General features: G+C 64.9%; 49 protein-coding genes and 1 riboswitch (1 of these 50 running past the window's edge). Of the genes, 7 read left to right on the top strand and 42 right to left on the bottom strand.

Going from position 1 to position 47826, the window contains the following annotated elements:
- Positions 1-181: 181 nt before the first annotated feature.
- Complete coding sequence (locus tag MRBLSP13_RS22365) at positions 182-373, top strand: DUF6771 family protein (RefSeq protein WP_363756687.1); 192 nt, start codon at positions 182-184, stop codon at positions 371-373.
- 264 nt (positions 374-637) lie between these two features.
- Here MRBLSP13_RS22365 and MRBLSP13_RS22360 read toward each other — a convergent pair whose 3' ends face one another.
- From MRBLSP13_RS22360 to MRBLSP13_RS22225, 28 genes are all read right to left on the bottom strand, one after another.
- Positions 638-1342, bottom strand: coding sequence for a DUF938 domain-containing protein (locus MRBLSP13_RS22360; protein ID WP_363756685.1), 705 nt, complete (start codon positions 1340-1342; stop codon positions 638-640).
- A complete protein-coding gene (gene gcvPB, locus MRBLSP13_RS22355) occupies positions 1339-2916 on the bottom strand; it encodes an aminomethyl-transferring glycine dehydrogenase subunit GcvPB (RefSeq protein ID WP_363756683.1) in 1578 nt (525 codons plus the stop codon). Before gcvPB ends, MRBLSP13_RS22360 begins: the two co-directional genes overlap by 4 nt.
- The gene (gene gcvPA, locus MRBLSP13_RS22350) at positions 2913-4271 is read right to left on the bottom strand and encodes an aminomethyl-transferring glycine dehydrogenase subunit GcvPA (protein WP_363756681.1); all 1359 of its coding nucleotides are present in this window, start codon (positions 4269-4271) and stop codon (positions 2913-2915) included. The genes gcvPB and gcvPA overlap by 4 nt, the downstream gene beginning before the upstream one ends.
- 46 nt (positions 4272-4317) lie before the next feature.
- Positions 4318-4689, bottom strand: a complete 372-nt coding sequence (gene gcvH / locus MRBLSP13_RS22345; protein WP_133653717.1) for a glycine cleavage system protein GcvH — start codon at positions 4687-4689, stop codon at positions 4318-4320.
- A gap of 61 nt (positions 4690-4750) precedes the next feature.
- Positions 4751-5902 carry a glycine cleavage system aminomethyltransferase GcvT gene (gene gcvT, locus MRBLSP13_RS22340; protein WP_363756679.1) on the bottom strand — a complete coding sequence of 384 codons (1152 nt, stop codon included), beginning with the start codon at positions 5900-5902 and terminating at the stop codon, positions 4751-4753.
- A gap of 179 nt (positions 5903-6081) precedes the next feature.
- Positions 6082-6181, bottom strand: a riboswitch (glycine riboswitch).
- A gap of 66 nt (positions 6182-6247) precedes the next feature.
- On the bottom strand, positions 6248-6538 hold the full coding sequence (locus MRBLSP13_RS22335; RefSeq protein ID WP_363739213.1) for a hypothetical protein: 291 nt from the start codon (positions 6536-6538) through the stop codon (positions 6248-6250).
- A gap of 160 nt (positions 6539-6698) precedes the next feature.
- Positions 6699-7856 (bottom strand): deoxyguanosinetriphosphate triphosphohydrolase, encoded by a 1158-nt coding sequence (locus MRBLSP13_RS22330; RefSeq protein ID WP_363756677.1) that lies wholly within the window; start codon positions 7854-7856, stop codon positions 6699-6701.
- 67 nt (positions 7857-7923) lie between these two features.
- Positions 7924-9741: an SPOR domain-containing protein gene (locus MRBLSP13_RS22325; protein ID WP_363756675.1), complete on the bottom strand. Its 1818-nt coding sequence runs from the start codon at positions 9739-9741 to the stop codon at positions 7924-7926.
- Positions 9742-9866: 125 nt separating this feature from the next.
- On the bottom strand, positions 9867-11339 hold the full coding sequence (gene ftsZ, locus MRBLSP13_RS22320) for a cell division protein FtsZ (RefSeq protein WP_363756673.1): 1473 nt from the start codon (positions 11337-11339) through the stop codon (positions 9867-9869).
- Between the two features lie 107 nt (positions 11340-11446).
- The gene (gene ftsA / locus MRBLSP13_RS22315; RefSeq protein WP_025550635.1) at positions 11447-12733 is read right to left on the bottom strand and encodes a cell division protein FtsA; all 1287 of its coding nucleotides are present in this window, start codon (positions 12731-12733) and stop codon (positions 11447-11449) included.
- Positions 12734-12739: 6 nt separating this feature from the next.
- The gene (locus tag MRBLSP13_RS22310) at positions 12740-13687 is read right to left on the bottom strand and encodes a cell division protein FtsQ/DivIB (protein ID WP_133653712.1); all 948 of its coding nucleotides are present in this window, start codon (positions 13685-13687) and stop codon (positions 12740-12742) included.
- A complete protein-coding gene (locus tag MRBLSP13_RS22305; RefSeq protein WP_363739206.1) occupies positions 13680-14630 on the bottom strand; it encodes a D-alanine--D-alanine ligase in 951 nt (316 codons plus the stop codon). Before MRBLSP13_RS22305 ends, MRBLSP13_RS22310 begins: the two co-directional genes overlap by 8 nt.
- Positions 14627-15547: a UDP-N-acetylmuramate dehydrogenase gene (gene murB / locus MRBLSP13_RS22300; protein WP_363739204.1), complete on the bottom strand. Its 921-nt coding sequence runs from the start codon at positions 15545-15547 to the stop codon at positions 14627-14629. The genes MRBLSP13_RS22305 and murB overlap by 4 nt, the downstream gene beginning before the upstream one ends.
- Positions 15544-15741, bottom strand: a complete 198-nt coding sequence (locus MRBLSP13_RS22295; protein WP_363739203.1) for a hypothetical protein — start codon at positions 15739-15741, stop codon at positions 15544-15546. The genes murB and MRBLSP13_RS22295 overlap by 4 nt, the downstream gene beginning before the upstream one ends.
- Positions 15741-17162 carry a UDP-N-acetylmuramate--L-alanine ligase gene (gene murC, locus MRBLSP13_RS22290; RefSeq protein ID WP_363739201.1) on the bottom strand — a complete coding sequence of 474 codons (1422 nt, stop codon included), beginning with the start codon at positions 17160-17162 and terminating at the stop codon, positions 15741-15743. The genes MRBLSP13_RS22295 and murC overlap by 1 nt, the downstream gene beginning before the upstream one ends.
- Positions 17163-17220: 58 nt before the next feature.
- Entirely contained in the window at positions 17221-18387 is a 1167-nt protein-coding gene (gene murG / locus MRBLSP13_RS22285) for an undecaprenyldiphospho-muramoylpentapeptide beta-N-acetylglucosaminyltransferase (RefSeq protein ID WP_363756671.1), read from the bottom strand.
- On the bottom strand, positions 18384-19586 hold the full coding sequence (locus MRBLSP13_RS22280) for an FtsW/RodA/SpoVE family cell cycle protein (protein ID WP_363739197.1): 1203 nt from the start codon (positions 19584-19586) through the stop codon (positions 18384-18386). The genes murG and MRBLSP13_RS22280 overlap by 4 nt, the downstream gene beginning before the upstream one ends.
- A gap of 24 nt (positions 19587-19610) precedes the next feature.
- Positions 19611-20936 (bottom strand): UDP-N-acetylmuramoyl-L-alanine--D-glutamate ligase, encoded by a 1326-nt coding sequence (murD, locus tag MRBLSP13_RS22275; protein WP_363756669.1) that lies wholly within the window; start codon positions 20934-20936, stop codon positions 19611-19613.
- 5 nt (positions 20937-20941) lie between these two features.
- Positions 20942-22015: a phospho-N-acetylmuramoyl-pentapeptide-transferase gene (gene mraY, locus MRBLSP13_RS22270; protein ID WP_133653704.1), complete on the bottom strand. Its 1074-nt coding sequence runs from the start codon at positions 22013-22015 to the stop codon at positions 20942-20944.
- Positions 22015-23391 (bottom strand): UDP-N-acetylmuramoyl-tripeptide--D-alanyl-D-alanine ligase, encoded by a 1377-nt coding sequence (locus tag MRBLSP13_RS22265; protein WP_363756667.1) that lies wholly within the window; start codon positions 23389-23391, stop codon positions 22015-22017. Before MRBLSP13_RS22265 ends, mraY begins: the two co-directional genes overlap by 1 nt.
- Positions 23388-24842 carry a UDP-N-acetylmuramoyl-L-alanyl-D-glutamate--2,6-diaminopimelate ligase gene (locus MRBLSP13_RS22260; RefSeq protein WP_363756665.1) on the bottom strand — a complete coding sequence of 485 codons (1455 nt, stop codon included), beginning with the start codon at positions 24840-24842 and terminating at the stop codon, positions 23388-23390. The genes MRBLSP13_RS22265 and MRBLSP13_RS22260 overlap by 4 nt, the downstream gene beginning before the upstream one ends.
- Complete coding sequence (locus MRBLSP13_RS22255) at positions 24842-26542, bottom strand: peptidoglycan D,D-transpeptidase FtsI family protein (RefSeq protein WP_363756664.1); 1701 nt, start codon at positions 26540-26542, stop codon at positions 24842-24844. The genes MRBLSP13_RS22260 and MRBLSP13_RS22255 overlap by 1 nt, the downstream gene beginning before the upstream one ends.
- Entirely contained in the window at positions 26543-27193 is a 651-nt protein-coding gene (locus MRBLSP13_RS22250) for a colicin transporter (protein ID WP_363739187.1), read from the bottom strand.
- Positions 27190-28155: a 16S rRNA (cytosine(1402)-N(4))-methyltransferase RsmH gene (gene rsmH, locus MRBLSP13_RS22245; RefSeq protein WP_363739185.1), complete on the bottom strand. Its 966-nt coding sequence runs from the start codon at positions 28153-28155 to the stop codon at positions 27190-27192. Before rsmH ends, MRBLSP13_RS22250 begins: the two co-directional genes overlap by 4 nt.
- Positions 28152-28649, bottom strand: coding sequence for a division/cell wall cluster transcriptional repressor MraZ (locus MRBLSP13_RS22240; RefSeq protein ID WP_363739183.1), 498 nt, complete (start codon positions 28647-28649; stop codon positions 28152-28154). Before MRBLSP13_RS22240 ends, rsmH begins: the two co-directional genes overlap by 4 nt.
- A gap of 185 nt (positions 28650-28834) precedes the next feature.
- Positions 28835-30070 carry a Gldg family protein gene (locus tag MRBLSP13_RS22235; protein ID WP_363739181.1) on the bottom strand — a complete coding sequence of 412 codons (1236 nt, stop codon included), beginning with the start codon at positions 30068-30070 and terminating at the stop codon, positions 28835-28837.
- 15 nt (positions 30071-30085) lie between these two features.
- Positions 30086-30391: a hypothetical protein gene (locus MRBLSP13_RS22230; RefSeq protein WP_133653697.1), complete on the bottom strand. Its 306-nt coding sequence runs from the start codon at positions 30389-30391 to the stop codon at positions 30086-30088.
- Positions 30392-30432: 41 nt separating this feature from the next.
- The gene (locus MRBLSP13_RS22225) at positions 30433-31428 is read right to left on the bottom strand and encodes a cysteine synthase A (protein ID WP_363739281.1); all 996 of its coding nucleotides are present in this window, start codon (positions 31426-31428) and stop codon (positions 30433-30435) included.
- Positions 31429-31602: 174 nt separating this feature from the next.
- Here MRBLSP13_RS22225 and MRBLSP13_RS22220 point away from each other — a divergent pair, with 174 nt between their 5' ends.
- Positions 31603-32556 carry a cell wall hydrolase gene (locus tag MRBLSP13_RS22220; protein ID WP_414714741.1) on the top strand — a complete coding sequence of 318 codons (954 nt, stop codon included), beginning with the start codon at positions 31603-31605 and terminating at the stop codon, positions 32554-32556.
- A 391-nt stretch (positions 32557-32947) separates the two neighbouring features.
- Positions 32948-33076, top strand: coding sequence for an entericidin A/B family lipoprotein (locus MRBLSP13_RS22215; protein WP_025546951.1), 129 nt, complete (start codon positions 32948-32950; stop codon positions 33074-33076).
- 39 nt (positions 33077-33115) lie between these two features.
- Here MRBLSP13_RS22215 and tatC read toward each other — a convergent pair whose 3' ends face one another.
- The 9 genes from tatC to MRBLSP13_RS22170 form a co-directional block, all read right to left on the bottom strand.
- Positions 33116-33901: a twin-arginine translocase subunit TatC gene (tatC, locus tag MRBLSP13_RS22210; RefSeq protein WP_363739178.1), complete on the bottom strand. Its 786-nt coding sequence runs from the start codon at positions 33899-33901 to the stop codon at positions 33116-33118.
- Positions 33898-34365 (bottom strand): Sec-independent protein translocase protein TatB, encoded by a 468-nt coding sequence (gene tatB / locus MRBLSP13_RS22205; RefSeq protein WP_363756663.1) that lies wholly within the window; start codon positions 34363-34365, stop codon positions 33898-33900. The genes tatC and tatB overlap by 4 nt, the downstream gene beginning before the upstream one ends.
- Before the next feature lie 30 nt (positions 34366-34395).
- Positions 34396-34626 carry a twin-arginine translocase TatA/TatE family subunit gene (locus tag MRBLSP13_RS22200; protein WP_363756662.1) on the bottom strand — a complete coding sequence of 77 codons (231 nt, stop codon included), beginning with the start codon at positions 34624-34626 and terminating at the stop codon, positions 34396-34398.
- 129 nt (positions 34627-34755) lie between these two features.
- Entirely contained in the window at positions 34756-35349 is a 594-nt protein-coding gene (gene scpB, locus MRBLSP13_RS22195) for an SMC-Scp complex subunit ScpB (RefSeq protein WP_363756660.1), read from the bottom strand.
- Positions 35346-36128, bottom strand: coding sequence for a segregation and condensation protein A (locus MRBLSP13_RS22190; RefSeq protein WP_363756705.1), 783 nt, complete (start codon positions 36126-36128; stop codon positions 35346-35348). Before MRBLSP13_RS22190 ends, scpB begins: the two co-directional genes overlap by 4 nt.
- Before the next feature lie 37 nt (positions 36129-36165).
- Entirely contained in the window at positions 36166-37179 is a 1014-nt protein-coding gene (nagZ, locus tag MRBLSP13_RS22185) for a beta-N-acetylhexosaminidase (RefSeq protein ID WP_363756658.1), read from the bottom strand.
- Between the two features lie 160 nt (positions 37180-37339).
- Positions 37340-38056 carry an SPOR domain-containing protein gene (locus MRBLSP13_RS22180; protein ID WP_363739275.1) on the bottom strand — a complete coding sequence of 239 codons (717 nt, stop codon included), beginning with the start codon at positions 38054-38056 and terminating at the stop codon, positions 37340-37342.
- A 19-nt stretch (positions 38057-38075) separates the two neighbouring features.
- Positions 38076-39803, bottom strand: a complete 1728-nt coding sequence (gene argS, locus MRBLSP13_RS22175; protein WP_363756656.1) for an arginine--tRNA ligase — start codon at positions 39801-39803, stop codon at positions 38076-38078.
- 114 nt (positions 39804-39917) lie between these two features.
- Complete coding sequence (locus MRBLSP13_RS22170) at positions 39918-40526, bottom strand: hypothetical protein (RefSeq protein ID WP_363739273.1); 609 nt, start codon at positions 40524-40526, stop codon at positions 39918-39920.
- A 154-nt stretch (positions 40527-40680) separates the two neighbouring features.
- Between MRBLSP13_RS22170 and ispH the strand changes: the two genes are divergently transcribed.
- Genes ispH through rnhA form a run of 3 tightly spaced genes read left to right on the top strand, consistent with a single transcriptional unit; the run spans position 40681 to position 43053 of the window.
- Entirely contained in the window at positions 40681-41628 is a 948-nt protein-coding gene (ispH, locus tag MRBLSP13_RS22165) for a 4-hydroxy-3-methylbut-2-enyl diphosphate reductase (RefSeq protein WP_363756654.1), read from the top strand.
- Between the two features lie 4 nt (positions 41629-41632).
- On the top strand, positions 41633-42610 hold the full coding sequence (gene thrB, locus MRBLSP13_RS22160; protein ID WP_363756652.1) for a homoserine kinase: 978 nt from the start codon (positions 41633-41635) through the stop codon (positions 42608-42610).
- The gene (gene rnhA, locus MRBLSP13_RS22155) at positions 42607-43053 is read left to right on the top strand and encodes a ribonuclease HI (protein ID WP_133653687.1); all 447 of its coding nucleotides are present in this window, start codon (positions 42607-42609) and stop codon (positions 43051-43053) included. The genes thrB and rnhA overlap by 4 nt, the downstream gene beginning before the upstream one ends.
- A gap of 60 nt (positions 43054-43113) precedes the next feature.
- Here rnhA and MRBLSP13_RS22150 read toward each other — a convergent pair whose 3' ends face one another.
- On the bottom strand, positions 43114-43647 hold the full coding sequence (locus MRBLSP13_RS22150; protein ID WP_363739165.1) for a CAP domain-containing protein: 534 nt from the start codon (positions 43645-43647) through the stop codon (positions 43114-43116).
- A 202-nt stretch (positions 43648-43849) separates the two neighbouring features.
- Between MRBLSP13_RS22150 and hemW the strand changes: the two genes are divergently transcribed.
- Positions 43850-45025, top strand: a complete 1176-nt coding sequence (hemW, locus tag MRBLSP13_RS22145; protein ID WP_363756650.1) for a radical SAM family heme chaperone HemW — start codon at positions 43850-43852, stop codon at positions 45023-45025.
- Positions 45026-45129: 104 nt separating this feature from the next.
- Here hemW and MRBLSP13_RS22140 read toward each other — a convergent pair whose 3' ends face one another.
- The 4 genes from MRBLSP13_RS22140 to MRBLSP13_RS22125 all read right to left on the bottom strand — a co-directional run.
- Complete coding sequence (locus MRBLSP13_RS22140) at positions 45130-46635, bottom strand: M56 family metallopeptidase (protein ID WP_363756648.1); 1506 nt, start codon at positions 46633-46635, stop codon at positions 45130-45132.
- On the bottom strand, positions 46632-47009 hold the full coding sequence (locus MRBLSP13_RS22135) for a BlaI/MecI/CopY family transcriptional regulator (protein ID WP_363739159.1): 378 nt from the start codon (positions 47007-47009) through the stop codon (positions 46632-46634). Before MRBLSP13_RS22135 ends, MRBLSP13_RS22140 begins: the two co-directional genes overlap by 4 nt.
- 337 nt (positions 47010-47346) lie before the next feature.
- Complete coding sequence (gene grxD / locus MRBLSP13_RS22130) at positions 47347-47679, bottom strand: Grx4 family monothiol glutaredoxin (protein WP_363739157.1); 333 nt, start codon at positions 47677-47679, stop codon at positions 47347-47349.
- Between the two features lie 53 nt (positions 47680-47732).
- A protein-coding gene (locus MRBLSP13_RS22125; protein ID WP_056683730.1) for a BolA/IbaG family iron-sulfur metabolism protein crosses the window boundary here: on the bottom strand, positions 47733-47826 show its 3' end. It continues 140 nt past the right edge of the window; 94 of the gene's 234 nt are visible here — the last part of the coding sequence; its start codon lies off the right edge, out of view; it ends in the stop codon at positions 47733-47735.

Here is a 47826-nt window from a genome sequence, read left to right as displayed (position 1 = left end):
AAGGGCTGGAAACCAGAAAGGTCGAATATATCCATTGGTTTAAGGGTTGTTTTCGGTGAACCGACCAAAAGTATAACCGAAAACAAGACGAAAAAGCCCGTCGATCACCCGGCGGGCTTCCCCATGAGCAGCTGAACGCAACAGCCTTGCCGAATCGTTCCCCATTTGTTCTAATGCCCACATGACCCAGCCTGATTCTCTTTGGCTCGCGCAGAGCCTCCTCAATGCGCCCGGATGGGCCAGAGTAGCCCTTACAGCGCCTAACGAACGCCTACGCGAGCAAGCCGCTGTTGAGTTAGCGCAGACCATTATCGTAGCCATGGAGCGACCACCGACGATCCACGACACCCGGCAAATGGCCCTGCCCTTGTGACGTGGGACATAACCTCAGATGGGACACGTTAGACGACTTCACGAAGCGTGACGCGAATGTCTATGCCCACTGCTTCATGTGCAATCACACAGCCGTTTTCTCCAGCCACAGCCTAGCTGCGTTTTTCAGGGAGCGAGGCTGGAACGTGGGCATGTCAGGGCTGTATGGGAAGCTGGTCTGTCACAAGTGCGGAAAACCAGCGGGCAAGATCGGCCCATCACGCAGGTTGCCTACAGCGCAGCCGACTGCCCGAAGGAGAATGCGTCAGGCTTTGCGGTAGATCAGCGTCAGGTTGTTGGCGGGCATTTCCACACGCCGGGTCCGCTGAAAGCCATGCTCAGAAGCAAGCGCATCGACATCAGCTACATCACGCAGACCCCATTCAGGATTGCGTTCCTTCAAAGAGCGATCAAAAGCCAGATTCGATGGAGCCGTTTGGACATCTGCTTCGATGTAAGGACCATACAGGATCAGCGGCGCACCAGATGGCAGCAGATTCGCGCAACCTCTGAAAAGACCCTGCGTTGCGGCCCATTTGCTTATGTGAACCATGTTGATGCACAAGCAGCCAACGTAACCTATTGATTTTACTTCTTCACAACTGTTTGACTGCATGTTGACGCACAGGATCGCGTCGGCCCTTTCCATCGGCCAGTCGGCGCTCGCGTCGAGCCTGAGCGGCGGTCGCACATTGGGAAGGCCCACCTCCTGCCGCCACGATTCTATGGATACCAGCGCCGCCGGGTCGGGATCGCTCGGTTGCCAGTCGAGAGCAGGCAGGGTGGCGGCGAAATGAACGACATGCTGTCCGCTGCCGCTCGCCACTTCCAGCACGAGACCGGAGGACGGCAGTTCATCGCGAAGCACCGCCAATATGGCATCGCGGTTCCGTTCCGTCGCGGGCGCATGGCGCTTGCCGGCGGCGGCAGGGCCGGAACCGGGTTCCCACGGCGCCGGCCTATCCGTCATTCGGCCACTTCCGCCAGTGCCGGCTCGGTCCAGGCGAGGACCGGCCTGCGCGCAGCCAGCGTTTCGTCCAGGCGGCGGCGCGGCGCGAAATGGGGCGCACCCTTCAATTGCTCATCGCCCGCCTTGGCGCGTTCGGCCACACTGCGCAGCGCCAGGATGAACTGGTCAAGCGCCGCCTTGCTTTCCGTCTCCGTAGGTTCGACCAGCATCGCGCCATGGACGACCAGCGGGAAATACATGGTCATCGGATGGAAGCCCTCGTCAATCAGCCCCTTGGCGATGTCGAGCGTGGTGAAGCCTTCGGCCAGCCCCTTGTCGCTGAACAGCGCCTCATGCATGCACGGGCCGCTGCCGCCAAAGGGGGCATCCAGCACATCGTCCAGGCTGCGCAGGATGTAATTGGCATTCAGCACGGCGTCGCCGGCGACCTGCCGCAGGCCGTCCGCACCATGGCTGAGGATATAGGTCAGGGCGCGGGTGAACATGCCCATCTGACCATGGAAGGCGACCATGCGGCCGAAGGTCCGGCCATGATGGTCTTCCGCCGTCTCTTCCTCGACCAGCACGAATTTGTCGCCCTGCTTTTCCACGAAGGGCAGCGGCGCGAACGGGGCAAGCGCCTCCGACAGCACCACCGGGCCGGAGCCGGGACCGCCACCGCCATGCGGCGTCGAGAAAGTCTTGTGCAGGTTGATGTGCATCGCATCGACGCCCAGGTCGCCGGGGCGGACCCGGCCGACAATGGCGTTGAAATTGGCGCCGTCGCAATAGACGAAGGCCCCGGCGGCATGCGCCGCGTCGGAGATCGTCCTCATGTCCCGCTCGAACAGGCCGCAGGTATTGGGATTGGTGATCATCACCGCGGCGACATCGGGCCCAAGGCGGCCTTTCAGCGCATCCAGATCGACGCGACCATCCGGGGTCGCCGGAATATCCTCGACCTTGTAACCGCAGAAGGCGGCGGTCGCAGGGTTGGTTCCATGGGCGCTTTCGGGCACCAGGACGACGCTCCGCGCATCGCCGCGCGCTTCCAGCGCCGCCCGGATCGCGAGCAGGCCGCACAGTTCGCCATGGGCGCCCGCCTTGGGACTCATCGCGACCGAATGCATGCCGGTAAGCGTCACCAGCCAGCCGGCCAGTTCATGAATCACTGCCAGCGCGCCCTGCACCGTCGATTGCGGCGCAAGCGGGTGGACATCGGCGAAACCGGGCATCCGCGCCACCTTCTCATTGAGGCGCGGATTATGCTTCATCGTGCAGGAGCCGAGCGGGAAAAGGCCAAGGTCGATGGCATAATTCTGGCGGCTGAGACGGGTGTAGTGGCGCACCGTTTCCTGCTCCGACAGGCCGGGCAGGCCAATGCTGTCGGTGCGCGCCAGATTGCCGAGGCGGTCGGCAACATCTGGCGCCTGCGCAAAATCGACGCCAGTGGTCTCGGCCGAGCCGATTTCGAAGATCAGCGCTTCCTCCAGCATCAGCGCGCGGTTGCCGGTGACGGTGGCAGGCACGGGCGCGGCATCGGATTCGGCCAGAGCCTGCGGCGTGGTGGGGCGGCCTTCCTTGAGCATGGTCATGCCAGTTCCTCCTCCAGCGCCTTGGCAAAGGTTTCGATATCCTCCGCCGTCACGGTTTCGGTGACGGCGACGACCAGCCCCTTGCCGATCGCCGGTGCATCCGGGAACAGGCGACCGAGCGAGACGCCGCCCAGAATGCCCTTGTCGGCCAGGTTGCGGACGACCTCGCGGGCATCTTTCGACAGGACCAGGGTGAATTCGTTGAAGAAACTGCCGTTGAGCAGCGCAACGCCCGGCACCTGCGCCAGACGGTCGGCCGCCTGGACGGCGAGGCCATGGTTGAGGGCAGCCATCTCCCGCAGCCCCTTTTCGCCCAGCAGCGTCATGTGGATGCTGAATGCCAGCGCGCAGAGGCCGGAATTGGTGCAGATGTTCGACGTCGCCTTTTCACGGCGGATATGCTGCTCGCGCGTCGAAAGCGTCAGCACGAAGCCGCGCTTGCCCGCCGCGTCCATCGTCTGCCCGCAGAGGCGGCCCGGCATCTGGCGGACATATTGCTGCTTGCAGGCGAAAAGGCCGAGATAGGGCCCGCCGAATTGCAGGCCGACGCCGATGGACTGCCCCTCGCCGACGACGATGTCCGCACCCATATGGCCCGGCGCCCTGATCGCGCCCAGCGCAACGGGTTCCGTCACCACCGCGACCAGCAGCGCGCCCGCCGCGTGGGCAGCGTCCGCGAGCGGCGTCAGGTCGGCGATGCGGCCCAATATGTCGGGATATTGAACGACGACGCAGCTCGTATCCTTGTCGATGGCCGCGATCAGTGCATCGATATCGGTGGCGGCATCCAGTGCCGGCGCCTCGTGCACCAGCGCGTCGCCGGTGAATTTCGCCATGGTGTTGGCGACCGAAACATAGTGCGGATGCAGGCCGGAAGACAGGACCGCCTTCCCCCGCCTGGTGATGCGGCGGGCCATGCCGATCGCTTCCCAGCAGGCGGTGGATCCGTCATACATGGAGGCATTGGCGACGTCGCAACCCAGCAGACGGGCCACCTGCGTCTGGAACTCGAACAGCACCTGGAGCGTGCCCTGCGCGATTTCCGGCTGATAGGGGGTATAGGCGGTCAGGAACTCGCCACGCTGGATCAGATGATCGACGCTGGCGGGAACATGATGGCGATATGCGCCCGCGCCCAGGAAGAAGGGCGCCTCCCCTGCCGACAGATTCTTCCGTGCCAGAGCAGCCATGTGACGCTCGACCGCCAGTTCGCTGGCATGGTCCGGCAGGCCCGCGATCTTGCCCGGAAGGCGGGCTTCGGCGGGAACGTCCACGAACAGGTCGTCGACCGACGACGCACCGATGACGGAGAGCATCTCCTGCCGGTCGGCGTCAGTAAGGGGTAGGTAGCGCATTCAACAAATCTCCCCCCTCCCCAAAGCGGGAGGAGCTTTCATGGGATCAAAGGCTCGCCACGAACTTCTTGTAGGCCGCTTCGTTCATCAGGCCTTCCAGTTCGCCGGCATCGGCAACGCGCAGCTTGAAGAACCAGCCGTCCTCTTCGGCATCGCTGTTCACCAGCGCAGGCTCATCCTCCAGCGCGCCGTTGGTTTCGATGACCTCGCCCGAAATCGGGGCATAGACGTCCGAAGCCGCCTTGACCGATTCGACCACGGCAGCGTCGTCGCCCTTTTCGAAGGACGTACCCTCGGCGGGCAGTTCGACGAACACGATGTCGCCCAATTGCTCCTGCGCATAATCAGTGATGCCGACCGTGGCGATTTCGCCCTCGACATCGATCCATTCATGTTCGTCGGTGAAATAACGGCTCATAATTTACTTCCCTCCGAGTGATTTGCTTGAAAATCACGACCAATCAGAAACCAGAAAGGACTCAGGCCTTTCGACGATAACGGTGCGGAACGAACGGCATCGGCGCGACCTCAGCCGCGATCCGCTTGCCGCGCACTTCGATTTCGAGCGCGGTGCCGATCGCGCTATGCGGCAGGCTGACCCAGCCCATGGCGATCGGCGCGCCCACCGTGGGCGCGAAACCGCCGGATGTGACCTCACCCACCCGTGCACTGCCGGCATGGATCGTTGCGCCCTCCCGCGCGGGCAAACGACCCTCGATCCTGAGGCCCACGCGCTTCGAACCCGGGCCGTCGGCCAATTCCTTCATAACCCGCGCATGGCCGATGAAGCCGCCTTCTTCCCGCCTGCGTTTCTGGATGGCGAAGCCCAGGTCGGCGCCGATGGCGCTGACGGCGGGCGTCAGGTCATGACCGTAAAGCGGCAGCCCCGCCTCCAGGCGCAGCGAATCGCGCGCGCCAAGACCGACAGGCTTCACCTGCGGCAAGGCGCAGAGCGCGTCGGCGAGAAGCGTCGCCTCGGCGGCGGGGACGCTGATTTCGAAACCATCCTCGCCAGTATAGCCCGACCGGCTGATCCACAGCGGAACGCCGCGCCAGGTGAAAAGGCCGGACTGCATGAAGATCAGATCGGCGGTTTCCGGGATCAGCGTGGCCAGCGCCTCCCCTGCCTCCGGCCCCTGCAAGGCGAGCAGGGCCTGCTCGTCCATGTGATTCATCACGACTTCATCGGGCAGATGCTCGATCATCCAGCCCATGTCGTCATATTTGGTCGCGCCGTTGACCACCATGTAGATGTCCGCGCCATCGAAGGCGCCACCCCCCAGGCGGGAAACCATCAGGTCGTCCAATATGCCGCCCTCTTCGTCGAGCAGCATCGAGTAGCGCTGGCGAAAGGGCTTCAACCCCCTGATGTCGCTCGGCAGCAGGAGTTCCAGCGCGTCGTCCACGCCCTCGCCGGAAAAGCTGAGCTGGCCCATATGGCTGACGTCGAACAGCCCGGCATGTTCGCGGGTCCAGCCATGCTCGGCCATGATGCCTTCATATTGGATCGGCATGTGGTAGCCCGCAAAACCGACCATGCGCGCACCCCTGGCCCGGTGCCAGCCATCCAGCGGCAGGGCCTGCAACGGCAATTCTTCTTCGATATGGGCGATGTCGTCATTGCCGGACATGGGAGGCGGGCCTTTCCGTGCGAGGGTCGTTGGCGACAGACGCGCCGGCCCGGAGTCGGACTGATCGCGTTTGCCACCCCCTCTGTCACGGAACCTGAGAGCTTTGACCACCGGCCGAGCGACCGGATGGCTTACCCCTTCGGTGGGACGGGATGATCCGTCCGCTTTCCAGAGTGCCTGCCCATGATGCGGTCCTTTGGCCTGAGAGATTCCGGGGCGGTTGCTCCTTCGGCGACGGGGTGGCCTGAAAGGCTTCCCATGCTCTCCCGCATCAAGTCCGATGACCGAATCCACAGCACCGGCGACAGTCCCGCATTGCGTGAAACGCGCCGCGCCGTCAATCGCTCAATCCGCGCCTTCCTCTTTTGCCAGCCGTTCGGCCAAAATGCGGGCGGCCTGTCGTCGTTCGATCAGCCGCTGATTGGCCGCCGCATCGCTCAGCACGAGAGCGCCAAGCCCCTCCTCCCCTTCGAACAGGCGCAGGAAGCGTTCGACGCCGGCGAAATTGGAGTCCGCGACCAGATGCCGCACCAGGTCGATCCGTCCCGACCAGAGCCGGTCGTCTTGCGCGCGCAGCAGTTCGGCAAGATCCTCAAGCTGGGCGGCGAGCGCGGCGATCTGCGGATGAAGGGCCATGGCCCAGCCTTAAAGCATCGTGCGCGAAAGTGGGAACCGATTTTGCGCAAAACGATGCGACATCAAAAGCATAAAGCGATTCCCGGGCGATAGGAACCATCATGAGCAGCAGATCGCGGAAAACAGCGAATCGGGAGCGCATGGAGGACAAGGGAAATGCTCAGGCCAGCGCCAGTTCACCGAAAATCTCGGCATGCCGCTTTTCGGCATAGCGATCGGTCATGCCGGCGATGAAGTCCGCTATATGCCGGCTGCGCTGAGGTTCCAGCGTCGCGCAATCATCGCGCCACTCCGGCGGCATCAGCTTCGGATCTGCCTGATAGGCGCGGAACAGATCGGTCACGATCACTCGCGCCCGGTCGGCCGCCGCCAGTTGCGAAGGGTGGTGATAAAGCGTCGCATACATGAAACGCTTGAGATCGCGTTCCTGCGCGGCGAGTTCGGGCGAGAAGGCGACCAGCGTGGCACCAGCCCTGCGAACGTCGTCGACCGTCTCCACCCCAGCGGCGGCGATATTGGCGCGAGTGGCCGCGATCAGGTCATTCGCCATCACGCCGATCTGTTCCCGCACCAGTTCGCGCAGCAGGCGATCCTGCGGCACATCGGGATAGCGCGCGCGGACCCGGTCCCAGCACCCTTTCACCAGCGGCACGCTCAAAAGCTGGTCCAGCGTCAGCAAGCCCGCGCGCAGCCCGTCGTCGATATCGTGATTGTCATAGGCGATGTCGTCCGCAATCGCCGCAAGCTGCGCCTCCAGCGAGGCATGGCTGGCCAGGTCGAGCGGGAACAGCGCATCCACAGCCTGCATGGCCCAGCCGGGCCGCGTGACCGGACCATTATGCTTTGCCAGCCCCTCCAGCATCTCCCAGCTCAGATTCAGGCCGCGAAACAGCGGATAGGGGCTTTCCAGCAGCATCAGCGTGCGCAGCGTATGCGCATTATGGTCAAAGCCTCCATGCGCATCGAGCGCTGCCTCCAGCGCGTCCTCCCCGGCATGGCCGAAGGGCGGATGACCGATGTCATGCGCCAGACAGAGCGCTTCGGTCAGATCCTCGTTGAGGCCCAGCGTCCGCGCCGTCGTGCGGCCGATCTGCGCCACCTCCAGGCTATGGGTCAGGCGGACGCGGAAATGATCGCCGTCGGGCGACACGAACACCTGCGTCTTGTGGCGCAGGCGACGGAAGGCAATGCTGTGGATGATGCGGTCGCGGTCCCGCTGGAACATGTCGCGCGGCCCCCGCACCTCCCCGCCTGGTTCAGGATGAAGGCGACCGCGGCTCTGGCCGGGATCTGAGGCATAGGATGCAAGCAGCGTCATGCCGCGCCCTTTAAAGTCGTTTTCGGCCCTTGCCGAGTCGTTCGATGTCCCGCCGGATGGGAAATCACTATTTGGCCGGGAGGCGCTCGACCTCTTCCCCGGCGTCACTCTTCCAGGCGAAGGCGTCCGCCCCCGCCGCCTTCAACTTTTCCTCCAACGTCTTGGCCCGCGTGAAGCTGCTGAACGGCCCGACGAGCAGGCGATTGGTGCGACCCCAGCTCGCAACCCAGGCGTCCTGTGGTTCGAGCGAGTCGTATTTCTTGCGCAGCCCCTTCATGGTAAAGGCCAGCGCGCCCTTGTTCGCACCCGTGCCGACCTGAAGCCAATTGCGCGGGGGATTGGCGGCAAGGCGCGCCTTTTCCTCGGCCGCCTTCTTCTTTTCCTCGGCCAGTTGCTTGGCCTTGGCGTCCGCTTCAGCCTTCGCCTTGGCGGCAGCGGCCTTCTTCGCCTTTTCCGCGGCGGTGGCGGCAGCAGCGTCCCGCTCGGCACGGCGGGCGGCCTGGATCTGGGCCACCTCCGACAGGTCGACCGCGACGACGCTCGATCGGCGTTCGGAGTCCGGCACATCGATGGCGTGAATGATGTCGGCCAGCGAACGGGTGGCGGCCGGGTCGATCTGCTGCTGCTGCGTTGCCGGCGACGGTACCGCCGACGGTGCGGGCGACGGTGCGGGCGGCGGAACGGCCGGTTGGGCCGGGGACGCAGCCTGGACCTGTGGCGGGGCCGTCGTTCGGGGCACCGACGCCTGGGCGAGCGTGATCGCGTTGAGCTGGCTCGGCGCCGGATTGGCGGGCGCAGTGTTTTGCGCGGGGACGGATTCGAAGCCGGGCGCCGGCGGACCCTGCACATGGGCAGCGGGCGCGGCCGCCTGCATAGTGCGCTGGGGCGACGGCGCCTGTATTTGCGAAGCGGCCGAGCCCGGAGCGGGCTGGCTCTGCACCGGCGCGCTGCGTGAAGGCGCTTCCACCTGAGCGAGCCGCGTGGCAGTCTCCGTGCGACGAGAACGGCGGTCCTGCTTCGTGGACCGGGAAGGCGGCATCTGCGTGGCGGGTTGGCTGGCCGGCGGCACCGCAGGCGTCACCGACGCGAATGCGGGCGCGGTCGGGGTGATGGGTGCGATCGTGGAACCCACATTGGCCGGGAAATGTCCGAAATGCACCGCCGCCGCCTTCTGGGCCGCGGTCAGATAGGGCATTTTCTGCATATAGGGCAGGATGGCCGAGGCAAGCTGCGACGGCATGGTCTGCTCCGCGATCTTTTTCGCGTCCGCCTGTCGGTTGTTCATCGCCAGGATGAACGCCCGGTAGCGCCAGGCCGCCCGGTCACTCTTGTAGAGCAGCGGTTTCAGCACCCGTTCCGCCGCGTCCACCTGACCGGAAATGCCGAGCGACGCGGCATAGCGGTGGGCGAGTTCGATATCATCAGGCGTCCGCTGGAGCGCCGCCTGATAGTCGCGCTGCGCGCCCGCCTGATCGCCGGTCATGTCCTTTGCAAGGCCCCGATCGGACAGCAGGGTTGCTTCGGGAAAGCCCAGCCGCGTTGCCTGGTCGAACAGACGCAGTGCTTCGCCCGGATTCTGGTTTTTCAGCATGACGCGGCCCAGGCCCGCCTTCACCTTGCCGTTGTTCGGCGCAAGCATGTCCGCCCGCGCGAAGAAACCCGCCGCCGCCCGCGCATCGTCCATGTCCAGCGCCGCTTCTCCCGCGCCGATGAGCGCCGTCACATCGCGAGGATTGGACGCCAGGCGCGCGAGATTATTGTTGAGGTCTTCAGCGCTCGAGGGACGAATCGCCTGCACCTGGGCAGGCTGCGCCAGAACCGGTTGTGCCAGCGCGGTGCCCGCTAGAAGCAGTCCGCGAACAATCCATATGTCATAACGTCTCACAGACAGCCCTTTAGCGGATGAAGGCGGTGCAAGGGAATATGTCGAAAGAAAAAGCGCGCCCGGTTGCCCATGGCAACCGATGGCGCGCTTGTCCTGATCCGTGCGGGGCGAACCCTGCTGCCTGTTTACTGATTACTCTGGCGATTGAGGAAACGCGGAATGTCCGGCGTTGGCGTTCCGTCATCGCTCGCGCCGGCGCCCTTGTCGGCGCCACGGGTCAGCCCCGCCATGCGCTCGAACAACGTGCCTCCGGTGGCGACGCGCGGTGCGGCCTGCGACGCCGGAACGGGCTGAGCCGGCACTGTTTCGGCCGCATCCTCACCCAGCAGCAATTCGTCCTGCGAAGGATCTTCGTCGGAGAACACCGCTGCGGGGCGCGGCGGGCTGAAGGGCGCGGGCTTTACCGCGGCAGCAGGTGCTGCGGCAGGCGGCGTCAGCGGCGCGGGCACAGGCGCGGCGGGCACGTCCAGTTCCAGCGTTTCAGGCTCTGCTTCCGGCGCGGGAGCAGGCGCGGCGACCGGAGCCGGAGCGGCCTGCGGCGCGGGCTTGGGCGCGGCGGCGGTCGGCACGGCAACGGCCGGACGGCTCGCGAAGCTGAACGGCTGGGTCAGCGGCGCGGCACTGGCGCTGGCATCGCTGTCGATGCCGGTGGCAACAACGGACACCCGGATCTTGCCGTTCAGATTGTCGTTGAAGGCCGAACCCCAGATGATGTTCGCATCGGGATCGACCAGTTCGCGAATATGGTTGGCGGCCTCGTCCACTTCCATCAGGCGCATGTCGTCACCGCCGACGATGGAGACGATGACGCCCTTCGCACCGCGCATCGACACGCCGTCGAGCAGCGGATTGGCGATCGCCTTCTCCGCCGCCTGGAGCGCGCGGCCGTCGCCTTCGGCTTCGCCGGTGCCCATCATCGCCTTGCCCATCTCGCCCATCACGGAACGGACGTCCGCGAAGTCGAGGTTGATGAGGCCTGGCATGACCATCAGGTCGGTGATGCCGCGCACGCCCTGCTGCAACACCTCGTCCGCCATCTGGAAGGCTTCCTTGAAGGTGGTGTTCGGGTTGGCGATCAGGAACAGGTTCTGGTTCGGGATGACGATGAGGGTATCGACATGCTTCTGCAGTTCCTCGATCCCTGCCTCCGCCGACTTCATGCGGCGATTGCCCTCGAAGGTGAAGGGTTTCGTCACGACGCCGACGGTCAGGATGCCTCGGTCACGGGCGGACTTGGCAATGACCGGAGCGGCGCCGGTGCCGGTGCCACCACCCATGCCCGCGGCAATGAAGCACATATGCGCGCCGTCGAGCGCCTGCTCGACCGAGGCGATGGTCTCTTCCGCGGCCGCCTTGCCGATTTCCGGGCGAGAGCCGGCGCCCAGCCCTTCGGTGATCTGCGGGCCAAGCTGGATGCGCCGTTCCGCGGGCGAAGCGTTGAGCGCCTGCGCGTCCGTATTGGCGACAATGAAATCCACACCCTCGACGGAGGCGGCGATCATGTTCGCAATGGCGTTGCCGCCCGCGCCGCCGACGCCGATCACCGCGATGCGTGGCTTCAACTCGTCCACATGCGGCGGGCTGATTTCAATGCTCATAAATTCTAGCTCCCTCCAGCTTCGGTGACGTGAGCGAAACTGTCATCGAAGGTTAATGCAAGATGATGGCGTATTTCACCAGTAAATTTCGTCTGACCGTGTTTATTTCAATAGTTCGTCTTCATCGCCTTCACCATCCTCTGCCACCATGCTGGCGCGCCGATACGGTGAACGGTCTGGGGAGCGGGCGCTATCGTTCTAAGATCAACCGGGTTTGAAGCGCCATAAAGCGCAAGACCGGCCAATGTCGCAAAGGCCGGACCGCTATGTGCCTCCGGCATGGCGGCGAGGCCGCGCGGCCGCCCGATCCGCACCGCGCGGCCCAGCGCACCCTGCGCATAGTCGGCAATGCCCTTCATTTCGGCGCCGCCGCCGGTCAGCACGACCTGCCGCCCCGTGGGGGTGTTGAAGCCCATGCCGGCGAGCGCCGCATTCACCTCCACCATGATCTGGTTCAGCCGCTCGCAGATCACCGCCACCAGAGCGGCGCGGGTAATCTTGCCGCCATCGGCGTTGGGGCCCGCGCTTTGCCCCGGAATGGCGACATCGCCATGCGGCGCCGCGATCTCTATCATGTCCCGGAAATCGCGGCGGTTCTGCATCGCGGATCCGTAGAAGCATTTGATCCGCTCCGCCTGGCTGCGGCGAATGCCAAAGGCCGACGCTATGTCGTCGGTGATGTCGGACGCACCGATGGGAATGCTGTGCAGCCCGACCAGCATGCCACCGGCATAAAGCGAGACATTGGTGACGCCCGCGCCCAGTTCCACCAGCGCGACGCCCAGGTCGCGCTCTTCCTCGGACAAGCAGGCAAGGCCCGTGGCGATGGGAGAAGCGACGATGGAATTGACATTGAGATAGGCGCCGCGCACGCAAAGGTCGAGATTGGCGAGCGGCGCCCCGTCGGCCAGCACGACATGGATATCAACGCCCAGCAGGTCCGCATGCATGCCCAGCGGCTTCTTCACCGGCACACGGCCATTGATGGTGAAACAGGTCGGCTGCGCATGCAGAACCACGCGGCCGTCCGGATCAATCCCCTGCTGGCCTGTGGTCAGAAGGTCATCGATGTCCGCCTGTTCGACGCGATAACCGCCCATGTCGCGCTCGACGGTGACGACATCGCTGACCAGCGAACCGCCCGAAAAGCTGACCCACACATCCTCGATATTCGTGCCCGCGACGCGTTCCGCCTGTTCGACGGTTTCCCGTACGGCGAGTTCGGTCCGCTCCATATCCGCGATGAAGCCGCGCCGAACGCCCCGGCTTTCACGCTGCCCGGTGCCCAGGATCGCCAGTTCGCCATTTTCGGTGCGCCCCGCGATCAGCGCGGACACTTTCCACGATCCGATGTCGATCGCGGTGACGAACTTCTCGACCTTGGGTTGGGCCATGGGGGTTCAGCCTTCCTCGCCCTTGGCAGGCGCTTCGGCGCTCGCGGCGGGCTTGTCGCCGGATTGGCCGCTTCCCTGCCCCTGCGGCAGGCGCAGCACGAAACGATCGGGATCGCGCATGTCGAACTTGACGATACCCCGGCCCAGCAGGCGGTTCACCCCGTCCATCCGCGCGAAATTGACCAACGCCGTGGCCGACGGCTTGTCGCCTTCGGGCAGGGACAGCGTCTCGCCCGATTGAAAGCGCAAGTCCCAGCGCCGGTTCCCGACCCAGGTGGCGCCCGCCAGCATGGGTTTGAGCGCAGGCGCATTTTCCATCAGCCTGTTGAGACCCGCGGTCTGCAGATTGGCGTTGGGGCCAACGACCAGCGGCAGGTCCGGCATCGCCCCTGCCGATACCGATTGCAGCACCACGCCGGCCACGTCGATCAGGTGAAGCTGCCCATCATGCTGCCACACCGCAACCGGATCGCGCTCGACGATGTCGACCACCAGCGTATCGGGCAGGCGACGGGAAATGCGCGCATCCTTGACCCAGCCGAGCTTCAGCATGTCAGCCCGCACCCTGGGCAGGTCGAGCGAGAGCATCGACCGGCTCACCTGGCCAAGGGCGATATTGTAGATGGGCAGTTCGTCCATCCGCTCGACGCCGCGCACTTCGACTTTCTCGACCTCGAAGCCTGCCTTGGCCGCCAGTTCGGACGCCTTCTGCCCGGCCATGGCGGGAAGGCCCGACCAGATGGCGATACCCACCAGCGCCGCCAGCACGATGCCGACGATCGCCCAGCTCGCCATGCGCTGGAGCGTCTCCTCGCTGACCGGCAGCAGGTCGATCAGACCGTCGATCCAGCTCCGCTGCTTGACCGAACGTCCTCGCCCACCGCTGCGGCCGCGCGTGCCGGTCGTGCGCGCCAACCGCGCCGTTCCGCCACGCCGGATGCGTGCTTCAGCCATGCTTCGTCCCCCCTGCGCTCTTCAGCGCGTCCTCGACTATACGCTCCACCAGCTCGGCATAGTCAATGCCCAGCTTCGCCGCCTGTTCAGGCACCAGGCTGAGCGGCGTCATGCCCGGCTGCGTGTTCACTTCCAGCAGGAACAGCCCGTCGATCCCCTGTTCATCGTCCCAGCGGAAATCAGCCCGCGACGCCCCCTTGCAACCCAGCAACTGGTGCGCGCGCAGGGCAATGGCCTTGCAGGCTTCGCTGATCTCCTGGGGAATATCGGCGGGGCACACATGCTCGGTCATCCCGTCCGTATATTTGGCGTCGAAATCGTAGAAACCGCTTTTCGGACGCAATTCCGTGACCAGCAGCGCTTCGTCGCCCAGCACGGCGGTCGTCAATTCCCGCCCGCGAATATAGGGTTCGGCCAGCAACTCTTCGAAATGCAGCCACGGACCCTCGACATCCCGGCCGATCGGCGAACCATGATTGCCGTCCCTGGTCACGATGGCGACGCCGACCGAACTGCCCTCATTGACCGGCTTCACCACATAGGGGCGCGGCAGGGGATCGCCCTCGAACAGGCTTTCGCTGCGGACGATATGCCCGCCGGGCATGGGGATGCCATGGGGCACCAGCGCCTGCTTGGTAAGCTGCTTGTCGATGGCGATGACGGAGGTGGCGAGGCCCGAATGGGTGTAGGTGATGCCCATCAGGTCCATCATCCCCTGCACGGTGCCGTCCTCGCCGGGAACGCCGTGAAGGGCGTTGAACACCACGTCCGGCCTCACCTCCGCAAGGCGCAGCGCGATGTCACGATCCATGTCGATCCGCGTGACCCTGTGGCCGCGCGACTCCAGCGCCTTGGCGACGCCCTCGCCCGACGAAAGCGAAACCGGCCGTTCGGCGGACCACCCCCCCATCAGGACGGCAACATGCCAGGGGCCACGGGTCATCTGTCTTTTCCTTCAACCAGCTGAACGCCCACCCTTTGAATTTCCCATTCGAGGTCGATGCCGCTCTTTTCCTTCACCCGGCGGCGGACCTCCTCGCCCAGCGCCTCGATATCCGCGCTCGTCGCGTCGCCCAGGTTGAGGAGGAAATTGGTGTGCTTTTCCGAAACCTGCGCGCCACCCTGTCGCAGCCCCCTGCACCCGGCCTGATCCACAAGCTGCCAGGCCTTGTGCCCATCGGGATTCTTGAAGGTCGAGCCGCCGGTCTTGCTGCGAAGCGGCTGGCTTTCCTCGCGGGCGGCGGCGATGCGATCCATTTCCGCCTGGATGGCCGCCGGCTCGCCAGGAACGCCCCGGAAAATGGCGCTTACCACGACGGCGCCGTCGGGAAGGGCGCTGTGGCGGTAGGTGTAGCCCAGCGCGTCGATCGGCAGCGTCACCCGTTCGCCCGACCGCAGAACAACATTGCATTCCACAAGGATATCGCACGTCTCACGGCCATAGGCGCCCCCGTTCATCCGCACGAAGCCGCCGACCGTGCCGGGAATGGAGCGCAGGAATTCAAGCCCCGCTATGCCCGCGTCCCGCGCCGCCGAGGAAACAAGGATGCCCGATGCTCCTCCCCCGCAACGCAGGCTGGTCGCATCGACCTGCTCCACCCTGGCGAATGGCTTGCCAAGGCGCACCACCACGCCCGGAACCCCGCCGTCGCGCACGATCATGTTGGACCCCAGGCCCAGCGCCATCACCGGAATCGCAGGGTCAAGCCGCGCCAGAAAATCAGAAAGATCGTCCGCGTCCTTCGGCTCGAACAGCCATTGCGCAACACCGCCCGCCTTGAACCAGACGAGCGGCGCCAGCGGCGCATCGGCCCTGAGCGAGCCGCGAACCGGGGGAAGGGACGTGACCGCCAGCGTCAATCGCGCATCCCCCAGAGCCGCATCCAGCCCTTCATCGCCTTCACACCCGCTTCGCCCGCCCGCCCGGCGGCGGCCCCGGCGTCCACATTGCGCTGCGCTGCGTCGACCATCTGCTGGGCCACTTCGATGCCCTGCATCTGGAGGTCGATCATGCGCTTCTGCATCTCGAGGCCAACATTGAACAGCTCGAACATCAGGCGGCTTCCTTCTCCGCAACGGCGGAGGCAAGGCCCGCCGCCCATTTGGTGATGTCGCCCGCGCCAAGGCAGATGATCATGTCGTCCGCCTGCACATCGGCGGCGATCAGGCGGGCGAGATCGTCCGCACCCTCGACCGTCGCGGCGTTGCGATGGCCCCGGCGCTTCAGCCCCGCGACCAGTTCCGCGCTGTCCACCCCTTCGATCGGCTGCTCGCCGGCCGGATAGACCGGGGCGGCATAGACGATGTCGGCGTCGTTGAAGGCCTGCTGGAACTCATCCATCAGGTCGCGCAGACGGGTGAAGCGATGCGGCTGGACCACGGCGATGACCCGGCCTTTCGCTCCTTCGCGGGCGGCGGCCAGCACAGCCCTGATCTCGACCGGATGATGACCATAATCGTCGATCACCGTCGCGGTACCGCCCCCGACGGCGATTTCCCCGACTTTGGTGAAGCGCCGCTTGACCCCGCCGAACTTGGCGAAGCCGGTCTGGATCGTCGCGTCATCGATGCCCATCTGCAGCGCCACGCCGATCGCCGCCATGGCGTTCAGCACATTGTGGCGGCCCGGCATCGGCATTACGATCCCCTCGATCCGGCGCAGCGATCCGTCACGCTCACGAATCTGCACATCGAAGCGGTTGCCGCCCGGGATCGGCTGAACATTCTCGCCGCGAATATCCGCCTGGGCGGAGAAACCATAGGTGACGATGCGCCGGTCCTGCACGCGCGGCAGGATCGCCTGCACCTCCGGATGGTCGAGGCAGAGCATCGCCGCGCCATAGAAGGGCACATTCTCGACGAACTCGACAAAGGCATCCTTCACCTTGTCGAAGCTGCCATAATGATCGAGATGTTCCGGATCGATATTGGTGACCACCGCCAGCGTACCATCGAGGCGCAGGAAGCTGCCGTCGCTCTCGTCGGCCTCCACGACCATCCACTCGCTGTTGCCCAGCCGGGCATTGGAACCGTAGCTGTTGATGATGCCGCCATTGATCACGGTCGGGTCCACCCCGCCCGCGTCCAGCAGCGCCGCAACCATGGAGGTGGTCGTGGTCTTGCCGTGCGTGCCCGCGACAGCCACGGTGGATTTGAGGCGCATCAGTTCCGCCAGCATTTCCGCGCGACGGATGACGGGCACGCGGCGTTCCAGCGCCAGATCGACCTCGGGATTGCCCTTCTTGATCGCGGTGGAGGTGACGACGACAGCAGCATCGCCCAGATTTTCGGCCTTGTGGCCGATCATCACCGGAATGCCCTTCTTGCGCAGTCCCTCGACCACATAGCCTTCGGCCACGTCGCTGCCCTGAACCTTGTAACCCAGATTGTGCATCACTTCGGCGATGCCGGACATGCCTATGCCGCCAATGCCGATGAAATGGATCGTGCCGATGTCGGTGCCGACACCCTTCATGCGCGGGATTCCTTATTCATGAAACAGGGAGAACCTTTCAGGCCGAGATTGCCGGACTTCACGCGGGAACCCCCTGCAGATTGAGGCTTGCCGGGGTCGGCCCGACCTTCACCGGATCGTTGATGATCGGCGCCGTGCCGATGCTTTCCAGCAGATCCGCCATGTCGCGTGCCGCATCGGGGCGGCCGCAGGCGCGGGCGCGTTTCGCTGCGTTCTGGAGCGCGCCCGGTTCCAGCGCCATCTTCTGCATCTGCTTGGCAAGCTCGACCGCCGTGAAGCGCGCCTGCGCAATGGTGCGCGCGCCGCCGGCCTCGGTCATTTCCCGGGCATTCGCGGTTTGGTGGTCGTCCATCGCGCTCGGCAGCGGGATCAGGATCGCGGGCCGGCCTGCACAGGTCAGTTCCGCCAATGTGGATGCGCCCGCACGGGCGATCACCAGGTGCGACCAGCCCAGCTTCTCCGGCACATCGTTGAAATAGGTCGCCAGGTCCGCCGGGATTTCGAGGTCGGCGTAGAGCTTGCGCACCCGCTCGATATCCTCGGCGCGGCATTGCTGCGTCACCTGCAGGCGGCGGCGGAGGCTGAGCGGCAACATGCCCAGCCCGTCGGGCACGACGCTGGAAAGGATCGTCGCACCCTGGCTGCCGCCGATCACCAGCACGCGGAACACGCTTTCATCAGTCAGCGCGGGGAATTCCTCCTCGCGCAATTGCTTCACTTCCTCGCGCACCGGATTGCCGACCAGATGCACCTTGCCGGCATAGCGGTCCTTGAGCCGCCGGACGTCGGGATAGGCGGTCGCGATCGCGTCGACCCGCCCCGCCAGATAGCGGTTCACCCGCCCCAGCACGGCATTCTGTTCATGAATGGCCGTCGGAATGCCGTCGGCCAGCGCGCCCAGCAGCGCGGGCATGGCGGGATAGCCGCCGAAACCCACCACGGCGGTCGGACGGAAGGTCTCGTTCAAACGCCGCGCCATCGCCCGGCCTGCAAGGATCGCCTTCACCGCGCCCGGCCAGCTCTTCGGATTCCTGGTCATGCGCCCCGCCGGCATGACATGGACCTGCGCCTTGTCGAAAATGCCGGGAATCTTGGCGCCGCGCTCATCCGTCACCAGCGCGACATGGTGGCCGCGCAGCATCAGTTCCTCGGCGACGGCATGCGCCGGAATCATGTGCCCACCCGTCCCGCCGGCGGCGAGGACGAAGTGTCGGGAAATACTCATCGACCACTCCATTTGACGACCGTGTGCCGACCCATGAAGGGATTGCGTCGCGTGAACGCGAGCAACAGGCCGACGCCGATACAAAGGGCCAGCATAGAGGAGCCGCCATAGCTGATAAAGGGCAGCGTCATGCCCTTTGACGGAAATATCTGCGCATTGACGCCCATGTTGATGATCGCCTGCAGCCCGAATTGCGTGGTGAGGCCCGCCGCGGCGAGGATGGTGAAATTATCATCCTCGTCCAGCATGCGCAGGAAAACGCGCACGACGATCGCCAGATAGACGCAGGCAATGCCGATGCACGCAAGCAGGCCGAACTCCTCCCCGATGACGGAGAAGATATAGTCGGTATGCGCTTCGGGCAGGCGGAACTTGTTCTGCCCCCCGCCCGGACCCACGCCCAGGAAACCGCCATGGGTGATCGTGCGGAAGGCCAGCTCCGTCTGGTCCGGCCCCATATCCTGTGCAACGCCGATCCCCAGGAAGTCGTTGATCCGCTGGCGGCCATTCTCATAGAACATGTACATCAGCACCAGGCCACCGAGCCCCACGCCCGCCATCGCGCCGATGAAGCGCATCGAAACGCCCGACAGCAGCAGCAGGCCACCCCAGCAGGCAAGGAAGATGACCGTCTGGCCGAAGTCCGGTTGCTTCATCAGGATCGCCGCGATCAGCAATGTCAGCGCGCCTGTCAGCGGGATCACGGGCAATGTCATGTCCTTGCCGCGCAGCGACAGCAGCCAGGCCATGGTGACGACATAGACAGGCTTCAGGAATTCCGACGGCTGGAACCGGAAACCCGGCAGATCGATCCAGCGCTTGGCGCCGTTCACGACCGAGCCAAGCACCGGCACCAGCAACAACGCCACGGCAAAGACGACGCACAATATGAAGGCCAGCCTGCGCGCCTGCGTCCGGGGCAGCATGGAGATCACCAGCATGATCGGCAGGCCGATGAATACCCACATCAGCTGGCGATAGAAATAGATGAGCGGCGTCACCGAAACCGTGCTGGTCGACCGATCGATCGCCGCCACCGGGGACGCCGCCGCCACCGCCACCAGCCCGATCGCCATCAACGCGACGATCAGCGACAGCAGCACGCGGTCGATTTCCCAGAACCAGATGGCCAGCGCCGTGCGCTCCCGCGGGACGGTGCGGTTCCTGAATTCCTTTACAAGATCGCCTGCCCTCGACATGCCCCCAGGTTCCTCCGCTTCCCTTTATTCCAGCGCGGCCACGGCAGCGACGAAGGCATCGCCTCTCGCCTCGAAATCGCGGAACTGGTCGAAACTGGCGCAAGCCGGCGACAGCAGCACCACATCCCCCGGCTGGGCCACCCGCGCCGCCCGGCGAACGGCGGCCGATAGCATCTCGCTATCGTCCACCGCCATATGCGATCGCAGCAGTTCGGCGAACATAGCGCCCGCCTCACCGATGGTATAGGCATGGGCGACATTGCCGAAATAAGGTTCGCACTCGTCCAGATTGTCGGTCTTGGCAAGGCCGCCGACAATCCAGTGCAGGCGCGGCCGCCCATCGATCGGCGGGTAGGCGGCGAGCGCAGGGGCGGTCGAGGCGGCGTTGGTCGCCTTGCTGTCATTGACGTAGAGGACGCCGTTCAACTCGCGCACCCGCTGCATCCGGTGGGGCAGGCTGGCATAGCTTTGCAGGCCCTTTTCGATCGCCGCTTCATCGATGCCGAGCGCGCGGGCGACGGCAATGGCGACGGCAGCGTTCTGGGCATTGTGCGGGCCTTGCAGCGCTGGCCAGCCGGCCTGGCGGCTGGGATCGATGTCGGCGGCTTTCACCGCCATCACGCGCTCGTCGTCGGCTGCGCGGGAATGACGCACGGACGACAGGATCGAACGGCTCGGTTCATCCTCAGCGGCGATCACCGCGATATGATCGCCCGCCTGCATTTCAAACAGCCGCGCCTTGGACGCCACATAGCCTTCAAAGCCATTATAGCGATCCAGATGATCGGGCGTGATGTTCAACAGCACCGCCACGTCGCAATCGAGACTGCGCGTCAAGTCGATCTGGTAGCTGGACAGTTCCAGCACATAGACGCCGCCGTCGGGCAGCGGGTCCTGCCCCAATATGGGCAGGCCGATATTGCCGCCCATCCGCGTCGGAATGCCCGCCGTCTCGATGATGTGATGGACCAGGGCCGTCGTGGTGGACTTCCCGTTGGTCCCGGTGATCCCGACCACCCGATGCTTCGGCAGGGTGGGACGGGCAAGCGCGAACAACTCTATGTCCCCAACGACCGGCACGCCCGCGAGCTTCGCATGCATGGCGATGGGATGCCTGTTTAGCGGCACGCCCGGCGAAACCACCACGCCGTCAAAGCCCTTGAGGTCGATTTCGGTGGGGTCGGCCAGTTCCGCCTTGCCCTCGACGGCGGCGCGCGCCTCGTCCCGGCTGTCCCAGGCGACGACCTGCGCGCCGCTGGCGGCGAGGCATTCAACCGTCGCCAGCCCGGACCGCGCCAGGCCCAGAACCGCATATTTCCTGCCTGCAAAGACGTCCGAAACGATCCCCATGGCGCTCACCGCAACTTCAGCGTGGCAAGGCCGGCCAGCGCCAGCACGAAGGAAATGATCCAGAAGCGGATCACCACGGTCGGCTCAGCCCAGCCAAGCTGCTCGAAATGATGGTGGATCGGGGCCATCTTGAAGACCCGCTTGCCGGTCCGCTTGTAGAAGAAGACCTGGATGATGACCGACATCGCCTCCACCACGAACAGCCCGCCGATCACGCCCAGCACGATCTCATGATGCGCGGTAACGGCGATCACGCCAATGGTGCCGCCCAGCGCCAGGCTGCCGGTATCGCCCATGAAAACGGCGGCAGGCGGCGCGTTGAACCAGAGGAAGGCCAGCCCCGCCCCGATGATCGCTCCGCAAAGAATGGTGAGATTGCCCGCCCCCGGCACATGCGGAATGCCCAGATAATGGGCAAAGTCGGCGCGCCCGACCAGATAGACGATCGCCATGAACGCCATGCAGGCAATGATGACCGGCATGGTCGCAAGCCCGTCCAGCCCGTCGGTCAGGTTGACCGCATTGCCGAATGCCACGATCACGAAGGCGGCGAAGAGGAAATAGAACGGCCCCAGCTCGATTGCCGGGCCGTTGTAGAAGGGCAGGTAAAGCGCGGTATTGCCATGCTGGTTGACGATCAGCCAGGCGGCGAAACCGGCGATCAGAAATTCGAACGCCAGCCGCATCTTGCCCGAAAGCCCCTTGTGGCTGGCCTTGGTCACCTTGTCATAATCATCGAGGAAACCGATGGCGCCAAAGCCCAGCGTCACGAACAGGCAAGCCCAGACATAGATGGACGACAAATCCATCCACAGCAGCACCGACGACATCACCGACGTCAGGATCATCAGCCCGCCCATGGTCGGCGTGCCCCGCTTGGCCAGATGGGTCTGCGGGCCGTCGTCGCGGATCGGCTGGCCCTTGCCCTGCCGCACGCGCAGCCATCCGATGAAGCGCGGCCCGATCAGCAGGCCGATGATCAGCGCGGTGGCGATCGCCGCGCCGGCGCGAAAGCTCAAATAGCGGATGAGGTTGAACACACCCGCGAAATCCATTGTCTGGGCAAGCCAGTAGAGCATCAGTTCTTCGCTTCCTGTAGCGCGGCCACGAGGCGCGACAGGCCGATGCCGTTCGACCCCTTCACCAGGATCGCATCGCCCGCGCGTATTTCACTTCTTACAAGATCGGTTGCCCTGGCGGTGTCGGGGACATGGTCGAAGGGCATGGCGCCTCGCAGCGCCTGGGCCAGCGGCTCCATCTCCTCCCCCACCAGAACCGCATAATCCACCTGCCCCGCGGTCAGCGGCTCGACCAGCGAGGCGTGCAATTCGCGGCTGCGGTCGCCCAGTTCGCGCATCCCGCCCAGCACGGCAATGCGCCGGTCCGCCTGCTCGCGGCCCAATTGCTTGAGCGTCGCCGCCATGCTCAGCGGATTGGCGTTGTAGCTTTCGTCGATCAGCAACGCCTCGCCACCCTCGACCGGCAGGATGCTCCTCTGCCCCCGGCCCGGCAGGCCCGGCATTTCCGCCAGCGCCAGCCCCGCCGCGGCCAGGTCGCCGCCCAGCGCCTCGACCGTCGCCAGCACCGCCAGCGCATTGGAAACCCAATGCTCGCCCGGCGCGCCCACGGTCAGGCAGAGCTCCACGCCCGGCAGCGCCGCCGTGACCAGCGTGCCGCCACCCGCCGCAGGCACGGTTTCACGCGCGCGCACGTCCGCCTGCGTATCGAAGCCGAAGGTCAGGATGCGCGCCGCATGCTTCTCCGCCTTGGCATAGAGGGTCGCGACATGCGGGCTGTCATAGGGGATGACCGCCGTGCCGCCCGGCTCAAGCCCCTCGAAAATCTCCGCCTTGGCCTCCGCGATCTTCTCCTCGGTGCCGAAAAATTCGATATGGGCCGGCGCGATGGCGGTGACGATGGCGACATGCGGCCGCACCTGCCGGGTCAGCGCCGCCAGTTCACCGGCATGGTTCATGCCCATCTCGAATATGCCAAAGGCCGATTCGCGGGGCATGCGCGACAGGCTGAGCGGCACGCCGACATGGTTGTTGTAGCTCTTGACGGACCGGTGAACCGCCCCCGGAAAGGCGCGGTCGAGCGCATGAAACAGCGCTTCCTTGGTGCCGGTCTTGCCCACCGATCCGGTGACCCCGATCACCTTGCCCTGCATCCGCGCGCGCGAGGCGCGGCCAAGCGCCTCCAGCGCCGCCGCGCTGTCGGGCACCAGCACATGGGGCTGGGCGATCGGCTGGCTGACGATGGCGCCCGCCGCACCCTGACCGAAGGCCTTGTCGACGAAGCGATGGCCATCGGTCGCCTCGCCCTTCATCGCCACGAACAGATCGCCGCCTGTTACTTCCCGGCTGTCGAACGCCACGCCAGAAACGGCGAAGGGCGCCGAAGCGACGCCCCCTGTGGCCTGCGCAATCTCTTCCGAGGTCCAGAGTGCGCTCATCCGGCGCATTCCCGCGCCACGGTCACATCGTCGAAGGGCAGCACCCGATCCCCGATGATCTGGCCCTGTTCATGCCCCTTGCCCGCCAGGAGCACGATATCGTCCGCGCCCGCCTGCGCGATGGCGGCGGCGATGGCGGCGCGACGTCCGCCGATCTCCTCCGCCCCCGACGCGCCCGCCATCACGGCTGCGCGGATGGACGAAGGCTCTTCCGAACGGGGATTGTCGTCAGTGACGATCACATGGTCGGCGAGCTCCGCGGCCACCTTGCCCATTTGCGGCCGCTTGCCCGCGTCGCGATCGCCGCCCGCGCCGAACAGGGCGATCAGCCTGCCCCGTGTATGCGGCCGCAGCGCTTCTATGGCGGCGCGCAGCCCATCGGGCGTATGGGCATAATCGACATAGACCGGCGCCCCCGCGCGAGTGATGACGGCCCGCTCCAGCCGCCCGCGCACGGGCTGCACCCGGCCGAGCAGTTCCAGCACCTTGCCCGCATCCTCGCCGCCCGCGATCACCAGACCCGCGGCGGTGAGCGCATTGGCCGCCTGATAGGCGCCGATCAGCGGCAGGTTCACCTTGCAGGACTTGCCTCCAAGATCCTTGGCCAGCTCGACTTCCAGCGCCTGGCCCAACTGGGTCGGGGTGCGGTTGGCAAGACGCAATGCCTGCCCCTGCACCCCGACGCTCAGCACACGAAGCCCCCGCTTCGTAGCCCGCTGGAGAACCTTGTCCGACCATGCGTCATCGGCCCAGACGACCGCGGTGCCGTCGGGCGCGACGACCTCGTCGAACAGGCGCATCTTGGCTTCGAAATAGCTGTCCATGTCGCCGTGATAATCCAGATGATCACGCGACAGGTTGGTGAAGGCGGCGGCCGAAACCGGCAGGCCTTCGGTGCGATATTGGGCCAGGCCATGGCTCGACGCTTCGAACGCAGCATGGCTGATGCCCTCGCGCTTCAGGCCCGACATGTTGGCAAGGAAGGTGACGATGTCCGGCGTGGTGAGCCCGGTGGACACCTGATCCACGGATGTCGTGACGCCCAATGTGCCGATGGAGGCGGATTTATGTCCCAGCATCCGCCAGAGCTGCCGAGCCAGTTCGACGGTGGAGGTCTTGCCGTTGGTCCCGGTGACGGCGACGGTCACCTCCGGAAACGGCGCGAAATAGCGGGCGGCAAGCTGGGCGAACAGGCGGCGGGGGTTGTCCGACGCAATATGCATCGCGCCTTGGACCTTGGCCTGCGGCCGGGCGACGACCGCCACGGCCCCGGACTGCACGGCTGCGGGAATGAAGTCCTCGCCATTGACGCGCGCGCCCTGGAAGGCCCCGAACACCGTGCCCGGCGCCACCTTCCGGTTATCGATTGCGAAGCCCGACACCGGAACGTCCAGGGACGCTCCCATGTCGAGCTTCGCATCCAGCCCCTCGATTAGCGACCCGAGGCGCATTATTCTTTCTCCTTGTCGCCGTGCAGCAGCGGCATGAGATCGGAAATATCGACGTCGCGCCGCTCATCGGGCAACACGCCCAGCATCGGCCCGGTGCGCTCCACCACCCGCTTCACCACCGGCGCCGCTGTCCAGGCGGCCGTGCGCAGGCCATATTGGCCCGTCGCCTCGTCCATGGTGACGAGGACCACATAGCGCGGATTGTCCATAGGGAAGGCAGAAGCGAAGGTCGTCACCAGTGAAGTCTTGTTATACCGGCCTTGCTGAGGTTTTTCGGCCGAACCTGTCTTGCCGCCCACCCGGTATCCCTTGGCGTCGGCGGAACGACCTGTACCTGCCGCCACGATCATGCGCAACAGCTGGCGCATGCGCGCGCTGGTAGCGGCTGAAAAGACGCGCCGGCCCTCCGGAACCTCGTCCGCCTTCAATTTCCGCAGCGTAGCAGGCCGCCAAAGTCCGCCATTCACCAGGGCGGCATAAGCCGAAGCGAGATGCAAAGGCGTTACGGCGATGCCGTGCCCATAGGAAACGGTGAGCGTCGTGATCCGCCCCCAATTGACCGGCCAGAGCGTGCCCGCCCGTTCGTTGAGTTCGATCGGCGCGCGCTGGTCGAAATGCAACTCGCGGAAAAGATGCTGCAAAGGCTCCGCACCCATCTGGTCGGCGATCCGGGCGGTCCCGATATTGGAGCTGTGCACCAGGATTTCGGGCACGTTGATCCAGCGGCCCAGCGGATGGTCGTCCTTGATCCGGAAACCCGCAATGGCGAGCGGCGCCGTCGCGTCATAGGTCTTCGACATGGACGTGACGATGCCACGGTCCATCGCCGCGCCGATCGACAGCGGCTTGAACGCCGAACCCAGTTCATAGCGGGCCTGCACCATATGGTTGCAGAGCGGCGATTCGCTGCAATTCTTGCCCGCATAATCTTGCAGCTTGTTGGGATCGAACACGGGAATCGACGCCATGGCGATCACTTCGCCGGTATTGGCGTCCAGTATCACGCCGCCCGCCCCCTTGGCTCGGGTCTGGACGAGCTGGGCATAGAGTTCGCTCTCCAGCGCGCCCTGCACCCGGCTGTCGATGGACATGGCAAAGGGCTGGCCGCGCATCGCCGGATCGGTCAGCCGGTCGTTGAACGCCGCCTCCACCCCCATGCCACCCTTGCCGTCGGCATTCGGCGCGAACCCCAGTAGATGGGCGGCCAGGGTGCGCTGCGGATAGAGCCGCTCCTTCTCACGCGGAAATTCAATGCCAATCTCGCCCAGCGCGTTCACGGCGGCCACCTCTTCCGGCAGCGCCCGGCGACGCAGATAAGCCCAGCCGCGGCCCGTCAACTTCTTGTAGAAGGCGCTTTCCGGTTCGTCGGGGAAGATCTCATGCAGCTTGCGCGCCAGTTCGGAGGGGTCTCCGATCAGTCGCGACGGCCGCACCGCGATCGAATAGGCGTCCATGGTACGCGCCAGCGGCACGCCGTTGCGGTCCACGATGTCGGCCCGCGCCGGAAGGCCGCCCATCGCGTCGCCGCCACGCCCATTGCCGGCAAAGACCCCCACCCAGGTCAGGCGCAGGATCAATACCGCCGTGATCGCCATGAACAGGATCAGCAGCAGCATCAACCGGTTATGCGCGATCGCCGTCAGGTCAACGCGCTGCTTGCCTGCTCTCGCGCCGCCCGGCTGGACGATGATCGTCGCCATTTAGCGGTCCCCCTTGGCGCGCTCGCGCTTCGCCTTGGCACTGATGTCGCCCAGCGTACTGTCGTCAAGCAGCTTCGCGTCCAGCATCGCCATCCGCTCAGCGTGGCGGACGACGGGATTGGGCTTGGTGGTGTCGGCGTCCTCCTTCGCCTTTTCCCTGGCGGTCTTGACGGCGGGCTTCGCGATCTTGTCGACATTGTCCGCGGCATGCGCCTCCCGGATGACGGCGATATCGCTGCGGATCTGGGTCGGCGCGGGGCTGGCGGGGGCAGCCTGCGGCGCGGACGGCAGGTCGGCGGGCGTCTCCACCATCGCCACCATCACCGGCGGCGCCACATAATCGGGGCCATTGGGCTGCACCCCGTCGAGATGCGCCAACGCCCGCTCGCCCGCCAGATATTGCTGGGCGGTGGGCGTCGCATACATGAAATCGTCCTGGTTCCAGCGCTCAAGCTGCCGCATGTTCGCCCGCGCGCTGAACTCGGTCTCCAGATAGCGGATGTCAGCCTTCGCCCGCGCGATCTGCGTCCGCACCTTCATCAGTTCGTTGCGCTCCGTCGCGACCTTCAGCGACACCATATAGGCGCCCAGCGCGCCCAGCGCGACGAGAAGGATCCAGATCAGGCTCTGCAATCTCTTGACCGCGATCATGAGCGGGAACTCCGGGGGGCCACAGGGGCGGACGTACGAATGGCGCTGCGCAGCGTGGCGGATCGGGAGCGTGGATTGCGCGCCAGTTCCGCCATGCCGGGCCGCACCGCCTTGGCGGGCTTTTCGAAAGTAGGCGCCGACCCCGACTGGCGCTGGGGCAGATGCCGTGATCCGCTCGCCTCGCTGCCGCTGCGGTTGCGCAGGAACTGCTTGACGATGCGGTCCTCCAGGCTGTGGAAGGTGACGACCGCGAGCCGGCCGCCCTCCTCCAGCATCGCTTCGGCCGCCTCCAGCCCCCGCTCCAGTTCCTCCAGCTCGCGATTCACATGGATGCGTATCGCCTGGAAGGTGCGGGTGGCCGGGTCCTTCTTGTCATGCGGCTTGTGGCCGAGCGCCTTGCGCACCACGCCGGCAAGCTGCCCGGTGCGCTCCAGCGGCCGCGCCTCGACGATCGCCTTCGCCACGCGGCGTGAGCGCGGCTCCTCGCCATAGCGATAGAGGATGTCGGCAATCTCCTGCTCAGGGGCATTGTTCAGGAAATCGGCGGCACTCATCCCGCTCTGGCTCATCGTCATGTCGAGCGGGCCGTCACCCTGGAAGGAAAAGCCCCGCTCCGGCCGGTCGAGCTGCATGGAGGACACGCCGATATCCAGCGTGACACCGGAAACGGACGCCACGCCCCGTTCCGCCATCGCTTCTTCCATCCGGGAAAATTCTCCGGCGATCAGGGTGATGCCCTTTTCGTCGGCCAGCGCCCGCCCTTCGCGAATCGCGTCGGGATCGCGGTCGAACGCGAAGACCCGCGCGCCCTTGTCCACCATGGCGGCCGAATAGCCCCCCGCGCCGAACGTGCCGTCGACATGAACCTCGCCGGGGTTGATGGCGAGGGCGCGAAGCACTTCGTCGAGGAGCACCGGAATGTGGCGGTCAGGGTCCTGGGCAAGGCCGGCGGAAACGCTCACTTGCCTCCTCCAGCCGCCCGCTGGTCCAGCCAGCGCCGGACCTTGTTGCGGATCAGTTCGGGCCGGTCCTTGCTGTCGACCAGCGTTTCCGGCTTCCAGATCTGGATGTAGCGGCCCACGCCATAGAAGAAGACGGCGTCGGTGATGCCATATTCGTCCTTGATGTCGGGATGCATGGCAAAGCGGCCTCCTTCGTCGAAGTTCACCTCCTCGATCGTGCCGAGACGGCGCTCCAGCTCCAGGTCGGCATCATAGGGGCGGCCTGCGGCGCGCGCTTCGCGGGCCAGTTCCTCGACTTCGGTGAACAGGTGGCGGCGATGCGATTCGCCAAAGGCCGTGGCGCAGGGGTTGCCGCCATGGACCGACAGGAAAAGTCGCGTTTCATTGCCGCTGGACAGCTTGATCTGCCGGCGCATCTCCAGGGGCAGCACGAAACGGCCCTTGCCGTCCGCGACGCTGAACGCGTTGCCCGTGTAGAGAATGACGTCCGACACTTTTCGACTGCTGCCCCTCTGTTCGCAGGGCGCAGGCCGTCGCCAGCCGAATTCGCGCGGAAGCGAACCGGCTCACAGGACTAGCAAAGCCTGACAAACCCCTATGGCTTTCAAATACCAAGCCACGGGGTTCAAGAAAAGGGATATTTTGGGAAAAGCCGGGAAATCCTGTTTTGTTCTGGTAATTAACCGTCTTTGAGGAGCGTTGGCTGGTCAAACTGTGGTGAAGAAGGGGCGGAAGGAGCCTTCCGATACGGCCTGAAAAGCACCGTTCCCAAGGCTGCCCAGAAAATCCCGACGATCACCGCCCAGCGGACGGCCGTGACCAGGGCGTCGCCCGACCGCACCCAGCGCCGCCCGGCCGGAAGCGTGGCGCCCAGTGCATCCGCGACGAATTGCGGGGTATCAGCGGTCCACTGCTCCGGTTCAAGCGGCGCAGCGGGATCCGCCAGCCAGAGCCGGTCATCGACAAGGTCGGCGTCCGCGACCATGGTCACGCTGCCCTTGCCCACGCCGCAGCGCGCCACCAGTCCACGCCCGATGATGCGGCAGTCGGATCCCGCATCCTTGAAACCGGAGGCCGCATACAAAGTGAGCACCCGGCCGTCTCCCAGGAAATGGCGCTTTTCCCCCGCCTCGGGCGGCATGAGTTTGACGCCCCAATATTCGATCATCGCCCCAAGCAGGGTGATGGCTGGCGGCCGCCGCCGGTCACCCAATGGCAATTCCATCGGCCAATGCAGTTCAGGATCCACCAGCAGCAAGGCCCTGCCGCCCCGGCTGATCCAGGCGTTCAGCGCCACCAGTTCGGCCATTGAAAAAGCCCGCGGCTGGGCCAGCAGGAGCGTCCTGGCCCCGCTGGTTTCGAGCGAAAGCGGAGAATCGAGCGGCCGCACGTCGAACCGCTGGCGAAGGACGGTAATGATGGGAGCATCCACTTTGGCCTCGCCGCGCCAGAAAAGCGGCAGGCCGGTGATCACAGCCATTTTGGGAAGATGGGTCGCTGGCTGAACGGGGGGATCCCTGGCGAGCCAGCACATTGCCACGGCCAGCAAGGCCAGGCCGGCCCCGGCGATCCGCCCTGCCCCGGCCGTTGCAGGAGCCCGCAACATCAATCCTGCAATCACGGCCACCAGCACCACCGCAAGCAACCAGGTCAGCGGCACCAAGGCCGGCACGCGCCAGGCCGCCAGGAACAGGCAGGACAGCACCATCCCAACCGTCCCCAACCCGATCCACCAGACGGCGCCCTCCGTTCGGCGCCTCCCGATCAGAGCCGCCGCCGGGATCAACAGCAATGCCGGAGCCATCCACCCGCGGGGATCGACCTGCCCGGTGCGCAACAGCGATGCCAGCCCGCCAAGCAGCACCAGCAGGCCCGGCGCAAGCAGAAGCAGAAATGTCCGCAGGGCAGCCTTCAAGCCGACGCCGCCGGCTCAGCGCGAAGCCGGCTGAATCTCACGATCCATGGGTTTCTTGAGATTGGGGTCCGGTTGCAGGTCCGGCACGATCGGCGCCTGTTCCGGGGCGGGCTGCACGCCCAGTTCCGCCAGAGGCTCCTTGGGCGACACCGCGTTCACGTCCAGCGTGGGAACGGTCGGCGGCGGCACCGTCGGATCATCGACCCGTGCCTTGTCGATCACGATATTCGCCAGACCCACGAGCAACACCACGCCCGCAAGCCCGGTCAGGCCTATCTGGACACGCTGCAACCCTTCCTGTTGGCGGGGTGTTTCAGCCATGAAGCGCTCTTTTTTCTCGCCGCCGCGACCCTTGTCGGCGCTCAACGAGTGTGCGCGAGCCAGGGGAAGACAGTCAAGCCCTTCGATTCGAGCCACTCGCGGTTGTAAAGCGTTGAAAGGTAACGAAATCCGGTATCGCACAGGATAGTGACGATCCGCTTGCCCGGCCCAAGCTGCTTCGCAAGCGCCACCGCGCCCGCGACATTGATGCCCGATGACAGGCCCAGGCACAGCCCTTCATCGGCCAGCAGACGCCGCACCCAGAGCAACCCTTCCTCATCGGAAATGCGGAACTGCGTATCGATCGGCGCGCCTTCCAGATTGGCGGTGATGCGCCCCTGCCCAATGCCCTCGGCCACCGAAGACCCCTCGGCTTTCAACTCGCCATGGGCATAATAATTGTAGAGCGCCGCGCCATGAGGATCGCTGAGCGCAATGGTGATATTCTCATCATGCGCCTTCAGGCCCAGCCCCACGCCGGCGATCGTCCCACCCGTGCCCGCCGCGCAGGTGAAGCCGTCGATCTGCCCATCCATCTGCGTCCAGATCTCTTCGGCCGTGCCGATGATATGCGCCTTGCGATTGGCGATATTGTCGAACTGGTTGGCCCAGATCGCGCCTTCGGTCTCCTCCGCCAGCCGCCGGGACGTGTGGACGAAATGGCCGGGATTGGAATAGGGCGCGGCCGGCACCGTCACCAGTTCCGCCCCCAGCGCCCGCAGCGTGTCCATCTTTTCGCGGCTCTGCGTCTCGGGCATGACGATGATCGTCCTGTAACCCTTGGCATTTGCCACCAGCGCCAATCCGATGCCGGTATTCCCCGCCGTACCTTCGACGATCGTGCCGCCGGGCTGCAACAGCCCCTTTTCCTCGGCGTCATTGACGATGAACAGCGCCGCGCGATCCTTCACCGAAGCGCCGGGATTGGCGAATTCGCATTTGGCGTAAATGTCGCAACCCGTTTCTTTCGACGGGCCGGCAAGACGCACCAACGGCGTGTTGCCAATCAGGGCGAGACTATCTTTCTGAACCAGCATCGCCTCCGCATAGCGGACCAGACACGCGCTTGCCAAGCAACGGATTGATGACCGCGCGAAAGTCACGATTGTCGGCACCCGCGTTAAGCCTTGCATCATCCATCGTCCCAGAGCGGGACAGGCGCGATTCCGCAGAGGAACTGGCAAGGCTTTTCCCCTATGAGGAGCGCCAGCATGCGGATTTTCAGCGAAAAAAGGGGTCTGAAAGGCCTTTGGACGGCGGCAAGGCATGGCGTCGCCGTCATGCTTGTGCTGCTCGCGCTCGCAGCGCCTCGCCTGATCACCGCAGCGCCGCTGGACCTGCTGGCCGCCCGCGAGGCGCAGGATGATCCTGCCGAGAAGCCCGGAGAGAATTTCCCCGGATCAGCCTTCTTCTTCGCCCAGGGCGCCTTCGATCCCGTCCCCGGCGCAGCCACGCTGCAAAGCGAGCATGTGCTGGGGCTTGACGCCGTGCAGGCCGCCCCCACCATGGCCTTTCGCGGCCTGACGGCGCTCGACAGCTATCGGGCCCTCAACTGCCTGACGTCCGCCATCTATTATGAGGCGGGCAGCGAGCCGGAGGAAGGGCAGCGCGCCGTGGCGCAAGTCGTCCTGAATCGCGTCCGCAATCCCGCCTGGCCCAAAAGCGTCTGCGGCGTCATCTACCAGGGATCTGAACGCACCGATTATCGCTGCCAGTTCACCTTCAGTTGCGATGGTTCCATGATGCGCGTGGCGGATACCGCTGGGTGGGCCCGCGCGCGCCGCATCGCCGCCCAGGCGCTTTCAGGCGTGGTCTATCGGCCCGTCGGCCTCGCCACCTATTATCATACCCTGGCCGTGCGACCCGAATGGGCCGGCGCGATGCGGCCCGTAGCCGTGATCGGTGCGCATATCTTCTACCGTCCGCCCGGCGCGGACGGCACGGCCGCCGCCTTCCGCATGGCCTATATGGGGCGGGAGACGCAGTCAGGGCCTGCTCGCTCTGTCTGGAAGGCGGACGCTCCCTTGCCCGCTTCGGCTGTGACAACCATCACGCCTTCACCGCCCGTCAGTGCGATTGCGCCGCCCCTGCCCGTACCGGGAACCAGCCTGCCGCAATCCGGCATCAGGCCCGAATATCGCAACAGCGGGCGTCCATTGATCTGATCGCCGCACCTTTTTTTGCAAGGCAGTCCGGATTTTTTACGGTTTCCATGGCGGAAACCATTTAAGTCTTTGAAATAATTTGAAATAAATTTCCGAACATTTTTCCCGACCTGCGGAACCGAATGCCGCCTCCGATGGTTCTGCACTGCGGATAGCAAATCTTTTGCCCCCCGCTCTTGCTATCCAAAAAAACATGAGCCCGGAACGCATCTCCCCCCCCCGACGCGTTCCGGGCTCAGAACTTTTCAGGGCAATCCACGCAAATCAGAGATATTTTCGCTTTCGGAACGCTTTGCCGACCGGCGGGTTGTTTCCTGGTCACCGGCATAAGCCCCGGTTGAACCATGTCCTGCCGGCAACGCAGGACAAAGGCTCTCAAGAGGAGATGATGATGACCAGGAAGATATTAGCCGCGCTTTTGCTGACAGGTTCATTGATGGTCGCGGCATGCAACACGGTCGAGGGCGCCGGCAAGGACGTGCAAAGCGCCGGCCAGGCAGTCGAAAACGCCGCAAACTGATCATTGGAAAGGCTCGCTTCGCCGCGAGCCTTTTTCCCTTCAGCTTGCTGCGTCGGCTGCTTCGCCGGGAGCCATATCCTTCACCCGCTTCCTGTCAGTGAACCAGATGGCGATGATGGTGATTTCGTAAAGCGCCAGCAGCGGCACGGCGAGCATGAGTTGCGAAACGACGTCAGGCGGAGTCAGGACCGCGGCAAGCACGAAAGCCGCAACGATCATGTAGCGCCGCAAACCGATCAGTTGCGACCGGCTGACAAAACCGGCCCGGTTGAGCAGCATCAGCAGCACCGGCATCAGGAAACTGATGCCAAAGGCGAGGATGAACTGCATCACCAGCCCCAGATAGCTGTCCGCACTCGGCAGCGCTTCCACCTGCAATCCACTGCTGTTCCCCTGAAATTCGAGGAAGAAGTGGAAAGCCGTGGGCATCACCACGAAATAGGCAAGCGATGCGCCCATGGCGAACAGGAAAGGCGTCGCGATGATAAAGGGCAGCAGCGCCTTTTTTTCCTTCGCGTAGAGCCCCGGTGCGACAAAGGCCCAGAGCTGGTTCGCGATGATCGGGAAGGACAGGCAGAAGGCGCCGAAAACCGCGATCTTCACCTGAACGAAAAAGGCCTCATAGAGCTTGGTATAGACCAGCCGTCCACCACCGTCGCCAAAGGCTTCCTTGAGCGGATGGACGAGGATCGCGAACAGTTGTTCGGAGAAATAGAAGCAGATGGCGCCCGTGATGAACAGCGCATAGACGCATTTGAGCAACCGTCCACGCAGCTCGATCAGATGGTCAAGCAGCGGTGCCTTGCTGTCGTCGATATCCTTCATGCGGCCGCATCACCCTTCCGCGCCGGTTCCTGCGCGACATAGGGCGGACCCTCGGCGGCCGGCCGGGCGATATGGGGCGGCGCTTCACTGGCAGGGGCAGCTTCGGCGACGAAGGGCGGGACGTCCCCGGATGATGTGGATGCGGCCGGCGCCGGCAAGGCTTCGCTTTCGCCGATGCTGTCAGGCCCGGTGATTTCAGAGCCAGTCATTTCAGGCCGCACGGTTTCCGGCGGATGCTCATCCATGATCCGCTTGTTCTGCGCGGCCCATTTCTTTTCCAGCTCCTCCAGCTCGACCTCGCGAACCATCGCGTCGATGCCGGTACGGAAATGGCGCGCCATGGACTGCGCCTTGCCCACGATCTGCCCCACCTTGTAGAGCGCGCGCGGCAGGTCCTTCGGACCGATGACGATCACCGCGATGATGACGATCACCAGAAATTCAGACGAATCGATACCAAACATGCGTGCCTACAGCCCCGGCAGAAGGAAAGATCAGGCCTTGGTCTTTTCTTCCGTTGAGGTGGGCGCGTCCTGTTCGGGCACGCGATGACCCTCGATGCGCGTGGCGGGCTTGGTCGGGACATCGTCCTCCTCCATGCCCTTCTTGAAGCTCTTGATGCCCTTGGCAACGTCGCCCATCAAGCCGGAGATCCGGCCACCGCCGAACAGCAGCATGACCACCAGGAGAACGATGACCCAGTGCATCAGCGAAAAGGAACCCATTTGAACACACTCCTGAAACTGCGTCTCATCTAGAGTGATTTCGACTGAAATGGAACCATTTCACAGCCTGGAAATCACGGCAAACAAAACCCGCAGATCATGTTTTGGCCCTAATGGACCAAGCATGATCTAGGCGTCTTCCTCATCATTTTCCACAACGGATTGGGCGCCCAGACCCTCAAGCGCCAAATCGACCGGATCCAGGAGGCCGGCGGCCCGCAGATCGTCGATCCCGGGCAGGTCCCGGCGGCTGCCAAGGCCGAAATGCGACAGAAATTCCACCGTCGTGACGTAGATCAGGGGCCGTCCCGGCACCTCCCGGCGCCCGGCGGGCCTGATCCACCCTGCCTCCATCAGCACGTCCAGAGTGCCTTTCGCCACCTGAACGCCGCGAATGCCCTCTATCTCGGCGCGACTGACGGGTTCATGATAGGCGATGATCGCCAGCGTTTCCATGGCGGCACGCGACAGCTTGCGCGTCTCGTCCTTTTCCCGACGAAGAATATGAGAAAGGTCGGCCGCCGTCTGGAAATGCCAGCGTCCGCCCCGTTCGACCAGATTGACGCCGCGCCCGGCATAATGCGCGCTCAAGCTTGCAAGCGCGGCAGGCAGATCGCCCGACTCCCCCACATGCAGCCTGATCTCCGCCGGGGCCAGCGGCTGTTCCGACACGAACAGCACGGCCTCCACCGCGCGAAGGAAATCATCCTCTTCCTCGATCACAACAGGCGCCCCGCAGTCGATTCCGGCACGGCGGCGCGCAGGAAAATGGGTTCGAAAATGCCTTCCTGCTGGATTTCGAGCCGCCCCTGCCGCGCCAGTTCCAGCGCGGCGACGAAACTGCTGGCCAGCGCCGATCGTGCCATTGGCCCATCCTGCCCGCCTGGCAGGAAGGCTTCAAGCGCGGTCCAGTCGATCGCCGCCCCCACCAAGGTGCCGACACGCTGTATCGCTTCGTCCAGGGTCATGACCGGCCGGACCGCGACCATATGCACCACTGGCTGCGTCCGCGCGCGGACCTGGCCGTAGGACTGGATCAGTTCGAACAGGCTGGCCGCCCATTTCGCCTTGCGGACGAGGCGCAAGCCCTCCGGCTTTTCCCGGACAAACACGTCGCGGCCGACACGGTCGCGCGCCATCAGCCGGGCACCCGCCTCCCGCATCGCCTGAAGCCGCTGGAGCCGCAATTGCAGCCGCAGCGCCAATTCCTCGGGGCCGGGTTCGGGCTGCGCCTCCCTGGGCAGCAGCAGCGAGGATTTGAGATAGGCCAGCCAAGCCGCCATCACCAGATAGTCGGCCGCCAGTTCCAGCTTCAGCTTCCGCGCGCCCTCGATATGGGCAAGATATTGTTCGACCAGCGCAAGGATGGAGATCTCGCGCAGATCGACCTTCTGCGTCCGCGCCAGAGCCAGCAACAGGTCCAGCGGCCCTTCCCAGCTTTCAAAGCTGACGGTCAGCGTGTCCGGCCTGGGCGCTGCGGCGGGGGTGAAGAAATCCTCCATCGTCAAAGCGGCACGTTCCGCCCGTCAGCGCACCGTTTCACGCCGGCACCATGGCCAGCAGCGCGTCGCGGGTGGCGAGCAGTTCGTCCAGCGGCGGACCGTCGGGCACGGCGCGCCTCGACGCCATCGCCCGGTCCAGCCTTGCCCTGGCCTCCACGCCGATCTCCGGCAGCAGGCCCGCAATGCCCACCATGTCGTCCATCCGCCCCCAGCAGTTGAGGGCAAGATCGCAACCCGCCGCAACCGTTGCCGCCGCCAGTTCGGGGATGCTGCCCTTCAGCGCCTTCATGTCGAGATCGTCGGACATCAACAGCCCGTCGAAACCGATCCGCCCACGGATGATCGTGTCGATCACGGAAGGCGAAAGGCTGGCCGGCAGGTCCGGGTCCCAGGCGGTGTAGACGACATGCGCCGTCATTCCGATGGGCGCGTCCTTCAACGCCTGAAAGGGCGCCAGGTCGATCGCCAGCGCATCCTCGTCGGCCGTGACGATGGGCAGTTCATGATGGCTGTCGACCATCGCGCGGCCATGACCCGGCATGTGCTTGATGATGCCGACCACGCCCTCCTCGGCGAGCCCTTCGATCACGGCCCTTCCCAAGGCCGCGACCCGCATCGGCTCTGCGCCCAGGGTACGGTCACCCATGATGTCGCTCGCCCCATCCTGCCGCACGTCGAGCAACGGCAGCGCATCGACCGTGATCCCGACCTCCGCCAGGGTCGCGGCAATGGCCCGTGCATTGGCCCGGGCCGCGGCAATGGCGCTGGACGGCGCTATCTCATAGAGCCTGTCGAACAGCGCGCCGGGAGGGAAGCTGGGCCAGACCGGCGCCTGCATCCGCGCCACCCGGCCGCCTTCCTGATCGATCATGATGAGCAGATCGTCACGACCATGCAGCGCGCGCAGGTCGTCGGTCAGGGCGCGAAGCTGCGCGCGATCCACGATATTGCGCCGGAAGAGAATGTAACCCGCCGGATCGGCCTCCGCGAAAAAGGCGCGTTCGTCGGATGTCAGGGTCTCACCGCAAAGGCCAAAGATAACGGGTTTCATGCGAAGCGATGGTAGCGGGTGAAAGAAGCCCTGTCGAAGGGGTTATTCCGGCCTTGCGGCGTGATTTCCCAATATTGGTTGCGGGATAGGAAGCTCAGTGGCTTCAGGGCCGAACGAAACGGTCGCGATGGGGCCCTTCAAACCAGATCGCCCTTCGCCCCTAATTGACCACCATACAGCTTTCGCCCGCGACCTTGAGCTTGCCGCAAAGCGTACTGGCCTGCCCGCCTGCCGCGGCGCGCAGGCGATAGACCGTGCTGCCGCCCACTTCCGCCTGCTCGATCGACATCGGCAACGGCTCCAGATAGGTAAAACGCTTGGACAAACGCTTCCACGCATCCTTGGCAAATGCCTGGTTCCCATAGGCGCCAAGCTGGATCATGCCGCCGCCTGCGGGCCGCGCCGCCGCTGCCGCCGGCCTGGCGCTGGTCTCATCCGTCACCCGCGCCGTGACGCTTTGCGCCGGCTTGCCCTTCACGGCGGGGCGCGCATTGTCCGCCGATCCGGTCGGCACGATCGGCGCCTCCGGCACGCGGGTGGGGTCGATTCGCCCGTCGCGCGCCACGCCCTCGCTCGCGGCATAGCTGGCATCGCCCTCGCCATCGAATTTCTTGGCGTCGGCTTCCTTGGCGGGAATCTTGTAGTCCCCGGCGGGCGCGGCAATCAGCTTGCCTTCGCCCCTGGCGCCGCCGGTCCGGTTCTGGATCAGCCAGACCCCCGCGACGACAGCGCCGATCAGCACCAGGCCAAAGAGAATGAAGCCCAGCAGCCGCAGCGGCGAGAGCCCCTGCTCCTCCTCATCCTCGATGGCGGGCTCCAGCCAGGGCAGACGCTCTTCATCGTCCAGGTCCAGCCTTCCCCGCGCATAGTCGCCCATCTCGATCAAACTCCGCCGGTCATTGCATCTCGGTCAGGGCCGCAACGCCCATCAGCGCCAACCCGTTACGGATGATCTGCCCGATTCCCCGGCTCAAGAAAAGCCGCGCGGAAGTAGTGGCCGGATCATCCGTCAGGATGACCCGCGCCTGCGGATTGTCGTTGCCGAGATTCCACCAGCTATGGAAGGCAGATGCCAAGTCATTGAGATAAAATGCAATACGATGCGGCTCACGGGCCAAAGCTGCCCCTTCCACCACGCGCGGGAACTGCGCGGCGAGCTTCACCAGCCCCAATTCCTCCGTCCCAAGGCGGGACAGGTCGGGCGCAGGCAGGGCGATCCCCGCCTCTTCCGCCCGTCGTCCCAGCGAACTGATGCGTGCGTGGGCATATTGCACGTAGAAGACGGGATTGTCCTTCGACGCCTCCACCACCTTGGCAAAGTCGAAGTCCATCTGGGCATCGGCCTTGCGGGTCAGCATGGTGAAGCGGACCACATCCTTGCCGACTTCGCGGACCACATCGGCGAGCGTCACGAAATTGCCGGCCCGCTTGGACATCTTCACCGGCTCGCCGTCGCGCAGCAGGCGCACCATCTGGATCAGCTTGACGTCGAAGCGCGCCTTGCCCTCGGTCAGCGCGGCGACCGCCGCCTGGATGCGCTTCACCGTGCCGCCATGGTCCGCGCCCCAGATGTCGATCAACTGGTCAGCCGTCTGCGCCTTCTGGTAATGATAGGCCATGTCGGCGCCGAAATAGGTCCAGCTACCGTTGGACTTCCTGATCGGGCGATCCTGGTCGTCACCGAATTTCGTCGAACGGAACAGCGGCAGCTCGACCGGCTCCCAATCCTCGGGCGTCTCGCCCTTGGGCGCTTCCAGCACGCCGTCATAGACCAGGTCATGCGCGCGCAACCATTTTTCGGCCGCTTCGGGCTTGCCCGCTGCCTGCAACTCGGCCTCGGAAGAGAAGATGTCGTGATGAATACCCAGTAGCGCCAGGTCGCTGCGGATCATCTCCATCATCGCCGCGACCGCCTGGGTGCGGAACAGCACCAGCCATTCGCCCTCCGGCGCGCCCACATATCTGTCGCCATATTGGGCGGCCAGCGCCTGGCCCACCGGCACCAGATAATCGCCGGGATAAAGGCCTTCGGGAATTTCTCCCACCGCTTCGCCCAATGCCTCGCGGTAGCGCACATGCGCCGACCGGGCGAGCACGTCGACCTGCCCCCCGGCATCGTTGATATAATATTCGCGGATCACCTTGTGCCCGACATGTTCCAGCAACGTGGCGAGCGCGTCGCCCACCACCGCCCCCCGGCAATGGCCCATATGCATGGGGCCGGTCGGATTGGCGGACACATATTCGACGTTGACGGTCACGCCCTCCCCGGTCGAGGAACGGCCATAATCCTCCGCCTCGGCATGGATGGCGGCCAGCTCCGCGCGCCAGGTGGCGTCGGTCAGCTTCAGGTTGATGAAGCCCGGTCCGGCGATGGACGCGCCCTCGACCTCGTCCAGCTTTTCCAGCCCCGCGACGATCTTCTCCGCCAGGCTGCGCGGATTGCTGCCGGCTGGCTTGGCGAGCACCATGGCGGCGTTGGTGGCAAGGTCGCCATGACCCGGATCACGCGGCGGTTCGACCGTCACCGGCTTGCGGTTGAGACCGGTGGGCAGCGTGCCGTCAGCCTCCAGCGCGTCGAGCACGGCGTCGAGATGGGCGGTGAAACGGTTGTAAAGAGACACTGGGGCGAACTTTCTACCAGGACCCGTTCACCCTGAGCCTGTCGAAGGGTCGCCCTCTTTCAGAAGAAACAAGGGCTTCGACAAGCTCGGCCCGAACGGGGAAATGAACTGAGCTTAGCGGGTCGCGTTGTAACGGAGCTGATCCTGGGTCAGGTTGAAACCCACGAGCAGCTCGAAACTGGTTCGCTGCAGGGCCGCCTTGACCTCCGGCTGCGCGAAGGGGTCGATCGCGGCATCGGCATCGCCGGCCTTGCGCTTTTCCGTGATCTTGCGCTGGACGTCGGCAGGCAATGTCGCGGCAGCCTTGTTCACATAGGAACCCGCCTTGGCGGTCGCGGTGGCGCGATATTGCCCGGCCGGGAAATCGAGCACCACCTGGCCCACGCGCTTGGCGACGACCGCGTTGCCGCCCCGCACAACGGCGGAATAATAGGGCAGCGTCACCTGCCGCGCCGCGCTCGCGTCACTGCGGCGGGCGTTCACGGTGAAGGTCGCCTCGGTATAAAGCTGGTCCCCGTCCGAACAGGTCGAGCGCAGATTGGTGATTTCCGCCACCACGTCGATCGCGCGGGCATCCGTGCTGCCCGCCGGGTTGAACAGCGTGACGTCGCCGGTCTGCGCCGGGATCGCCGCCACGGGACAGGCCGAGCGCACGGCCACGATGCCGCCCGTGGGATCGATTTCGCCCCGCTGGGAACAGCCCGCAAGGGCCATGGCGATCATTCCGGTCAGCGCAAATCGAGAAAAGGTCACAGGCAATCCCTTGGGAACAGGCGTTGGGCTTCTTATCCATAGCCCGTCCCCCACGCAACTCAAACTGCACAGCACCGCAAGTAAGCGGCTTTCCACCAAAGCCGCATTGGTCTAAGCGGCGGGCATGACCGCCCTTCCGCCCATGAAGCTGCTTATCGCCGCCCCGCGAGGCTTTTGCGCCGGTGTCGACCGCGCCATCGTCATCGTCGAAAGGGCGATCGAGAAATATGGCGCACCTGTCTACGTCCGCCATGAGATCGTCCATAACAAATATGTGGTCGACGGGCTGAAGGCGAAAGGTGCGATCTTCGTCGAGGAACTGGACCAGGTTCCCGAAGGCGTACCCGTGGTGTTTTCCGCCCATGGCGTGCCCAAGACGGTCCCGGCAAGGGCGGAGGAACGCGGACTCGACTATCTCGACGCCACCTGCCCGCTCGTCAGCAAGGTCCATCGCCAGGCCGAACGGCAGGTGGAGGTGGGGCGCCATATCCTCTTCATCGGGCACCGGGGCCATCCGGAGGTGATCGGCACCTTCGGCCAGGTAGAGCCGGGCCATATGACCCTCGTCGAAACGGTGGAGGATGCCGAAGCCTTCACCCCTGCCGATCCGGACAATCTCGCCTTCCTGACGCAGACGACCCTGTCGGTGGACGACACCGCAGCGATCGTCGCCACGCTCCAGCGCCGCTTCCCGGCGATCCATGCGCCCAAGGGCGAGGATATCTGCTACGCCACCTCCAACCGGCAGGCCGCGGTGAAGGCGATCGCCGCCCGTTGCGACGCCGTGTACGTGATCGGCGCGCCCAACAGTTCCAACTCCCTGCGACTGGTGGAGGTGGCCGAGCGCGAAGGGACGCCGGCCCGACTGATCCAGCGCGCCGACGAGATCGACTTCGCCTGGCTGGATGGCGTCGGCACGCTGGGCCTCACCGCCGGCGCCTCCGCACCCGAGGTTCTGGTGCGCGAAGTGGTCGACCGGATCAGCGAACGATTCTCCGTGCTGGAGGAACAGGTCGAAACCGCGCGGGAAAGCGTTGCCTTCAAACTCCCCCGCGGACTGGAGGCCGCGTAGATCCATGGCCGTCTATACCCAGGTTCCCGCCGAACAGATCGACGCTTTCCTCACCCGCTACGACGCCGGACACCTCGTCTCCGCCAAGGGCATCGCGGAAGGGGTGGAAAACAGCAATTATCTGCTCGAAACCACCGGCCCGGACGGGCAGGGCCACCGCTATATCCTCACCCTTTATGAAAAGCGGGTGGATGAGGCGGACCTGCCCTTCTTCATGGACCTGCTCGACCATCTGGGCGCACGCGGTTGCCTGGTGCCCCGTTTCATCGCGGATCGGCAGGGGAAGCGGCTGCAACAGCTCGCCGGACGCCCGGCCTGCCTGATCGAATTCCTGACCGGCATCTCCGTGACGGAGCCGACCGTGGGCCAGGCCCGGGCGGCAGGCGCTGCGCTGGGCGAGATGCACCGCGCGGCGGAGGGATTCGCCGGCACCCGCCGCAATGCCCTCGACCTCCCCGGCTGGCATGAGCTGGCCGCCAGATGCGGCGCGGACTTCGCCCAGATCGCGCCTGGGCTGGGCGCGCGCGTGGCGGAGGAACTCGCTTTTCTCGACGCCCATTGGCCGGCAGACCTGCCCCGCTCCGTCATCCATGCCGATCTCTTTCCCGACAATGTGCTGATGTTGGGCGACCAGGTGACGGGCCTCATCGACTTCTATTTCAGCTGCACCGACATCCGCGCCTATGATCTGGCCGTCACGCATAGTGCCTGGGTGTTCAGTAATGACGGCGCGACATGGTTCGGGGATCGGGCAGCGGCGCTCGGCGCCGGCTATCGCGAAACGCACGGCCTGACCGAAGCCGAACGCGACGCTTTCCCTGTCCTCTGCCGCGGCGCGGCGCTCCGCTTCCTGCTGACGCGCGCCTATGACTGGATCAATACGCCCGCCGATGCGCTGGTGACGCGCAAGGATCCGCTCGCCTATCTGCGTCGCCTTGAATTCTACGCCGATGCCGACCCGGCCATGTTGCTCGGCGCATGAGCGCCCTTCCGCAGGTCGAGATCTTCACTGACGGCGCGTGCAAGGGCAATCCCGGCCCCGGCGGCTGGGGCGCGGTGCTGCGCTTTGGCGAGACGGAGAAGGAAATTTCCGGCGGTGAAACGCTGACCACCAACAACCGCATGGAGATGATGGCGGCCATGCAGGCCCTGGAAACGCTGAAGCGTCCATGCCAGGTGACCCTTTATACCGACAGCAAATATGTGATGGACGGCATCACCAAATGGGTCTTCGGCTGGCAGAAGAACGGCTGGAAGACGGCCGACAGGAAGCCGGTCAAAAATGCGGAACTCTGGCAGGAACTGGTCAAGGCCGCTGCCCGCCACAAGGTGACCTGGCAATGGGTGAAGGGCCATGCCGGCCACCCGGAAAATGAACGGGCCGACCAGCTCGCCTGCGCCGCGGCGGAACAGTATCGTCAATAGATAGGCTGGCCTTCGCGAACGGCTGACACCCCCCGGCTGCCCCGGACGGGCGCGATCCGGTCAGGATTGAAGGCCGTCATCCTTGTCCAGGGGATTGCGGCCGAAGACATTGCCCGCCGGATAATAGCGGCAGACCAGATAATCGTAGCTTTGCCCCTCCGCCAGGGCGCAGCCGACCTTGCGCGTGCCGCGCCAGATGATCTGGGTATAATGGCCGACATCCTCCCATCGGCCGGTGACGCTGACATCGGGCAGCTTGCCGCTCCGCCGGAACCAGCGCTTCTCATCAAGGAAGGAGCCGACCATCAGCTGATAATCATAAAGGCCGCGCGACCCCATCCAGAGATTTTCGCCGCTCGGAATGGTACGGCTGGAACGGGCGGAATGGCGGAAAATATTGGTCTGCGCCATTTGCCGCGCATAGCGGGCCGCATCAGCGGCCAGGGCGCTGTCCCAGGCCAATGGCGCAAGCCCCAGCGATTCCCGCTCTTCATTCTGCATGCCCAGCACGACGTCCTGCATCAGGCGGTCGTCCCGGTCCGCTTCCTCCAGCCCGTAATAGGAGGCTGGCCTTGCCGGCGGCAATTGCCGCATCCTTGATGACGGCTCCGCATCGCCCTGCGCCGCCGCTGTCGCCAGCAGGCCCAGCAGCGCTAGAGCGGGTTTCGATCCGATTGAATCAGATCGCCGCTCTGGTTTCCTTGTTTTCCGCGATTTCTTGACCAGCGATCGGTTCCGATCGCTTGGAAATCGCTCTGGCCGCGCGGGCCAAAGCCGCCTAAGAACGCCTCCAATCATGTCCCCCGCCCTTCTCAGTCCCGACAATGCGGCCGATGAGCCCATAGCCTTATATGTGCATTGGCCATTTTGCGTTTCCAAATGTCCTTATTGCGATTTTAACAGCCATGTCCGGGCCAGCATCGACGGCGATGCCTGGCGTGCGGCGTTGCTGAGCGATCTGGCCCATGAAGCCGCGCTGAACGGCGGCCGCCGGCTTTCTTCCATCTTCTTCGGCGGCGGCACGCCATCGCTGATGCCGCCCGACATTGTCGGCGCGCTGATCGACGCGGCAACCCGCCATTGGCGGCCGACAAGCGACATCGAAATCACGCTGGAGGCCAATCCCAGTTCGGTCGAGGCCGCCCGATTCGCTGACCTGGCGGCGGCTGGCGTAAACCGCGTATCGCTGGGCCTTCAGTCGCTGGAGAATGAGGCGCTGCATTTCCTCGGCCGCGCGCATGACGTGCGGGAGGGGCTGGCGGCATTGGAGGTCGCCCAGTCGACCTTCGGCCGGGTGAATTTCGACCTGATCTATGCCCGTCCCGATCAGAGTCTGGCGGATTGGGAGAGCGAACTGGCGCGCGGACTGTCCTTCGGCACCGACCACCTCTCGCTCTATCAACTCACCATCGAACCGGGCACCCGCTTCGCGACGCTGGTGGCGCAGGGCAAGCTGAACCCGGCCGATCCGGACCATGCCGCCGATCTTTACGAACAGACGCAGGCCATGACGGCCGCCGCTGGCATAAGGGCTTATGAGATCAGCAACCACGCCCGGCCCGGACAGGAAAGCCGGCATAACCTGACCTATTGGCGCTATGGCGATTATGTCGGCGTCGGGCCCGGCGCGCATGGCCGGCGCGACGGACTGGCGACGCTGCGCCACAGGAAGCCGGAAAACTGGATGAGCGCCGTAACGCGCAACGGCCACGGCCTGCAAGGCGAGGAACCGCTTGATGGCCGCGACCGGGCCAGGGAAGCGCTGCTGATGGGACTGCGCCTTGCCGAAGGCGTGGATCTGGATCGTATCGCGCGCCTGTCGGGATTGCCCGTCGACATGCTGGTCGACAGGCACGCAATCGCGCGGATTGCGGGGCATGGCATGATCCGCCAGGACGGGCAGCGGCTTCGCATCGACCCGGCCGGAATGCTGCTGCTCGACGCCATCCTGCCGGAGATTGTGGCGGTCTGAACAACGGATATGGGGCACGCTGCGTCAAATCCGATGCAGGTCGCGCATTCCGCTTCCTGGCTTCGCACCTGCCCCAATCAGGCCCCGCTTCAGTCAGGCCTGACTCACTCCTCCCCGTCCATTTGCGCAATCTCCTTGTCCAGATCGCGCAAGACTTCGGCGCGGATCTTGTCCGACATCCGGGCCGCCGCCGCGATCTGGGCGCGGGCCGCGATCAATCCTGCGCGGGCAGCGCGGTTGGCCTGCCCCTCTATCTGGTCCTGACAAATCCGGACACGGATGTGGCGGCGGCCATCGGCGTCCACCGTCTCCTGCCGACTGACGCTCTTGCCGTTCTCGCAACCATTGGCGATGTCGACATTCGGTATCTTGCGGCGGATTTCCGCTTCGCTCGGCATGGCATGGGACATGACGCGTTCGCCCTCATCGCCCAGGGCGGTGGGAGGCGACGGCGGAACGGGCGGGACCGGCGGCGCCACATCGGCCACGGGCGCAGCCGGAGCGGGAGGAGCGGGCGGAGCCGAGGGCAGCGATGCCGTCTCCCCGGCTTGTCCGGCAGGGGATTGTGATTGGGCTGCGGCGGCGATTTTCGGCGTCTGGGATGGGGCGATCTCGCTGGCCGAAGCAGGCTGGGCAACCAGATCGGCGAGCCTGCCGAAATTCATCGCTTCCACCTTGTCGGTGATCGCGGCGACCTGTCGCGCCGCCCGGGTGCCGGACGCAGTCAGGGCCAGGCCCGCCGCGGTCACGAGGGCGACCGCCGCCATGCCCCAACTGATGCGGCACAGCGACATTTCATGGGCAGACAGCATTTTCAGCCTCCCTTTCAGCGCGGTTATGCGATTGAGATGGCAGGCGCCGGCGAACCGGCGACCTCCGGCAGCCTTCAGGATGGCGCGCCCATAGGCATGCGCCTGATCCCGGCCATGGAGCGACAGCACCCGCGCATCGCAAGCCTGCTCCTGATCCGCGCGATAGGCATGATAGGCGGCCCAGGCGATCGGATTGCACCAGTGCAGGCCCAGCAGCAGCAATGCGACCATGTTGGCGGCCAGATCTCCGCCCTGATGATGGGCGCGCTCATGGGCGATCGCCATCGCCTGCTCCTGCGGGTCGAACCGCAGCGCGAAATCGGCGGGCAGCGCGATGACAGGACGGATAAGCCCGAAGGCCAGCGGTCCGCCCGCCTTCGGGCTGGTGACGATGCGGATGCGACCCTCCTCGCCGATCAGCGTCGCTCCATTGAGGATGAAATGGCGGAAGCGGACATAGCCGATCGCCTGCACCATCAGGAAAAGGACGAAGCCCAGCAGCCAGAGCGAAACGGCGATCTCCAGCCAGGGAATGCCCGATCCGGACTGAAGGGGCAGCGTCACCGGCGCCGGATCCAGCAGGGTCGGCAAGCCCGCCTGATCGGCCGCCTGCTGCAAGGGCGAAGGGTTGGCGACTCCCCGCGGCAAAGCGGGCAAGGTCATGCGGGCAAGCGGCAGCAGCCAAAGCCAATAGGCCGCCTTTGCACCCAGCCAGCGCGCAACCGGTCGCCGCAGCAGCATGACCAGCGCCATCAACAGGGTAGTCGCGATCAGCGTTTCTGCGATCCAGACGCTCATGATTTCAACCCTTTCAGGATTTCCTCAAGCTCGGCGATATCCTCCGCCGTCAACTGGTCCTGGCTCGCAAGCTGCGCCACCAGAGGCGACACGCGCCCGCCGAACAGCCGGTTCACGAACCGCCCCGACTCGCCTGCAACATACTCCTCCCGCGCGACGAGCGGGCGATATAAAAAGCGGCGGCCATCCTGATCGGCAGCAATGATATCCTTGGACATCAGCCGGGACAGCAGGGTCTTGACGGTCTGGACGCTCCACTCGCGCCCGGCGGCGACCCGCTCGGCCACGTCGGCGGCGGTCTGGGGCGCGCGTGCCCACAGCGCCTCCATCACCACCAGTTCGGCCTCGCTGATCTTCTCGCTCACAGGGTTCATCCGTACCAGAATCGACTACAGATGTAATCGCATTGATTACATCTGTAGTCAAGCCATTCCCCGGACTGTCGCCATATTTTACATTCTATGGATCAGCTTCATGGACATTAACCCTCAGACAGCGCGCTAAGGGCCGATTTCCGCTGGCTGGCACAGGCTTTGCGTTTCCAGCCTCATACCCGATCGTTCGACTACCCGGGAGGATGCGGCACCAGTCTCCGCCGCATCCTCCCACCCGGTTTTCCCAGCCCAACGCCGAACGTCAACCCGCGTCACAAGCATGAAAAAAGCGGCCCGGATGACCGGACCGCCCATTCAGCATGCTAATAAAAGGCGTTCAGTTGGCCGCTGCGACGCCCTGGTCGGTCATCAGCTGCTGCAATTCGCCAGCCTCGTACATCTCCATCATGATGTCGCTGCCGCCGACAAATTCGCCCTTCACATAAAGTTGGGGAATGGTTGGCCAATCGGAAAAGGTCTTGATGCCCTGACGGACCCCTTGGTCCTGCAAGACGTCGACGCTTTCATAAGCGACGCCCAGATGTTCAAGGATCGCGATGGCGCGGCTGGAAAAGCCGCATTGCGGGAACAGCGGGGTGCCCTTCATGAAAAGCACGACATCATTGCCGTTGACGATGTCGGCGATCCGCTGCTGCACGGCGTCGGTCATTATCTGATCCATTCCTGTCAGGCGCCAATCCGGCGCGCTCAATATGATGGCGGTTAATTGGGGACGGCAGTGGTCAGTTGCAAGGCGTGGAGCACACCGCCCATGCGCCCGCCCAACGCGGCATAGACGGCCCGCTGCTGAGCGACG

The sequence above is a fragment of the Sphingobium sp. LSP13-1-1.1 genome, from assembly GCF_040676415.1.
Classification (GTDB): Bacteria; Pseudomonadota; Alphaproteobacteria; order Sphingomonadales; family Sphingomonadaceae; genus Sphingobium.
This window is presented reverse-complemented; position numbering and strand designations above follow the sequence as displayed.

What these genes read in the sequence shown, in the direction of transcription:
- gcvH (WP_133653717.1), bottom strand. Translation starts at nt 4,689, where the DNA reads ATGAGCCGTTATTTCACCGACGAACATGAATGGATCGATGTCGAGGGC.
- murD (WP_363756669.1), bottom strand. Translation starts at nt 20,936, where the DNA reads ATGGGGATCGTTTCGGACGTCTTTGCAGGCAGGAAATATGCGGTTCTG.
- MRBLSP13_RS22150 (WP_363739165.1), bottom strand. Translation starts at nt 43,647, where the DNA reads ATGCGGCAATTGCCGCCGGCAAGGCCAGCCTCCTATTACGGGCTGGAG.
- MRBLSP13_RS22365 (WP_363756687.1), top strand. Translation starts at nt 182, where the DNA reads ATGACCCAGCCTGATTCTCTTTGGCTCGCGCAGAGCCTCCTCAATGCG.
- rnhA (WP_133653687.1), top strand. Translation starts at nt 42,607, where the DNA reads ATGAGCGCCCTTCCGCAGGTCGAGATCTTCACTGACGGCGCGTGCAAG.
- murC (WP_363739201.1), bottom strand. Translation starts at nt 17,162, where the DNA reads ATGAAGGGTGTCGGCACCGACATCGGCACGATCCATTTCATCGGCATT.
- MRBLSP13_RS22260 (WP_363756665.1), bottom strand. Translation starts at nt 24,842, where the DNA reads ATGCGCCTCGGGTCGCTAATCGAGGGGCTGGATGCGAAGCTCGACATG.
- mraY (WP_133653704.1), bottom strand. Translation starts at nt 22,015, where the DNA reads ATGCTCTACTGGCTTGCCCAGACAATGGATTTCGCGGGTGTGTTCAAC.
- MRBLSP13_RS22225 (WP_363739281.1), bottom strand. Translation starts at nt 31,428, where the DNA reads ATGCTGGTTCAGAAAGATAGTCTCGCCCTGATTGGCAACACGCCGTTG.
- MRBLSP13_RS22330 (WP_363756677.1), bottom strand. Translation starts at nt 7,856, where the DNA reads ATGACGCTGCTTGCATCCTATGCCTCAGATCCCGGCCAGAGCCGCGGT.
- ispH (WP_363756654.1), top strand. Translation starts at nt 40,681, where the DNA reads ATGACCGCCCTTCCGCCCATGAAGCTGCTTATCGCCGCCCCGCGAGGC.
- MRBLSP13_RS22335 (WP_363739213.1), bottom strand. Translation starts at nt 6,538, where the DNA reads ATGGCCCTTCATCCGCAGATCGCCGCGCTCGCCGCCCAGCTTGAGGAT.
- MRBLSP13_RS22170 (WP_363739273.1), bottom strand. Translation starts at nt 40,526, where the DNA reads ATGATCGCCATGGCCCTTGCGGGCTGTTCCCAGCGGGGCGAAATCGAT.
- MRBLSP13_RS22360 (WP_363756685.1), bottom strand. Translation starts at nt 1,342, where the DNA reads ATGACGGATAGGCCGGCGCCGTGGGAACCCGGTTCCGGCCCTGCCGCC.
- grxD (WP_363739157.1), bottom strand. Translation starts at nt 47,679, where the DNA reads ATGACCGACGCCGTGCAGCAGCGGATCGCCGACATCGTCAACGGCAAT.
- MRBLSP13_RS22220 (WP_414714741.1), top strand. Translation starts at nt 31,603, where the DNA reads ATGCGGATTTTCAGCGAAAAAAGGGGTCTGAAAGGCCTTTGGACGGCG.
- gcvT (WP_363756679.1), bottom strand. Translation starts at nt 5,902, where the DNA reads ATGTCCGGCAATGACGACATCGCCCATATCGAAGAAGAATTGCCGTTG.
- ftsZ (WP_363756673.1), bottom strand. Translation starts at nt 11,339, where the DNA reads ATGAGCATTGAAATCAGCCCGCCGCATGTGGACGAGTTGAAGCCACGC.
- MRBLSP13_RS22310 (WP_133653712.1), bottom strand. Translation starts at nt 13,687, where the DNA reads ATGGCTGAAGCACGCATCCGGCGTGGCGGAACGGCGCGGTTGGCGCGC.
- MRBLSP13_RS22295 (WP_363739203.1), bottom strand. Translation starts at nt 15,741, where the DNA reads ATGTTCGAGCTGTTCAATGTTGGCCTCGAGATGCAGAAGCGCATGATC.
- ftsA (WP_025550635.1), bottom strand. Translation starts at nt 12,733, where the DNA reads ATGGCCCAACCCAAGGTCGAGAAGTTCGTCACCGCGATCGACATCGGA.
- thrB (WP_363756652.1), top strand. Translation starts at nt 41,633, where the DNA reads ATGGCCGTCTATACCCAGGTTCCCGCCGAACAGATCGACGCTTTCCTC.
- MRBLSP13_RS22180 (WP_363739275.1), bottom strand. Translation starts at nt 38,056, where the DNA reads ATGGGCGACTATGCGCGGGGAAGGCTGGACCTGGACGATGAAGAGCGT.
- MRBLSP13_RS22255 (WP_363756664.1), bottom strand. Translation starts at nt 26,542, where the DNA reads ATGGCGACGATCATCGTCCAGCCGGGCGGCGCGAGAGCAGGCAAGCAG.
- MRBLSP13_RS22140 (WP_363756648.1), bottom strand. Translation starts at nt 46,635, where the DNA reads ATGAGCGTCTGGATCGCAGAAACGCTGATCGCGACTACCCTGTTGATG.
- MRBLSP13_RS22215 (WP_025546951.1), top strand. Translation starts at nt 32,948, where the DNA reads ATGACCAGGAAGATATTAGCCGCGCTTTTGCTGACAGGTTCATTGATG.
- MRBLSP13_RS22200 (WP_363756662.1), bottom strand. Translation starts at nt 34,626, where the DNA reads ATGGGTTCCTTTTCGCTGATGCACTGGGTCATCGTTCTCCTGGTGGTC.
- MRBLSP13_RS22280 (WP_363739197.1), bottom strand. Translation starts at nt 19,586, where the DNA reads ATGTCGAGGGCAGGCGATCTTGTAAAGGAATTCAGGAACCGCACCGTC.
- nagZ (WP_363756658.1), bottom strand. Translation starts at nt 37,179, where the DNA reads ATGAAACCCGTTATCTTTGGCCTTTGCGGTGAGACCCTGACATCCGAC.
- gcvPB (WP_363756683.1), bottom strand. Translation starts at nt 2,916, where the DNA reads ATGACCATGCTCAAGGAAGGCCGCCCCACCACGCCGCAGGCTCTGGCC.
- gcvPA (WP_363756681.1), bottom strand. Translation starts at nt 4,271, where the DNA reads ATGCGCTACCTACCCCTTACTGACGCCGACCGGCAGGAGATGCTCTCC.
- murG (WP_363756671.1), bottom strand. Translation starts at nt 18,387, where the DNA reads ATGAGTATTTCCCGACACTTCGTCCTCGCCGCCGGCGGGACGGGTGGG.
- MRBLSP13_RS22230 (WP_133653697.1), bottom strand. Translation starts at nt 30,391, where the DNA reads ATGGCTGAAACACCCCGCCAACAGGAAGGGTTGCAGCGTGTCCAGATA.
- tatC (WP_363739178.1), bottom strand. Translation starts at nt 33,901, where the DNA reads ATGAAGGATATCGACGACAGCAAGGCACCGCTGCTTGACCATCTGATC.
- MRBLSP13_RS22135 (WP_363739159.1), bottom strand. Translation starts at nt 47,009, where the DNA reads ATGAACCCTGTGAGCGAGAAGATCAGCGAGGCCGAACTGGTGGTGATG.
- MRBLSP13_RS22250 (WP_363739187.1), bottom strand. Translation starts at nt 27,193, where the DNA reads ATGATCGCGGTCAAGAGATTGCAGAGCCTGATCTGGATCCTTCTCGTC.
- tatB (WP_363756663.1), bottom strand. Translation starts at nt 34,365, where the DNA reads ATGTTTGGTATCGATTCGTCTGAATTTCTGGTGATCGTCATCATCGCG.
- hemW (WP_363756650.1), top strand. Translation starts at nt 43,850, where the DNA reads ATGTCCCCCGCCCTTCTCAGTCCCGACAATGCGGCCGATGAGCCCATA.
- MRBLSP13_RS22265 (WP_363756667.1), bottom strand. Translation starts at nt 23,391, where the DNA reads ATGAGCGCACTCTGGACCTCGGAAGAGATTGCGCAGGCCACAGGGGGC.
- MRBLSP13_RS22305 (WP_363739206.1), bottom strand. Translation starts at nt 14,630, where the DNA reads ATGACCCGTGGCCCCTGGCATGTTGCCGTCCTGATGGGGGGGTGGTCC.
- MRBLSP13_RS22190 (WP_363756705.1), bottom strand. Translation starts at nt 36,128, where the DNA reads ATGGAGGATTTCTTCACCCCCGCCGCAGCGCCCAGGCCGGACACGCTG.